General features: G+C 71.1%; 48 protein-coding genes, 7 tRNA genes and 2 pseudogenes (2 of these 57 only partly in view). 39 read left to right on the top strand and 18 right to left on the bottom strand.

What is annotated here, in order from left to right:
* Together ACZ4Z4_RS15775 and ACZ4Z4_RS15770 are read left to right on the top strand one after the other, a co-directional pair.
* On the top strand, positions 1–5,857 hold the 3' portion of the coding sequence (locus tag ACZ4Z4_RS15775; RefSeq protein ID WP_468327193.1) for a polymorphic toxin-type HINT domain-containing protein. Its footprint begins 1,043 nt before the window's first position; 5,857 of the gene's 6,900 nt are visible here — the last part of the coding sequence; its start codon lies off the left edge, out of view; its stop codon occupies positions 5,855–5,857.
* Between the two features lie 23 nt (positions 5,858–5,880).
* A complete protein-coding gene (locus ACZ4Z4_RS15770) occupies positions 5,881–6,351 on the top strand; it encodes a hypothetical protein (RefSeq protein ID WP_468327191.1) in 471 nt (156 codons plus the stop codon).
* A gap of 169 nt (positions 6,352–6,520) precedes the next feature.
* Here the strand turns inward: ACZ4Z4_RS15770 and ACZ4Z4_RS15765 are convergent.
* Positions 6,521–7,562: pseudogene (locus ACZ4Z4_RS15765) on the bottom strand (tyrosine-type recombinase/integrase); the annotation flags it as partial.
* Between ACZ4Z4_RS15765 and ACZ4Z4_RS15760 the strand changes: the two are divergent.
* Both ACZ4Z4_RS15760 and ACZ4Z4_RS15755 read left to right on the top strand, forming a co-directional pair.
* Entirely contained in the window at positions 7,528–7,857 is a 330-nt protein-coding gene (locus tag ACZ4Z4_RS15760) for an HNH endonuclease (RefSeq protein ID WP_468327189.1), read from the top strand. The pseudogene ACZ4Z4_RS15765 and the gene ACZ4Z4_RS15760 overlap by 35 nt on opposite strands.
* A gap of 157 nt (positions 7,858–8,014) precedes the next feature.
* A complete protein-coding gene (locus tag ACZ4Z4_RS15755) occupies positions 8,015–8,500 on the top strand; it encodes a DUF4265 domain-containing protein (protein WP_468327187.1) in 486 nt (161 codons plus the stop codon).
* An 85-nt stretch (positions 8,501–8,585) separates the two neighbouring features.
* Here ACZ4Z4_RS15755 and ACZ4Z4_RS15750 read toward each other — a convergent pair.
* Positions 8,586–9,347 (bottom strand): annotated as a pseudogene (locus tag ACZ4Z4_RS15750) (tyrosine-type recombinase/integrase); the annotation flags it as partial.
* 443 nt (positions 9,348–9,790) lie between these two features.
* On the opposite strand from ACZ4Z4_RS15750, the gene ACZ4Z4_RS15745 reads away from it, so the two are divergent.
* Positions 9,791–9,958, top strand: coding sequence for a hypothetical protein (locus ACZ4Z4_RS15745; protein WP_468327185.1), 168 nt, complete (start codon positions 9,791–9,793; stop codon positions 9,956–9,958).
* 40 nt (positions 9,959–9,998) lie between these two features.
* On the opposite strand, the gene ACZ4Z4_RS15740 is transcribed toward ACZ4Z4_RS15745, so the two are convergent.
* Both ACZ4Z4_RS15740 and ACZ4Z4_RS15735 read right to left on the bottom strand, forming a co-directional pair.
* Positions 9,999–10,433: a hypothetical protein gene (locus ACZ4Z4_RS15740; protein WP_468327183.1), complete on the bottom strand. Its 435-nt coding sequence runs from the start codon at positions 10,431–10,433 to the stop codon at positions 9,999–10,001.
* Between the two features lie 7 nt (positions 10,434–10,440).
* Positions 10,441–10,800 carry a hypothetical protein gene (locus tag ACZ4Z4_RS15735; RefSeq protein WP_468092432.1) on the bottom strand — a complete coding sequence of 120 codons (360 nt, stop codon included), beginning with the start codon at positions 10,798–10,800 and terminating at the stop codon, positions 10,441–10,443.
* A gap of 92 nt (positions 10,801–10,892) precedes the next feature.
* Between ACZ4Z4_RS15735 and ACZ4Z4_RS15730 the strand changes: the two genes are divergently transcribed.
* From ACZ4Z4_RS15730 to ACZ4Z4_RS15685, 10 genes are all read left to right on the top strand, one after another.
* Positions 10,893–11,540: an HAD family hydrolase gene (locus ACZ4Z4_RS15730; protein WP_468327182.1), complete on the top strand. Its 648-nt coding sequence runs from the start codon at positions 10,893–10,895 to the stop codon at positions 11,538–11,540.
* A 435-nt stretch (positions 11,541–11,975) separates the two neighbouring features.
* The gene (locus ACZ4Z4_RS15725; RefSeq protein WP_468327180.1) at positions 11,976–13,034 is read left to right on the top strand and encodes a methionine ABC transporter ATP-binding protein; all 1,059 of its coding nucleotides are present in this window, start codon (positions 11,976–11,978) and stop codon (positions 13,032–13,034) included.
* A complete protein-coding gene (locus ACZ4Z4_RS15720; RefSeq protein WP_468327178.1) occupies positions 13,031–13,777 on the top strand; it encodes a methionine ABC transporter permease in 747 nt (248 codons plus the stop codon). Before ACZ4Z4_RS15725 ends, ACZ4Z4_RS15720 begins: the two co-directional genes overlap by 4 nt.
* Before the next feature lie 88 nt (positions 13,778–13,865).
* Entirely contained in the window at positions 13,866–14,702 is an 837-nt protein-coding gene (locus ACZ4Z4_RS15715; protein WP_468327176.1) for a MetQ/NlpA family ABC transporter substrate-binding protein, read from the top strand.
* 2 nt (positions 14,703–14,704) lie between these two features.
* Positions 14,705–15,520 carry a MetQ/NlpA family ABC transporter substrate-binding protein gene (locus tag ACZ4Z4_RS15710; RefSeq protein ID WP_468327174.1) on the top strand — a complete coding sequence of 272 codons (816 nt, stop codon included), beginning with the start codon at positions 14,705–14,707 and terminating at the stop codon, positions 15,518–15,520.
* A gap of 153 nt (positions 15,521–15,673) precedes the next feature.
* Positions 15,674–16,354: a GNAT family N-acetyltransferase gene (locus tag ACZ4Z4_RS15705; protein ID WP_468327172.1), complete on the top strand. Its 681-nt coding sequence runs from the start codon at positions 15,674–15,676 to the stop codon at positions 16,352–16,354.
* Between the two features lie 106 nt (positions 16,355–16,460).
* Complete coding sequence (gene cbiE / locus ACZ4Z4_RS15700) at positions 16,461–17,675, top strand: precorrin-6y C5,15-methyltransferase (decarboxylating) subunit CbiE (protein ID WP_468327170.1); 1,215 nt, start codon at positions 16,461–16,463, stop codon at positions 17,673–17,675.
* 360 nt (positions 17,676–18,035) lie between these two features.
* Positions 18,036–22,058: a nicotinate-nucleotide--dimethylbenzimidazole phosphoribosyltransferase gene (cobT, locus tag ACZ4Z4_RS15695; RefSeq protein WP_468327168.1), complete on the top strand. Its 4,023-nt coding sequence runs from the start codon at positions 18,036–18,038 to the stop codon at positions 22,056–22,058.
* A 160-nt stretch (positions 22,059–22,218) separates the two neighbouring features.
* Positions 22,219–23,451 (top strand): uroporphyrinogen-III C-methyltransferase, encoded by a 1,233-nt coding sequence (gene cobA / locus ACZ4Z4_RS15690; protein ID WP_468327166.1) that lies wholly within the window; start codon positions 22,219–22,221, stop codon positions 23,449–23,451.
* Between the two features lie 88 nt (positions 23,452–23,539).
* Positions 23,540–24,358 (top strand): TrmH family RNA methyltransferase, encoded by an 819-nt coding sequence (locus ACZ4Z4_RS15685; RefSeq protein WP_468327164.1) that lies wholly within the window; start codon positions 23,540–23,542, stop codon positions 24,356–24,358.
* A gap of 31 nt (positions 24,359–24,389) precedes the next feature.
* On the opposite strand, the gene ACZ4Z4_RS15680 is transcribed toward ACZ4Z4_RS15685, so the two are convergent.
* The gene (locus ACZ4Z4_RS15680; RefSeq protein ID WP_468327670.1) at positions 24,390–25,733 is read right to left on the bottom strand and encodes a serine/threonine-protein kinase; all 1,344 of its coding nucleotides are present in this window, start codon (positions 25,731–25,733) and stop codon (positions 24,390–24,392) included.
* Between the two features lie 196 nt (positions 25,734–25,929).
* On the opposite strand from ACZ4Z4_RS15680, the gene ACZ4Z4_RS15675 reads away from it, so the two are divergent.
* From ACZ4Z4_RS15675 to ACZ4Z4_RS15660, 4 genes are all read left to right on the top strand, one after another.
* Positions 25,930–26,196 (top strand): hypothetical protein, encoded by a 267-nt coding sequence (locus ACZ4Z4_RS15675; protein WP_468327162.1) that lies wholly within the window; start codon positions 25,930–25,932, stop codon positions 26,194–26,196.
* 209 nt (positions 26,197–26,405) lie between these two features.
* Positions 26,406–26,609: a hypothetical protein gene (locus ACZ4Z4_RS15670; protein WP_055569527.1), complete on the top strand. Its 204-nt coding sequence runs from the start codon at positions 26,406–26,408 to the stop codon at positions 26,607–26,609.
* A gap of 221 nt (positions 26,610–26,830) precedes the next feature.
* On the top strand, positions 26,831–27,787 hold the full coding sequence (locus ACZ4Z4_RS15665; protein ID WP_468327160.1) for an aminoglycoside phosphotransferase family protein: 957 nt from the start codon (positions 26,831–26,833) through the stop codon (positions 27,785–27,787).
* A 71-nt stretch (positions 27,788–27,858) separates the two neighbouring features.
* Complete coding sequence (locus ACZ4Z4_RS15660; RefSeq protein ID WP_468327158.1) at positions 27,859–28,161, top strand: TFIIB-type zinc ribbon-containing protein; 303 nt, start codon at positions 27,859–27,861, stop codon at positions 28,159–28,161.
* A gap of 61 nt (positions 28,162–28,222) precedes the next feature.
* On the opposite strand, the gene ACZ4Z4_RS15655 is transcribed toward ACZ4Z4_RS15660, so the two are convergent.
* From ACZ4Z4_RS15655 to ACZ4Z4_RS15635, 5 genes are all read right to left on the bottom strand, one after another.
* Positions 28,223–28,297, bottom strand: a tRNA-Val gene (locus ACZ4Z4_RS15655).
* 29 nt (positions 28,298–28,326) lie between these two features.
* Positions 28,327–28,398, bottom strand: a tRNA-Val gene (locus ACZ4Z4_RS15650).
* Positions 28,399–28,434: 36 nt separating this feature from the next.
* A tRNA-Val gene (locus ACZ4Z4_RS15645) sits at positions 28,435–28,506 on the bottom strand.
* Between the two features lies 1 nt (position 28,507).
* A tRNA-Cys gene (locus tag ACZ4Z4_RS15640) sits at positions 28,508–28,581 on the bottom strand.
* A 40-nt stretch (positions 28,582–28,621) separates the two neighbouring features.
* A tRNA-Gly gene (locus ACZ4Z4_RS15635) sits at positions 28,622–28,694 on the bottom strand.
* Between the two features lie 187 nt (positions 28,695–28,881).
* On the opposite strand from ACZ4Z4_RS15635, the gene ACZ4Z4_RS15630 reads away from it, so the two are divergent.
* The 3 genes from ACZ4Z4_RS15630 to ACZ4Z4_RS15620 are packed head-to-tail and all read left to right on the top strand — an operon-like array spanning position 28,882 to position 31,603.
* Entirely contained in the window at positions 28,882–29,907 is a 1,026-nt protein-coding gene (locus ACZ4Z4_RS15630) for a chorismate-binding protein (RefSeq protein ID WP_468327668.1), read from the top strand.
* Complete coding sequence (locus ACZ4Z4_RS15625) at positions 29,904–30,725, top strand: aminotransferase class IV (protein WP_468327156.1); 822 nt, start codon at positions 29,904–29,906, stop codon at positions 30,723–30,725. The genes ACZ4Z4_RS15630 and ACZ4Z4_RS15625 overlap by 4 nt, the downstream gene beginning before the upstream one ends.
* Positions 30,726–30,778: 53 nt before the next feature.
* Positions 30,779–31,603 carry a GNAT family N-acetyltransferase gene (locus ACZ4Z4_RS15620; RefSeq protein WP_468327154.1) on the top strand — a complete coding sequence of 275 codons (825 nt, stop codon included), beginning with the start codon at positions 30,779–30,781 and terminating at the stop codon, positions 31,601–31,603.
* Positions 31,604–31,607: 4 nt separating this feature from the next.
* Here ACZ4Z4_RS15620 and ACZ4Z4_RS15615 read toward each other — a convergent pair whose 3' ends face one another.
* Positions 31,608–32,129: a DsbA family protein gene (locus tag ACZ4Z4_RS15615; RefSeq protein WP_468327152.1), complete on the bottom strand. Its 522-nt coding sequence runs from the start codon at positions 32,127–32,129 to the stop codon at positions 31,608–31,610.
* 185 nt (positions 32,130–32,314) lie between these two features.
* Between ACZ4Z4_RS15615 and ACZ4Z4_RS15610 the strand changes: the two genes are divergently transcribed.
* Complete coding sequence (locus tag ACZ4Z4_RS15610; RefSeq protein WP_468327150.1) at positions 32,315–32,761, top strand: hypothetical protein; 447 nt, start codon at positions 32,315–32,317, stop codon at positions 32,759–32,761.
* Between the two features lie 35 nt (positions 32,762–32,796).
* Here ACZ4Z4_RS15610 and ACZ4Z4_RS15605 read toward each other — a convergent pair whose 3' ends face one another.
* Positions 32,797–34,359, bottom strand: coding sequence for a DUF4874 domain-containing protein (locus ACZ4Z4_RS15605; protein ID WP_468327148.1), 1,563 nt, complete (start codon positions 34,357–34,359; stop codon positions 32,797–32,799).
* 184 nt (positions 34,360–34,543) lie between these two features.
* On the opposite strand from ACZ4Z4_RS15605, the gene ACZ4Z4_RS15600 reads away from it, so the two are divergent.
* A complete protein-coding gene (locus ACZ4Z4_RS15600) occupies positions 34,544–34,885 on the top strand; it encodes a hypothetical protein (RefSeq protein ID WP_468327714.1) in 342 nt (113 codons plus the stop codon).
* A 28-nt stretch (positions 34,886–34,913) separates the two neighbouring features.
* Here ACZ4Z4_RS15600 and ACZ4Z4_RS15595 read toward each other — a convergent pair whose 3' ends face one another.
* Together ACZ4Z4_RS15595 and ACZ4Z4_RS15590 are read right to left on the bottom strand one after the other, a co-directional pair.
* Positions 34,914–35,471 (bottom strand): CGNR zinc finger domain-containing protein, encoded by a 558-nt coding sequence (locus ACZ4Z4_RS15595; RefSeq protein ID WP_468327146.1) that lies wholly within the window; start codon positions 35,469–35,471, stop codon positions 34,914–34,916.
* Between the two features lie 222 nt (positions 35,472–35,693).
* Complete coding sequence (locus ACZ4Z4_RS15590) at positions 35,694–36,107, bottom strand: SsgA family sporulation/cell division regulator (RefSeq protein WP_003959770.1); 414 nt, start codon at positions 36,105–36,107, stop codon at positions 35,694–35,696.
* Positions 36,108–36,298: 191 nt separating this feature from the next.
* Here ACZ4Z4_RS15590 and ACZ4Z4_RS15585 point away from each other — a divergent pair, with 191 nt between their 5' ends.
* Together ACZ4Z4_RS15585 and ACZ4Z4_RS15580 are read left to right on the top strand one after the other, a co-directional pair.
* Entirely contained in the window at positions 36,299–36,733 is a 435-nt protein-coding gene (locus ACZ4Z4_RS15585; RefSeq protein ID WP_468327144.1) for a TIGR02611 family protein, read from the top strand.
* Between the two features lie 66 nt (positions 36,734–36,799).
* A tRNA-Val gene (locus ACZ4Z4_RS15580) sits at positions 36,800–36,871 on the top strand.
* A gap of 148 nt (positions 36,872–37,019) precedes the next feature.
* Here ACZ4Z4_RS15580 and ACZ4Z4_RS15575 read toward each other — a convergent pair.
* Positions 37,020–39,458, bottom strand: a complete 2,439-nt coding sequence (locus tag ACZ4Z4_RS15575; protein ID WP_468327143.1) for an SCO7613 C-terminal domain-containing membrane protein — start codon at positions 39,456–39,458, stop codon at positions 37,020–37,022.
* 91 nt (positions 39,459–39,549) lie between these two features.
* Between ACZ4Z4_RS15575 and ACZ4Z4_RS15570 the strand changes: the two genes are divergently transcribed.
* Positions 39,550–39,996, top strand: coding sequence for an SRPBCC family protein (locus tag ACZ4Z4_RS15570; RefSeq protein WP_468327141.1), 447 nt, complete (start codon positions 39,550–39,552; stop codon positions 39,994–39,996).
* A gap of 39 nt (positions 39,997–40,035) precedes the next feature.
* Positions 40,036–40,107, top strand: a tRNA-Val gene (locus ACZ4Z4_RS15565).
* A 90-nt stretch (positions 40,108–40,197) separates the two neighbouring features.
* Here the strand turns inward: ACZ4Z4_RS15565 and ACZ4Z4_RS15560 are convergent.
* Positions 40,198–40,923 carry an exonuclease domain-containing protein gene (locus tag ACZ4Z4_RS15560; RefSeq protein ID WP_468327139.1) on the bottom strand — a complete coding sequence of 242 codons (726 nt, stop codon included), beginning with the start codon at positions 40,921–40,923 and terminating at the stop codon, positions 40,198–40,200.
* A gap of 168 nt (positions 40,924–41,091) precedes the next feature.
* Between ACZ4Z4_RS15560 and ACZ4Z4_RS15555 the strand changes: the two genes are divergently transcribed.
* The 4 genes from ACZ4Z4_RS15555 to ACZ4Z4_RS15540 all read left to right on the top strand — a co-directional run bounded on the left by ACZ4Z4_RS15555 (position 41,092) and on the right by ACZ4Z4_RS15540 (position 45,615).
* On the top strand, positions 41,092–41,658 hold the full coding sequence (locus tag ACZ4Z4_RS15555) for a DUF4365 domain-containing protein (RefSeq protein ID WP_468327137.1): 567 nt from the start codon (positions 41,092–41,094) through the stop codon (positions 41,656–41,658).
* The gene (locus tag ACZ4Z4_RS15550; protein WP_468327135.1) at positions 41,658–42,896 is read left to right on the top strand and encodes a hypothetical protein; all 1,239 of its coding nucleotides are present in this window, start codon (positions 41,658–41,660) and stop codon (positions 42,894–42,896) included. The genes ACZ4Z4_RS15555 and ACZ4Z4_RS15550 overlap by 1 nt, the downstream gene beginning before the upstream one ends.
* A gap of 118 nt (positions 42,897–43,014) precedes the next feature.
* The gene (gene thrS, locus ACZ4Z4_RS15545) at positions 43,015–44,994 is read left to right on the top strand and encodes a threonine--tRNA ligase (RefSeq protein WP_468327133.1); all 1,980 of its coding nucleotides are present in this window, start codon (positions 43,015–43,017) and stop codon (positions 44,992–44,994) included.
* Positions 44,995–45,051: 57 nt separating this feature from the next.
* Positions 45,052–45,615, top strand: coding sequence for an HIT family protein (locus ACZ4Z4_RS15540; protein WP_468327131.1), 564 nt, complete (start codon positions 45,052–45,054; stop codon positions 45,613–45,615).
* A gap of 42 nt (positions 45,616–45,657) precedes the next feature.
* Here ACZ4Z4_RS15540 and ACZ4Z4_RS15535 read toward each other — a convergent pair whose 3' ends face one another.
* Positions 45,658–47,325: a hypothetical protein gene (locus tag ACZ4Z4_RS15535; protein WP_468327130.1), complete on the bottom strand. Its 1,668-nt coding sequence runs from the start codon at positions 47,323–47,325 to the stop codon at positions 45,658–45,660.
* A gap of 178 nt (positions 47,326–47,503) precedes the next feature.
* A complete protein-coding gene (locus ACZ4Z4_RS15530; protein ID WP_468327128.1) occupies positions 47,504–49,711 on the bottom strand; it encodes an elongation factor G-like protein EF-G2 in 2,208 nt (735 codons plus the stop codon).
* Between the two features lie 259 nt (positions 49,712–49,970).
* On the opposite strand from ACZ4Z4_RS15530, the gene pgsA reads away from it, so the two are divergent.
* The 7 genes from pgsA to ACZ4Z4_RS15495 form a co-directional block, all read left to right on the top strand.
* A complete protein-coding gene (gene pgsA / locus ACZ4Z4_RS15525; RefSeq protein ID WP_468327126.1) occupies positions 49,971–50,642 on the top strand; it encodes a phosphatidylinositol phosphate synthase in 672 nt (223 codons plus the stop codon).
* On the top strand, positions 50,639–51,571 hold the full coding sequence (locus tag ACZ4Z4_RS15520; RefSeq protein WP_468327124.1) for a phosphatidylinositol mannoside acyltransferase: 933 nt from the start codon (positions 50,639–50,641) through the stop codon (positions 51,569–51,571). The genes pgsA and ACZ4Z4_RS15520 overlap by 4 nt, the downstream gene beginning before the upstream one ends.
* Positions 51,568–52,728: a glycosyltransferase family 4 protein gene (locus ACZ4Z4_RS15515; protein WP_468327122.1), complete on the top strand. Its 1,161-nt coding sequence runs from the start codon at positions 51,568–51,570 to the stop codon at positions 52,726–52,728. The genes ACZ4Z4_RS15520 and ACZ4Z4_RS15515 overlap by 4 nt, the downstream gene beginning before the upstream one ends.
* A gap of 506 nt (positions 52,729–53,234) precedes the next feature.
* Positions 53,235–53,780: a hypothetical protein gene (locus ACZ4Z4_RS15510; protein WP_468327120.1), complete on the top strand. Its 546-nt coding sequence runs from the start codon at positions 53,235–53,237 to the stop codon at positions 53,778–53,780.
* A 147-nt stretch (positions 53,781–53,927) separates the two neighbouring features.
* Entirely contained in the window at positions 53,928–54,842 is a 915-nt protein-coding gene (gene pdxS / locus ACZ4Z4_RS15505) for a pyridoxal 5'-phosphate synthase lyase subunit PdxS (protein WP_468327118.1), read from the top strand.
* Positions 54,842–55,447 (top strand): pyridoxal 5'-phosphate synthase glutaminase subunit PdxT, encoded by a 606-nt coding sequence (pdxT, locus tag ACZ4Z4_RS15500; RefSeq protein ID WP_398310887.1) that lies wholly within the window; start codon positions 54,842–54,844, stop codon positions 55,445–55,447. The genes pdxS and pdxT overlap by 1 nt, the downstream gene beginning before the upstream one ends.
* A gap of 88 nt (positions 55,448–55,535) precedes the next feature.
* On the top strand, positions 55,536–55,897 hold the 5' portion of the coding sequence (locus tag ACZ4Z4_RS15495; RefSeq protein ID WP_362999325.1) for a YebC/PmpR family DNA-binding transcriptional regulator. The gene runs 391 nt beyond the window's last position; the window shows 362 of its 753 coding nt (coding positions 1–362); its start codon is at positions 55,536–55,538; its stop codon lies beyond the right edge, outside the window.

Here is a 55,897-nt window from a genome sequence, read left to right as displayed (position 1 = left end):
GCCGTGTGCGGACGACGGACACGCAAAGACCAACGGTGACCAGTGCTGGGCCTACGAGAACGCCACCATCCAGTTGGCCGGAGGCAGTTCCGGCGAGCTGATCAAGGACGACGGGACCAAGAAGTGGCGGATCAGCGGCGATGACAACAGCAAGGTCGAGCTGCTGACCGGAGGGAGCAACGGAGACGACGACGGCGAGCACTGGCGCGTCACCACGACCGACGGAACCGAGTACTACTTCGGCCTGGACAACCTGCCCGGATACACCTCCGGCAAGGAACAGACCGGGTCGACGTGGACGGTCCCGGTCTACGGCGACGACGCCGACGAGCCCTGCCACGCCGCGACGTTCGCCGCTTCCCACTGCAAGCAGGCCTGGCGGTGGAACCTGGACTACGTCGTGGACCCGCACGGCAACGCCATGTCGTACTTCTACGGCAAGGAGACCAACTACTACACCCAGAACCTACAGACCGACGAGAACGGCAAGTCGTACACGCGCGGCGGCTACCTCAAGCGGATCGACTACGGGCAACAGGCCGGCAAGGTGTACAGCACTCCGGCCGCCGCCCGCATGGTCTTCGACACCGACGAGCGGTGCAAGGGCGCGGCAGCGGACTGCGAGCCCGGCGATCTGACGGACTCGACCGCGGGCCGCTGGCCCGACGTCCCCTGGGACCTCAACTGCAAGTCGGGCACCAAATGCAAGGGACAGAACAGCCCCACGTTCTGGACCCGCAAGAAGCTGAGCGGGATCACGACACAGATCCGGTACGGCGACGGCTACGCGGACGTCGACTCCTGGTCACTCGGCCACATCTTCACGGACAACGGCGACAGCTCCGAGTCGCTCTGGCTCAACACCATCAAGCAGACGGGGCACGCCGGATCCGGCACGGTGAGCACCCCCGCCGTGGAACTGCTCGGCACCCAGCTGCCCAACCGGGTGGACAAGCCCGGAGACACCATCCAGGCGATGAACCGCTTCCGCCTCGCCGGCGTCGACAACGGCACGGGCGGCCGGCTGGACGTCGTCTACCGTGCCGCGGAGTGCAAGGCGAGCGATCTGCCGTCGGAGGATTCCCCCAAGACGGCCTGCTACCCGGTCAAATGGAGCCCACCGGGCGCCGAGAAGCCCATCATTGACTGGTTCCACAAGTACCTCGTCGGCCGTGTGGTCGAGGACGACGTGACGACGGACGCGCCCAACAGAGTCAGCGACTACGACTACCTGGGCGACGCGGGCTGGAAGAAGGCCAAGCCCGACGGCATCACCAAGGACGAGTACCGCACGCACAGCGACTGGCGTGGCTACGGCAAGGTCCGCGTGACCAAATCCGCCGGCACCGTCAGCGCCGCCGACCAGCGGACAGAACACGTCTTCCTGCGCGGCCTGGGCGGAGAGGTCGAGGACTCGACCGGCACGAAGCATGCCGACGCCGACGAGCTCTCCGGCCAGGAACTGGAAACCATCACCTACAACGGCGCCTACACCGCCGACAAGGTCGTTTCCAAGAGTGTCAGCACCACCTGGTCCCGAGCCACGGCGACCCGCGTGAAGGAGTGGGGCACGAGCAAGGCGTACTACGTGCGCCCCGAGACCACACGGACGTACACCGCCCTGGGCGGCGGCAAATGGCAGGAGACCGCCGCCACCAGCCGCTACGACTCCAAGACCGGCCGTCCCGTCGAGACCGACGACTACGGCAGGGTCGGGGACGGCTCCGACAACCAATGTGTCCGCACCGAGTTCGCGGACAGCGAGAGCAAGCACATGTACGAGCTGGTCTCTCGCGTCGAGAAGGTGGCCGTCACCTGCGAGACGAAGCCGGACCGCAAGACACAGGTCATCTCCGACGACCTGACGTTCTACGACGGCAAGGGGCTCGGCGAGGCACCGGTCAAGGGTGACGTGACGAAGGTGCAGCGGCTGTCCAAGCACGACGGCACCAACGCCACTTACCAGACGGTCACCACGTCCGCGGCGGCCGACTTCGACCGGTTCGGGCGCCCGCTGAAGGTCAAGGACGCCAAGGGGACGGAGACCACGTTCGCGTACACCGAGACGGACGGACTCACCACCAAGCAGACGGAGACCAACCCGCTGGGCTGGCAGGTCTCCACCGAGTACGTCCGCTCGTGGGGCAGCCCGGCCGCGCAGGTCGACATGAACGGCAAGCGCAGTGAGACGGCCCGTGACGCACTCGGCCGCGTCACCGCCGTCTGGCTGGCCGACCGGTCGAAGAGCGAACCCGCGTCGATCAAGTACACCTACCTGGTCCGCAAGAGCGCGCCGACCGTGGTCAAGACCGAGAAGAGCGAGGGGCACAGCTCCTACGGCGTCGAGTACACCCTCTACGACGGGCTGCTGAGGCCGCGGCAGCAGCAGTCCGAAGGCCCGAAAGGCGGCAGCGTCCTCGCCGACACGCATTACGACGGCCTCGGCAACGTGGTGGAGACGACGTCGGACTACTACAGCACCAAGCCGCCCACCGACATGGTCTTCAAGCCGACCGGTGAGGTGGACGGCCACACCATCACGCGGTACGACGGCGCGGGACGCAAGACCGCCGAGATCCAGCAGGCGGCCGACGAGGAGAAGTGGCGCACCACCTACTCGTACGGCGGCGACCGCGTCCACGTCGACCCGCCGACGGGTACGGCGCCCACGACGACGATCACCGACGGCCGCGGCAGGACGACGGAGATCCGCCGTTACAAGGGCGACAAGCCCCTGCCGGACGGCACGTCGGCGGATTACGAGAGCACGCTGTACGGCTACACGCCGGCCGGGCAGCTCAAGACCGTCGAGGACGCGGCGGGCAACACCTGGTCCTACGGCTACGACCAGCGGGGACGCAAGACCTCGGCCACCGACCCGGACACGGGCAAGTCCTCGTACGCGTACGACACTTTGGACCGTCTCGTCTCCACGACGGACTCGCGCAACAAAATGGTGGCGACGCAGTACGACGTCCTCGGCAGGCCGACGTCCACGTGGGAGGGCGAGCCGGACAAGGGTACGCAGCTCACGGCGACCACCTACGACCACATCGCCAAGGGACAGCCGTACAGCACGCACCGCTACGACAACGGCAAGGTGCAGACGGCCACGTTCAACGACCACCTCAATGACTTCTACCAGCCGCAACTCACCAAGGTCGTGCTCGGCGGCGATGTGGCCGAGGAGCTGAAGGGCACCTACGAGTACAGCACCGAGTACAACGCGGACGGCACGGTTCAGTCCCAGCAGCTCCCGGCAGCCGGCGGTCTCGGCCCCGAGACCCTCACGTACACCTACGACGAGTTGCAGCGCCCGATCCAGCTCCTGTCGAACCTCGACGGAAAGCAGCAGGGCGCGTATGTCGGACAGGCGTCCTACGCCTCGACTTCCCAGCTCCAGCAGCTCGAGCTGGGCACGATCGGCGGCTCGGGCGGCAAAAAGGTCGTGCTCACCTACGAGCGCGAGCGCGGCACCGACCGCCTGACCAACTCCAGCGTGGATGTCCCGGGTGCCGACGCGGCGACGTATGACGCCGACTACACCTACGACGCGGCCGGCAACGTCACGTCGGTCGCCGACACCCCCGCGGGCGGCCAAGAGGACGTCCAGTGCTTCCGCTACGACTGGCAGCGGCGGCTGAAGTCCGCCTGGGCGACAGCCAACGCCTCCGACGAGGCCAGGGGCACCGGCAAGCAGAACAAGGCCTGCGCGAGTGACCCGAGCGCGTCCACGCTCGGCGGTCCGGGGGCCTACTGGCAGGACTTCGACTACGACGCGTCCGGCAATCGCAGCCGGCAGGTCCTGCACGGCGTGGGCGGAAAACCCGACGTGACCCGGACGTACGCGTACGGCAAGGACGCGGAGGGGGACGGCGGCCCGCACACCCTCACCAAGGTCGTGACGGACACGCCGGCCAGTGGCAGCGGCCCGGCCGTGAAGTCCCAGGACACCTTCGCCTATGACGCCGCGGGCAACACCACGCAGCGAGTGCTGAACGGGACGACGCAGGACTTGACCTGGAACGCCGAAGGCAAGCTGACGAATTCGTCCAGACCGGACACGGAAGCCACGTCAGCCCTGTACGACGCGGCCGGCGAACGACTGCTGCGCAAGGAACCCGGCAAGCAGACGCTGTACCTGCCGGGCATGGAACTCACCCTGAAAACCGACTCGCGCGCGGTGGAGGCGACCCGCTACTACAGCTTCGCCGGCCAGACGGTGGCGATGCGCACTCCGAAGGGCGTGCAGTTCCTGGCGGGCGACCACCACGGGACGTCGCTGGCCGCGGTGGACGCGCAGTCGGGCGCGATCACCCGGCGCCGGATGGACCCGTTCGGCAACGAACGAGGCACCGCCGTGGGCGAGCCCTGGGTGGACGACAAGGGCTTCCTCGGCAAGCCGGCCGACGCGTCGACGGGGCTGACCCACATCGGGGCGAGGGAGTACGAACCGGAGAACGGCCGCTTCATCTCCGCCGACCCGCTGATCGACTTCACGGACCCGCAACAGATCAACGGTTACGCGTACGCCAACAACAGCCCGGTGACGCTCTCCGATCCGACGGGCCTGGCACCCATCGAATGCGCGGACACCGGCGTGCAGTGCCGGCTGAAGAGCAATGGTGGGTGGGAGGCCAAGACAACTCCGGCCTACAAGAAGTACTACAACATCGGCGCGACACCTGCCCAGCGCAAGGCTGTGGTCGCCCGCTCCCACGCCACCGTCCAGAAGCGCTTCATGATCTCGGCGGCCAAGGAGCTCGGCCAGATCATGTCGGACGAGCTGGGCATCACGGACGCACTCGACTGCTTCAGCACCGGCAGTCTGGGCTCCTGCGGAGCCACGATCCTGAACGTCGTCACAAGCGCGATCGGCGCGAAGATCGGCCAGTTGGCCAAGAAATACCTGTGGAACTGGAAGAAGGGCGCCGCACTCGCCAAGAGGATCTGGAATCTGCTCGACAAACTCAAGAGCAGTTACGGCAGGTGGCGCAGCCTCGACAAGAAGGCGGACCGGCTGGAGGACGCGGCGCGGAAGAGCTGCGACGTCAGCAACAGCTTCACACCCGGTACAAAAGTCCTGATGGCGGACGGCAGTACGAAGTCGATCAGAGATGTCGACATCGGCGACAAGGTCCTCGCCACGGACCCGAAGACAGGCAAGACGAAGGTCCGCACCGTCACAGCGGAGATCAAGGGCAAGGGCGCCAAGCGCCTGGTCAAGGTCACGATTGACGTAGACGGCAAGGAGGGCACAAAGAAGTCCGCCGTCACGGCGACGGACGGCCACCCCTTCTGGGTCCCGGAACTCGGCGAGTGGATCGACGCGACGGACCTGCGGCAGGGCCAGTGGCTGCGGACGAGTTCGGGCACGTACGTCCAGATCACATCGGTCGAACGCTGGACCAAGCCGGCGACGGTGCACAACCTGACGGTTGCGGATCTGCATACGTACTATGTGCTGGCGGGGGCCACGCCGGTCCTCGTTCACAACAGCAACTGCCCTCTGTACACGGTGGGTGGGCCGAGGGTTCGCCCGGGGAAAGATATCGATGTGGATGCGGACGGCTTCGTCAATGGGCCTACTGCTGAGCAACTGAAATCTCTGGATGTGCAGGGGCTCTCGACGTTTGATTCGGTGGAGAACGCCAGCCGTATCGGACTGAAGGGGCAGGTTCGTACCCCTACGGGGCCACTTCCTGACGGGTTGGGTGTTATCGCCGACGGTAGAGGGGTCGGAGGTCCGCGCGCACTTGGTCACCACACCATCTACCCAACGCGTCGCATGTCGTTCGACGAGTATGTAGGGCTCATCCAAGGGATGAACTGGCAGAACATAGGAAAGAAACTGTGAGTCCAGAAGGAGATACCCTGGGAATGGAGGAATGGCGTGCCTTGGTGGCAGCCGAACGAGAGGTCGCTCGATGTCGCGCCGAGGTGAACCAGTTGCCCTCACGCATGGAATTGCTGGCGAAGGCACTTTCAAGCAGTTCGGCGTGGGATCGGTCTGCCGCTCTGGATTTCCTCCACCTCTTCCCTGAGGACGTTCCGAAGCTGCTCGATCTGCTGGTTGACCTTTCCTTGTCGACTGGGTGGGCGCTGCCCGTCCGTGAGGCGATCCGGGCAGCTCGGAAAGAAATTGATCCATCGAAATTCGCGCGGGTAGCGCTAAAGTGCCTATCTAGCGGTGAAGTGGAAGACTATCTCAGGCTGGCTGACGTACTGGCCGAGGTTGAAGCGTGGGAAGCTCTGAGTGCCGTGATTGGCAAAGCTGCCGAGAGTGGCGACCCTGAAATCCGGGAAGTTTCTCGCAGTTTCACTGAAAGCCACGGCGGCATGCTGCCTTGATTGGCGAGTGGCCTTCGTTGGTGAAAATGGGCCGAGTCCCGTGTTCTCCGAATTTCCGACCTGCTGAAATTCGGGTCTACGACGGGTGTAGGTCTGCAAACCCGAAGCCCCGTCAGGTGCGTCCTGGCGGGGCTTCGGCACTTGGTGACGGCAGTAGTTGACGGCAACGTCAGTGGACGAGGGAGGCGCAGGGTGGCGGTTCGTTGCCGTCGGAGCGTGCCGTCTTGGTGTTCTCCGGGCTGCCGAGTGCGGTGCTGAGGGTGTTGATGGCGTTCCCACTGGAGGCGGAGCTTGACGTGGGCGTAGACGGTGGCGGTGACGCCGATGTGGGCGTGGCCGAGGAGTTCCTTGATCACGACGAGTTCGACGCCCTGTTCCAGCAGCAGGGTGGCGGTGGAGTGGCGGAGGTCGTGGAAGCGGATGCGGCGGAGGCCGGCCTTGCGGAGGAGCGTGATGAAGGCGCGGGTGGGGTTGGTCGGGTCGATCGGTCGGCCCTGCGCAGTGGTGAACACGTGCCCGTCGTGCCGCCACGTGGTGCCCGCGGCCTCATGCTCGCGCTGCTGCTGCTCGTGGTGGAGCTTCAGCGACTGGACGCAGCGGGTGGGAAGGGCGATGCGGCGCTCGGAGGCCCGCGTCTTGGTGGGCAGCGTGGTGAGCCCGCCTGCGGCGGTTCGCTGAAGGGTGCGGCGGACGGCGGCGGTGCCCGCGTCGAGGTCGAGGTCTTCCCAGTGCAGGCCGAGGAGTTCGCCTTTGCGGAGTCCGGTGTGGAGGGCGAGTTCGAACAGCGCGTGCAGCCGGTGGTCCTGGGCGGCGGTGAGAAACTGCCGGGCTTCTTCGGAGGTGAGGGGTTCGAAGCGTCGGGGGCGTGGGGTGCCGGTGCGGACGTTACGGGCGACGTTGCGCGGGATCTCTTCCTCACGGACGGCGTGCTCCAAGGCGGACTTGAGCACGGAATGGAGATAGGTGAGCGTCAGCGGGGAGAGCAGCTTGGAGCAGCACCGGCCGGCGGCGCAGCAGCGGGGCTGGTCGCGCCGGGCGTCGATGCCGCGCGTGCAGCACTGGCAGGTGGTGCGGAGCTGGTTGAGCCAGGTACGGACGTCCTTGGCGGTGAGCTTGGCGAGCTTCTTCTTGCCCAGGCCGGGGATGAGGTGTCGGTTGACACAGGCGGTGTAGCGGGTGTGGGTGTTCTCGCGGAGGTGGTGGACGAGTACTGGAGCCGGGAAGAGGATTCCGTCGAGTCTCCTCAAGGATTACGATGTCGGGAAGAATGCGGCCCCTGGGACGACCGCTCCGCTGTGCTCGTATTGCCGTACAAATACGGCTACGGCAATTGACCACGTTGAGCCTAGGACCGGCGGCGGTGACCTGACTGATGCAAACACCACGCCGGCTTGTACATTTTGTAATAGCTCGAAGCGGGATCGATTGGCGCCGATGAATCCGCCGCCCAATTACACCGGCCCCTGGCCGCCGCCCTGGTGGCCCTCGAGGATGACACCGCCCTAGGGGCGAGTAAGTGAGGGGCGGCTCCCGACGGGCTGATAGGAAGTTCAACCGTCGCGGGCCGCCTCACTGGTGGGGAGCGTCGTTGTTGCCTCACCGACCGCCTAGACTGCATGGGGCGGTAGTCCCACCTTCCATCCGGTTTGATCTGGAGCGTCGCATGAAGTTCATCGTCCATGAGAGTCCGGTTCGTCGGGGCGACAGCGACTACATTGCACGGGCTGATCTCTCGCCGTTCGGTTTGAAGGGGGAGGTGGAACAGCTTTGGCTTAAGAGGCTTGACGATGGTTCGCTTGAGTTGTGCTGCATCCCTTTCCGGGCTTATGGTATTTCCCTCGGCGACATCGTTTCTCTTTCTGAGGATGGCACCGCCGTTTCCCGATTGGTCCGGAAGTCGGGGCGGAGAGTATTGCGGGTTTTCCTGTTGGAAACAGCGGACTCTTCGAGCGTGGCGAGAGAGTTTGCTGCTGAGATTTCGCGGCTCGGCCTAATGAGCGAATGGAGCGGCGATAGGCATGCGGCAATTGACGTGCCGATCGACGTCGACGGCGCAAGCCTGATCGGCCTTTTCGAACAAGCGGAGGCTGAAGATCGGGCTTTTTGGGAATGGGCTGACGCTGTTTCGTTCTCATCAGGTGAGGCGTAGACTTAAGCGAAGTTATTACGGCCCCACCGGATGTGCCCGGTGGGGCCGTAGTGGTGTTTGACGGCAACGTCAGCGGACGGGGACCGATGGCGTTGCGCTGGAGACGGAGCCGGACGTGGGCGTAGACAGTGGCGGTGACGCCGATGTGGGCGTGGCCCAACAGCTCCTTAATGGATACGAGTTCCACTCCTTGCTCCAGGAGGAGGGTGGCCGCCGATTTTCGGAGATCGTGGGCCCGTATGCGGCGGAGTCTGGCCTGGCGGAGCAGTGTTGAAGTGCCGGGTGAGAGTGGCCCCCTTCGATCGGGGTGTCGTCGGGGCGGGTAACTACGTAGCCGCTGTCCTTCCAGTCTGGCTCCGCTGCCCCGCGTTCCTTGCACTGCCGGCTGCGGTGTTGTTCGAGGGAGCGTTGGCACGGCGTGGGCAGGGCGCTGTGGCGTGCGGAGCTCCTTGTCTTGGTGGGGAGAGCGGTCAGCTCGCTGGAGGTGGTGCGTTGGAGGGTGCGGCGGATGCTGGTGCTTGCGCCGGTGAGGTCGAGGTCTTCCCAGCGCAGGCCGAGAAGTTCGCCCTTGCGGAGGTGTGAAGAGCGAGTTCGAGCAGGGCATGCAGCCGGTGTCCGTGAGCGGTGGCAAGGGACTGGCGGGCTTCGTCGGCGGTGAAGGGTTCGAAGCGGCGGGGCGGGGGGGGGTGCGGACGTTGCGCGGAATCTCCTCCTCGCGGACAACGTGTTCCAGAGTGGACTTGAGGACGGAGTGCACGTAGGCGAGGGTCAGGGGTGAGGGCTGCCGGGAGCAGCACTTTCCGACAGCGCAGTAGTAGGGCTGGTCGCGGGCGGTGTCAAGGCTGCGGGCAAGGGGCGGAAGGGAGATGGGTGGCGGCTCTGAAGGCCATGGAGCTCACCGGTGCAGATATCGGCCCGCAGCGCAAGATCCGCGTCAAGAACAACGCCTTGGCCGCCGTCTACGGAAAATCCGACTCCAGTGCCGCGCCCGTCCGGTGCCGGCCGCTGGATCTCATGTTGTCCTACAGCTCCGTCCCAAGCCGAAGGCCTTCCATCCCTACGCGGTCGTCGAGAAGGGGGTCACGTACAACAACCCCAAGGGCGCCGAGCTCATCGTGGGGCTTGCCGTGCATGACGAGGCCGGTGCTAAGAAGGTGATGGCGGGGCTGCGGACGCGGTGGACAAGTGCGGCAGTGGCTTCGAGAGTGTCGAGGGCGCGTACAACAAGGTCGAGGAGTGGCCCGCCCAGGACCTCGGCGACGACGCCGTCGCCTATGTGATGCAGGTGGCGTGCACGGTGAGCTCGCGAACGCCCGTTACACCGTGGTGCGCAGCGGCTCCACCATCGTCACCTTCCAGGCCACCAACCTTGAGGCACCCCAAGAACTCACAGGCCCAGACATGGACTTGGTCGATGCCCAGTTGGCCAAGGTGACGGAGGCGGCGTCCGGGGGCTGATGCACGGCGTCGCGCCCCCGGCGAGCGGCCCGGGGAGGGCTCAGTGTTCCGCGCGCCGGGCCTTCGCCAGCCAGAAGATCGCCGTGACCGGCAGAATCACCGGAATGAAGAGGTACCCCATCCCGAAGTCCGACCACACCGTGGCGTCGGGGAAGGCCGACGGCTCGACGAGTGTCCAGGTGCCGACGCCCAGCACGCCGACCAGCTCGGCGGCGCAGCACACCAGCGCCGCCGTGCGGGCCGTGCTGCCGCCGCGTACCAGTGAGTACGTGATGAAGCCGTAGACGAGGCCCGCGAGCGCGGAGAGCGAGTACGCGAGCGGGGCCTTGTCGAAGTCCGTGGCGATCTGTACGGCCGAGCGGGACACGGCGCCGACGACCATCACGCCGTACAGCCACACCAGCAGGATGCCCGGGCCGGTGATCAGCTTCTGGCGGGTCCCGCCGGTACCGTGCGCCTCGCTTTTCTCGGTCACCGTCACCTCAGCCTCCCCAGATGTCGTAGAGCCGCACTTCGAGCACCGCGAGCACCACGCCGCCCGCGGCCACCGTCAGGGAGCCCCAGCGGCTGCGCTCGGCGAGTGACATGAAGCCCGCCGCGGGAACGCACGCGAAAGCACCGATGAGGTACGCCACGAAGATCACCGTGCCCTGCTCCGCCTGCTCGCCGCGGGCGAGCTGGACGATGCCGGCGACCAGTTGGACGGCGGCCAGCAGGGTCACCACGCCCATGCCGATGAAGTGCCAGTCCTTGGTCGGCTGGTCGCGGTAGGCGGCGAAACCGCACCAGGCGGCGAGGGCGAGCGCGGCCACCGAGGTCGCGATCGTCAGGGCAACAAGCATGCTCGTGACTTTATTACGGGGCCTTCGGCCCGCCGCGTCCGGCCCTCGGCCCCCTGCACCGCCCGCGGGAGCGCCCCGTACGCTCGATGCCCATGAAGATCCATGCTGACGCGCTCCTGTTCGACAACGACGGCACCCTCGTCTCCTCCCTGGAGTCGGTGTACCGCTGCTGGACGCGGTGGGCGCGGGAGTACGGGATCACCGCCGAGGAGTTCGGCCGGGTGGAGCTGCACGGCCGTCCCGCCGCCGAGATAGCCGCCGACCTGCTGCCCGCGGACCGGGTCGCCGAGGCCGTCGCCCGCATCGAGGAGCTGGAGGTCTCCGACGTGGCGGGCGGCGTCGTGCTGCTGCCCGGCACGCGTGAGCTCCTGGACTCCCTGCCCATGGACCGCTGGGCCGTGGTGACCTCCGCGACCCGCGTCCTCGCCGAGGCCAGGCTCGCCGAGGTCGGCATCCGTCCCGGCCTCGTCATAGCCGCCGACGACATCACGCGCGGCAAGCCCGACCCGGAGCCCTACCTCCTCGCGGCCGAGAAGCTCGGCGCCGACCCCGCGCGCTGCGTCGTCTTCGAGGACGCGCCGGCCGGGCTCCAGGCGGGCCGGGCGGCGGGCATGACCACCGTGGCGTTGGCCACAACGCACCCCGCCGCCGAGCTCTCCGCCGACGTCGTCGTCAAGGACCTCTCCGCCGTGTCCGCGCAGGCCACGGCGGGCGGCGTGGAGATCGTGACCGCCGACTGAACCGGCCGGTCAGGACGTCCGGTGCCGTCCCACCGCTGTCCGTAATGCGGACAGCAGTGGCGGACGCCGACCTCACGCGTGTTTTACTTGGGCCCATGACCACGACGAGCAGCCGCACCCTTGCGACCGAGGCGATCACGACGCCCGGTGCTCGTTGTATGTGTCGAATGTGCGCCTTCTGAGGGCCCCCGCACCACCTCTGAGTTTCGCGCCCCGAAGCGAAGCCGCTGTGCCGCTCCTGATCGACGTACTCGATGAAACCCCGTGGAGACGAACTCCATGGAGTCGACAAGTCGACGTAGGAGGCGAGCCGGCCCCGCGCACACGTCCTCCGGTTCCACCGCACCACCACCGCGAGAACCGTGCCGCGTTCCGAACGAATGCCCCGTGCCCGGCGCATCCCGCGCCGCGCACTCGACAGTGACGGAAACCCCTGTGATCACCACTTCCGGCCTCACCAAGGTCTACCGCTCACGCGGTCGTGAAGTAACCGCCCTCGACGGAGTCGACCTGCACGTCCGCGAGGGCGAGGTGTACGGCGTCATCGGCCAGTCCGGCGCCGGCAAGTCCTCCCTGATCCGCTGCGTCAACCTCCTGGAGCGCCCCACCTCCGGCACCGTGACCGTCGCCGGCCAGGACCTCACCGCCCTCGCGGGCCGCGGTCCGCGTGCGGGCAAGGAGCTCAGGCAGGCCCGCAGCCGCATCGGCATGGTCTTCCAGCACTTCAACCTGCTGTCCTCGCGGACCGTGCAGGACAACGTCGAGCTGCCGCTGGAGATCCTCGGCCTCTCCGGCCAGGAGCGCTCCCGCAAGGCACTCGAACTCCTCGACCTCGTCGGCCTCGCCGACAAGGCCCGGTCCTACCCGGCCCAGCTCTCCGGCGGCCAGAAGCAGCGCGTCGGCATCGCCCGCGCCCTCGCCGGCGACCCGAAGGTGCTGCTCTCCGACGAGGCCACCAGCGCCCTCGACCCCGAGACCACCCGCTCCATCCTCCAGCTCCTGCGCGACCTCAACCAGCAGCTCGGCCTGACCGTCCTGCTCATCACGCACGAGATGGACGTCGTCAAGAGCGTCTGCGACTCCGCCGCCCTCATGGAGCGCGGACAGATCATCGAGTCGGGCACCGTCAGCGAGCTGCTCGCAACGCCCGGCTCCGAGCTCGCCGCCGCGCTCTTCCCGGTCAGCGGCGACGCCACGGGCGCCGACCGCACCGTCGTCGACGTGACCTTCCACGGCGAGGCCGCGACCCAGCCGGTGATCTCCCAGCTGTCGCGCACGTACAACATCGACATCTCGATCCTCGGCGCCGCGATGGACACCGTCGCGGGCAAGCAGGTCGGCCGCATGCGCATCGAGCTGCCGGGCCGCTTCGAGGAGAACGTCGTCCCGATCGGCTTCCTGCGCGAGCAGGGCCTCCAGGTCGACATCGCGGGCGAGGAGCCCGCGCCCACGCCGAAGGACGCGACGCTGCTGGTCAAGGAAGGTGCCAAGTGACCTGGTCGCAGATGCAGCCCCTGCTGGAGCAGGCCTGTTGGGACACCCTCTACATGGTGGGCTGGTCGACGCTGATAGCCGTCGTCGCCGGACTGCCGCTCGGTGTCCTGCTCGTCCTCACCGAGCGCGGCGGACTGCTTCAGAACGCCCTGCTCAACAAGGTGATCGGGCAGATCGTGAACATCGCCCGCTCGATGCCCTTCATCATCCTCATGGTCGCCCTGATGGGCTTCACGCGCTGGATCACCGGCACCACGATCGGCCGCGAGGCCGCACTCGTGCCGCTGGCCATCGGTGCCATCCCGTTCTTCGCGCGCCTGGTGGAGACCTCCATCCGTGAGGTCGACGGCGGGCTCGTCGAGGCCGTGCAGTCGATGGGCGGCTCCACCTGGACCGTCGTACGCAAGGTCCTCGTCCCGGAGTCGCTGCCCTCGCTGATCTCCGGCGCCACCACCACGATCGTCGCCCTCATCGGCTACTCCGCCATGGCGGGCACCGTCGGCGGCGGCGGCCTCGGCGACCTCGCCCTGCGCTACGGCTACCAGCGCTTCGAGACCGAGCTCATGTGGATCACCGTGGCGATCCTCGCCGTGGTCATCTCGATCATCCAGTTCGTGGGCGACTACGCGGCCCGCAGGCTGCACAAGCGCGGCGGCGGCTCCGGCCGGCTGCCGCTCTTCCGGCCGCTTAGGGGCACGCTGCCCGGCACCGCCGCCGCCGAATCGGCCACCAAGACCGGCTGACGCGAGGCCCACCAGACCGGCTGACGGTCACCAGGACTTCCCCGCGCGTCCCGCGGGGCTGCACCACCCATGGAGAAAGGCACTTTTCGTGCGTAACACCGCCAAGATCACCACCGCTGTCCTCGCCGCCGGAGCCCTCACCCTCGGGCTCTCCGGCTGCGGCTCCGACAAGGGCGCGGGCGACAAGGACGGCCCGCTCGTCGTCGCCGCGACCCCGACGCCGCAGGGCCAGATCCTGGACTACGTCCAGAAGAACCTCGCCAAGAAGGCGGGCCTCGACCTCGAGGTGAAGGAATTCACCGACTACATCACGCCGAACACCGCCGTGGAGCAGGGCGAGGTCTTCGCGAACTACTTCCAGCACAAGCCGTACCTGGACGACTTCAACAAGAAGCGCGGCACCGACATCGTGCCCGTCCCGGGAGCCACCGTGCACCTGGAGCCGCTCGGCGTGTACTCGAAGAAGGTCAAGAAGCTCGGGGACCTGGAGAAGGGCGCCACGATCGCCATTCCCAACGACACCACCAACGAGGCCCGCGCGCTCAAGCTCCTCGAGGACAACGGCGTCATCGAGCTGAAGAAGGGCGTGGGCTACGAGGCCACCCCCAAGGACGTCGCCAAGAACCCCAAGAACATCAAGTTCAAGGAGCTGGAGGCGCCGGCGGTGCCCCGCACCCTGGCCGACGTCGACGCCGCGGTGATCAACGGCAACTACGCCCTGGAGGCCAAGCCCGCGCTCAGCCCCGCCAAGGACGCCATCGTCGCCGAGCCCGCCAAGGGCAACCCCTACGGCAACTTCCTCGCCGTCAAGAAGGGCGACGAGAACGACCCGCGCGTGAAGAAGCTCGCCAAGCTCCTCACCTCGCCCGAGGTCAAGAAGTTCATCGACGACAAGTACGACGGCGCCGTCGTCGCGGCGTTCTGACCGTGCGTACGCCCGCCATCGCCGCCGCGGCGGGAGCCCTGACCCTGGCGCTGGGCCTCACCGCGTGCGGCGCGGACACCGGGAACGACGGCGAGCTCGTGGTCGGCGCCACCCCGACGCCGGCCGGCGAGGTCCTCGCGTACATCCAGGAGAACCTCGCGAAGAAGGAGGGCCTCGACCTCCGGATCACGGAGTTCACGGACTACGTCACGCCGAACACCGCACTCCAGGAGGGCTCCCTCGACGCCAACCTGTACCAGCACACCCCGTATCTCAAGGACTTCAACAAGTCGAAGAACGCGGACCTGGTGCCGGTCACCGAGGTGTACCTGCCCCCGATGGGCGTGTACGCGAAGGAGATCAAGGACGTCACCCGGCTGCCCGAGGGCGCGACCGTCGGCGTCCCGAACGACACGACCAACGAGGGCCGGGCGCTGCAACTGCTCGCCTCCAAGGGCGTCATCGGGCTGAAGAAGGGCGTCGGCGGCACCGCGACGCCCGAGGACATCACGTCCAACCCCAAGAAGCTCACCGTCAAGCCGCTCGAACCGGCGCAGCTGCCGCGCTCCCTCGACGACCTCGACGCGGCGGTCATCAACAACAACTTCGCGCTCGACGCGAAGCTCAGCCCCAAGGAGGACGCGATCCTCCTCGAGTCCCCGAAGAGCAACCCCTACAACAACGTCCTCGCCGTCAAGAAGGGCGACGAGGACGACCCGCGGGTCAGGAAGCTGGCGAAACTGCTGACTTCCCCCGAGGTGAAGCGGTTCATCGAGGACAAGTACAAGGGCTCCGTCCTGCCCGTCCAAGCGGGCTGAACGGCCTCACGCGCGCGTGTCACCCATGGGGTCCTCCTCCCGGCCGGGAGAGGACCCCGTGGTGCGTCTGCGCCCGCACATGCTGCATGCTGGGCACTTCAGAAGGCCGAAAGGTGAAGGTCCCTCAGGTCTGTGAAGGTTACGGAGCGGCGCATGACTACAGCCTCCTCGGGCACATCGGGCACGTCGGACCCGGCCGGGTTCCCCGACATCTCCATCAGCACGGAGCGGCTGGTGCTGCGCCCCCTCGAAGAGGCGGACGTCCCCGCGTACGCGGAGATGATGAACGACGAGCAGGTCACCGCCTGGACCTCCGTGCCCGAGCCCTTCACCGAGGCCGACGCGCGCGACTGGATCACCCGACAGGCGCCCGCCGAGCGCGCCGAGGCCCGCGGCATCGTCCTGGCCGTCACCGAATTCCTCACCCAGCGCCTCGTCGGCATCATCCAGCTCAAGTGCACCGACTGGCGCGTGCGCTCCACCGAGCTGAACTACGTGATCGCCCCCTGGGCCCGCGGCGAGGGCTACGCGACGGAGGCGGCGCTCGCCACCGCCCAATGGCTGTTCCACGACCAGAAGTTCGAACGCATCGAACTGCGCACCGCCGCCGACAACACCGCGGCCCAGCAGGTCGCGCAGAAGATCGGCTGCATCAGCGAGGGCGTCCTGCGCGGCGCCTGGATAGCGCGCACGCGCAACGGCGGCGACCCCTTCGGCGGCTGGCTGCGGGTGCGCACCGACCTGATCGTCTGGAGCCTCCTCCCCGAAGACCTCGAAGGCGTCTCGGAGACCCTCGCCGACAGCGGCTTCTCGTCCTTCTCCGACTGGAACTGACCCCGGTCCCAGCAGGTAGGCTCGCCCATGGCCGCGTGCCCGGCTGTCCCCACCGCAGCCGCCACCCCGCACTGACGACCCGCGAGAACCCAGGAGACAGACCAAGATGGCCGACCGGGTCACGGTGATCGGCTGGGACGGCACGCCGCTGACCGCGGCGGCGCGCTCCGCGCTCGGCGCGGCGACGCTCGTGGCGGGCGCCGCCCACCACCTGGCGCTCGACGAGCTCCCCGCCCGCGCCGAACGGATCCGCCTCGGCAGCGTCGCCCTCGCCGCCCGCCGCATCGCCGCCCACCGCGGCACCGCCGTGGTCCTCGCCGACGGCGACCCCGGCTTCTTCGGGGTCGTACGCACCCTGCGCGCACCGGAGTTCGGCCTGGAGGTCGAAGTGGTGCCCGCCGTCTCCTCCGTCGCCCAGGCCTTCGCCCGCGCGGGCATGCCCTGGGACGACGCCGAGGTCGTGGTCGCCCACCGCCGCACCCTGCGCCGCGCCGTCAACGTCTGCCGCGCCCACCCCAAGGTCGCCGTCCTCACCTCGCCGGGCGCGGGCCCCGCGGAGCTCGGACTGCTCCTCCAGGGCGTCCACCGCACCTTCGTGATCTGCGAGGAGCTCGGCACCGAGCGCGAGCAGGTCTCCGTCGTCACCTCCGACAACGCCGCCGACCACACCTGGCGCGACCCGAACGTCGTCATCGTCATCGGCGGCACCGCCCCGGCCGCCGACACCGGCTGGATCATGGGGCGCGAACCGACCCGCGGCGCGCGCGGCTGGGCGCTGCCCGCCGCGGAGTACGGCGGCGACATCTGGCTCGGCGAGGGGGAGAACGACCGGCTCCGGGCGGCCCAGCTCGCCCGCCTCGGGCCGCGCCCCGGGGACCTCGTCTGGGACATCGGCTGCGGCAGCGGCGCCTTCACCGCGGAGGCGGCGCGCTTCGGCGCCGCCGTGATCGCCGTCGACCGCGACCCCGACGCCCTGGGCCGTACCACGGCGGCCGTCCGCCGCTTCGGCGTACAGGCGCAGACCGTGCACGGCGTCGCCCCGCACATCCTCGAAGACCTGCCCGAACCCGATGTCGTACGCGTCGGGGGCGGGGGAGCCGCGGTCGTCTCCGCGGTCGCCGACCGCCGGCCGGAGCGGATCGTGACGCACGCCGCGACACGCGACGCCGCCGAACTCATCGGCAGGGACCTGAGCGAGCACGGGTACGCCGTGGAGTGCGCCCTCCTGCAATCCGTGGAGCTCGACACACGGGCCTGGCGCGAAGAGAAGCGGACGGTGGCATTCCTGCTCTCGGGGCGGCTGCCCGACCGCTCCCCGTGACCCCGCCGACACAGAGCGCGGGGTAGGCTGGCCGATTGTTGTACTGCACCAGGGCGCCCAGCGGTTCGCTGGTCAATGCCCGGAAAGCCCGCCCGCTTTCGGGGGGTGTGTGGTACGGCATGACCGGAGGACGCGCAACGTGGCGCAGTCCACAGCGGGCCGTGGCCGATCAAGCTGCCACGGCGGCGGACCGACAGGGACAATGCCTGTTGTCCGGCGCGCGGTTCGTGCCGCGGGGCGCGCACGCTCGTTGAGGATGACGGGCGGTCGGTGCGCCGCTCCGGGCGTTGGGGCCGCCCGCCCCGGCCGTAGGCCGAGGGGCGGTCGAAGAAGCACTAACCGATGGGCGAGGGGTTACGCATGACCGACACCGGCCAGGTCCCGGGTGAGGGACTGCCGGAGGGCGCAGGCAACGGTGTGCCTTCCGGGCCCGTGCAGGGCATGGAAGCACAGCAGCCGGGCGTCTCGGCCCAGGGCACGGGTCCCTTCGCCGATGCGGCCGCCGCGGCTGACCCCGCCGACCCCGCCGCTCCCTCCGGCTTCTCCGAGCAGCCCGCCGACGACGACCTGCTGCTGATGCCGGGCGCCCAGGGCGCGTGGAGCGAGGGTCAGTCGGCGCCGGGACAGGCCGCGGCCCCCCAGGCCGTCCACCAGCCCGGGCCGCACGAGACGTCGGGCCGGGACAGCGGTTCGGTCGACCTGACCGGCGTCCGCATGCCCGGCTCCGCGCCCGCCGCGTCCCACCCGAGCCCCGCCCGCCGCCCGCTGCACCACGGCCCCTCGGGCCCGGTCGTGCCGGACGGCACGGGCAGCCCGGTGCGCTCGCTCGCGGACCGGGGCCCCGCGGACGCGCCGTCCGCGCAGCAGCACTCCGTGCCGGTACGCCAGGCGGGACCGCCGACGACCGGCCCCGAGTACCTCGACGTCCCGCGGGACGACGCGGGGCTGCCGGGCCCGCAGCTCGGCGAGATCCAGCCGCAGGGGGCCGGGCCGTGGGCGCCCGAGGGTGCTGGCGCGTACGCCGCGCCAGCAGAAACGGTCGTCCCAGAGGCCACAGGCGCAACAGCGGCCACAGGCGTCACAGCCGCAACACCGGCACCTGAGTCGCCGGAGACGGATGCTCCGGTTCCGGGGGCGCCCGAGCCCTCCGCGTTCCCGCAGGCCGCAGATGCCGCGGACGGCGCTCCGGGCGAGGCCCCCGCCATGGCACAGCACGCCGCCGACCTCGGCCAGGCGCCCATGGAGGAGCAGCAGTTCCCCGTGGCGCAGCAGCAGTTCCCGCCGGCCGAGCAGCAGTTCCCGGTGGAGGAGCAGCCCGCGTTCGCGGCGCAGGGCGCGCCCGCCGCGGTCGGCCAGTCCTCGTTCGCCGTCGCCTCCGCCCAGCCGTGGGAGAGCGCGCAGGCCCCGCACGCCGAGGAGGCGGCCCAGGCCGGGTTCGCTCCCGAGGCGCGGCATGCCGCACCGGACCCGCACACCCCCGAGCCCCAGATGCCGCAGGCGCCGCAGGAGTCCGCGGTGCCCGCGAACGCCCCGCTGTCCGGCCAGGGCGACTTCGGCGGTGCCCAAGAGCCCGCGCCCATCGGCCAGTTCGTGCCGGTCGAGGGCACGGTCCCGACCACGCCCCACCTGGCGCCGACGCCTCCGCACCCGCTGGTCGTCGCCCAGGAGGACGCCGCTCAGCAGGCGCCCGCCCCGGAGCTCCCCGCGGACCCGGCCGAGGGTGCCCCCGTCCCCGTAGCGCCCCTGGAGGCCGCGGAGGCCGCGGCGCCCGAGGCCATGCCCGCCGAGCCCCTGACCGCCGGGGAGCACACTGCTCCCGAAGAGCAGGCAGCTCAGCAGGAGCAGACAGCTCACCCAGAGCCGTCAGCCGCCGAAGAGCTGGCGCCCGCCGCAGAACTCACGCCCGCCGAAGAGCCGACAGCCCCCGAAGAACCCGCAGTCGTCGAACCCGCAGTCGTCGAAGCGAGACCCGAGGCGGCGCAGCAGCCCGTCGTCACCGTGCCCGGCCCGCGTGACGGCGCCCGGCCCACGGCGGCACCCGCCGCCGAGCCGACCGACGTGCCCGCAACGGCCGTTCAGCAGGGCGGTGCGCCCGAAGCAGCCCTCCAGCAGAGCGACGAGAGCCCGACGGACGAGGCGCCGGACGGGCCCGTGCGGACCCCCCAGGTCCCGCCCGCCCCCACTGTGCCCCGTATTGTCTCCTCTGCGGCGGCTCCGACCGAGTTCCCGGCCGCCCCCGAGACGGCCGACCCGGCCGACGAGTTGGACGAGGCCGACGAAGTCATCTCGTTCGAACCGATCGAAGCGAACGAAGTGACCGAAGTGGCCGAAGCACCCGAGATGGCCGAAGCGCCTGAAGCACCCGCCCCCGCGCCCCGGACGGCAGAGGTCCCCGAGGTCCTCGCGCCCGTCGCCGCGCAGGCAGCCCCCGAGGCCCTCGCGCCCGAGACGGCAGAGGCCCCCGAGGACCTTGCGCCCATCGCCGCCCAGGCAGCCCCCGAAGCGGCTGCGGCTGCGGCCGAGACGCCCCTCGCCGAAGAGCACGCCGTGGCCGCCCCGGCCATGGCCGGGGCAGAGGAGGCCGAGGTCCCGGAGCCGCTGACCGCGGCGGAGCCCGGCGCCGACCCGGCCGAGCCCGTGATGTCGCCCGGCACCGCCGCTCCCGGCTACGCCGACGCCGAGCGCGAGGCCGTCCTGCGCGTCATGCGCGAGCGCCGCGACATCCGCAACGGCTTCCGTTCGGACCCGATCCCGCACGAGGTGCTGCTGCGCGTCCTGGAGGCGGCCCACACGGCGCCCTCCGTGGGCCACTCCCAGCCCTGGGACTTCGTCGTCATCAAGTCGGCGGAAACCCGGCGCACGATGCACGAACTGGCCGAGCGCCAGCGCGACGCGTACGCCAAGTCCCTCCCCAAGGGCCGCGCCAAGCAGTTCAAGGAACTGAAGATCGAGGCCATCCTCGACACCCCGGTGAACATCGTCGTCACCGCCGACCCCACCCGCGGCGGCCGCCACACCCTCGGCCGGCACACCCAGCCGCAGATGGCCCCGTATTCCTCGGCGCTCGCCGTCGAGAACCTCTGGCTCGCCGCCCGCGCCGAAGGCCTCGGCGTCGGCTGGGTCAGCTTCTTCGACGAGCGGGAGATGGTCCGCGCGCTCGGCCTGCCGGAGCACCTGGAGGTCGTCGCGTACCTCTGCGTCGGATACGTCGACGAGTTCCCCGACGAGCCCGAGCTGATGCAGGCCGGCTGGTCCAAGCGCCGCCCGCTCTCCTGGGTCGTCCACGAGGAGACGTACGGCCGCCGCGCGCTGCCCGGCGAGGACCCGCACGACCTGCTCGCCGAGACCGTGGCCAACATCCGCCCGCTGGACGCCAAGGCGCTCGGCGAGGCGTGGGAACGCCAGAAGCGGATGACCAAGCCGCCGGGCGCGCTCGGCATGCTGGAGATCATCTCCGCCCAGCTCTCCGGCCTGTCCCGGATGTGCCCGCCGCCGATCCCGGAGCCCGCGGCCGTCGCGATCTTCGCGGGCGACCACGGCGTGCACGCCCAGGGCGTCACCGCCTGGCCCCAGGAGGTGACCGCGCAGATGGTCGCCAACTTCCTCGGCGGCGGCGCGGTCTGCAACGCCTTCGCCAACCAGGTGGGCGCGGAGGTCTGCGTCATCGACGTGGGCGTGGCGAGCGAACTCCCCGCCACCCCGGGCCTGCTGCCCCGCAAGGTGCGCGCGGGCACCGCCGACATGACGACCGGTCCCGCCCTGACCCGCGAAGAGGTCAAGGCGGCCATCGAGGTCGGCATCGAGACGGCCCGCGACCTGGTGGCCGCGGGCAACAAGGCGCTCCTCACCGGCGAGATGGGCATCGCGAACACGACCGCGTCCGCGGCCCTGATCTCCGTCTACACCGAGGTCGACCCCGCCGAGGTCACCGGCCGCGGCACGGGCATCAACGACGAGATGCACAGCCGCAAGGTCGAGGTGGTCCGCCGCGCCCTGGACCTCCACCAGCCCGACCCGGCGGATCCGGTCGGCGTCCTCGCGGCGATCGGCGGCCTGGAGCACGCCGCCATGGTGGGTCTGCTGCTCGGCGGTGCCTCGCTGCGTACGCCCGTCATCCTGGACGGCGTCAGCGCCGGCGCGGCGGCCCTGGTCGCCCGCGCCATCGCCCCCGAGGTCCTCGCGGCCTGCATCGCGGGCCACCGCAGCGCGGAGCCCGGCCACGTCGCGGCCCTGAACAAGCTGGGCCTGCGCCCCCTGGTCGACCTGGACCTCCGCCTCGGCGAGGGCACGGGCGCGCTCCTGGCGCTGCCGGTCGTCCAGAGCGCGGCCCGCGCGATGCACGAGGTGGCCACGTTCGACTCGGCCGGCGTCACCGAGAAGTAGCCGCCGAGGGGCGGAGCCCCCGTTTTCGGTACCGGGGCGGGGCTGGGGGAGACCTCCGGCCCCGCCCCCGCCATACTGAACCCGCACGTCAAGCAGCCGCTCCAACGCAGCAGCGGTGGCGCACCACGAAGACTCCGCCCGCACGAGGAGCCCCAGAGCCATGGCCGAAAACCCCGCCTACCCCGTAGGTCTCCGCCTCGCGGGACGCCGCGTCGTCGTCCTCGGCGGCGGCCAGGTGGCCCAGCGCCGCCTCCCGGCGCTGATCAAGGCAGGCGCCGACGTCCTCCTCGTCTCGCCCTCGGCGACGCCGTCCGTGGAGGCCATGGCCGACGCGGGCGAGATCACCTGGACCAGGCGCCGCTACGAGGACGGCGACCTCCAGGGCGCCTGGTACGCCCTGATCGCCACCAGCGACGACGAGGCGAACACCCGTGCCTCCGCCGAGGCCGAGCGGCACCGCGTCTGGTGCGTGCGCTCCGACGACGCGGAGGCGGCCACCGCCTGGACCCCCGCCACCGGCCGCTCCGAGGGCGTCACCGTGGCGGTCCTCTCCAGCGACGTCCACGACCGCGACCCGCGCCGCACCGCCGCCATCCGCGACGCGGTCGTCGAGGGCCTGCGCGACGGCAGCCTCGTCGCCCCGCACCTGCGCACCAGGACCCCCGGCGTGGCCCTGGTCGGCGGCGGCCCCGGCGACCCCGACCTGATCACCGTGCGCGGCCGGCGCCTGCTCGCCGCCGCGGACGTCGTCATCGCCGACCGCCTCGGCCCCCGCGACCTCCTCGACGAGCTCCCGCCGCACGTCGAGATCATCGACGCCGCGAAGATCCCGTACGGCCGCTTCATGGCCCAGGAGGCGATCAACAACGCCCTGATCGAGCACGCCAAGCAGGGCAAGGCCGTCGTCCGCCTGAAGGGCGGCGACCCCTACGTCTACGGCCGCGGCATGGAGGAGCTCCAGGCGCTCGCCGAAGCGGGCATCACCTGCACCGTCGTACCCGGCATCTCCAGCTCGATCTCGGTCCCCTCGGCCGCCGGCATCCCGGTCACCCACCGTGGTGTCGCCCACGAGTTCACGGTGGTCAGCGGCCATGTGGCCCCGGACGACGAGCGCTCCCTGGTCGACTGGCAGTCCCTGGCCAAGCTGCGCGGCACCCTCGTCATCCTCATGGGCGTCGACAAGATCGGCAAGATCGCGGCGGCCCTGATCGCCCACGGCAAGGCGGCCGACACCCCGCTCGCCATGATCCAGGAGGGCACCACGGCCGCCCAGCGCCGCGTCGACGCGACGCTCGGCACCGTCGCCGACGCGGTCCGCACCCACGAGGTGAAGCCCCCCGCGGTCATCGTCATCGGCGACGTGGTGAAGGTCGGCCCCCAGCCGCTCGCGTAACAAGCCCCGCACCCCCGCAAGTAACCAGCGGTAACGGAACCCGTCCGGAGCCGTTGGCACCACACCCAGGACAAGGCAGTATCACCCTGTGGCTGATCTCATCACCGTCGACGACCCCGACGACCCGCGCCTGCGCGACTACACAGGCCTGACCGACGTCGAGCTGCGCCGCAAGCGCGAACCGGCCGAGGGCCTGTTCATCGCGGAGGGCGAGAAGGTCATCAGACGGGCCAAGGACGCGGGCTACGAGATGCGCTCGATGCTGCTCTCGGCCAAGTGGGTCGACGTCATGCGCGACGTCATCGACGAAATCCCCGCGCCGGTCTACGCGGTCACCCCCGACCTCGCCGAGCGTGTCACCGGCTACCACGTGCACCGCGGCGCCCTCGCCTCCATGCAGCGCAAGCCGCTGCCCACCGCCGACGAACTCCTCGCCACGACCCGCCGCGTGGTCGTCATGGAAGCGGTCAACGACCACACCAACATCGGCGCGATCTTCCGCTCGGCGGCGGCGCTCGGCATGGACGCCGTCCTGCTCTCCCCGGACTGCGCGGACCCGCTCTACCGCCGCTCGGTCAAGGTCTCGATGGGAGCCGTCTTCTCGGTCCCGTACGCCCGCCTGGAGTCCTGGCCCAAGGGCCTGGAGGGCGTGCGCGAGGCGGGCTTCAACCTGCTGGCCCTCACCCCGGACGAGAAGGCCAAGTCCCTCGACGAGGCGGCCCCCCACCGCATGGACCGCGTCGCGCTGATGCTCGGCGCGGAGGGCGAAGGACTCTCCACCCAGGCGTTGGTCGCCGCCGACGAATGGGTGCGCATCCCGATGGCTCACGGCGTGGACTCGCTCAACGTGGGCGCGGCGGCGGCGGTCGCGTTCTACGCGGTGGCGACGGGCCGCCCACAGCTCTGACAGGGCAGGGCGCGGGTCCGCGGACAGGCTCTCAGCCGCGGACGTCGGCCCCCGGGCCGCCCTGCGGACGCGGCACCTGCGCCTGTGACTGCTCCTGTGCTTGCGCCTGTGACTGCTTCTGCTGGTGTACGCCCGTGTCGCCGAGGCTCCGCGCGGGTCCCTGGCACCCCTGGGCCGCCGCGATGCCGAGCGCGACCAGCAGCGTCACGACGACGAACACGGTGAGCCGCTGCCGCAGCAGCCGCGGATTGGCGGGCACGCGACGGCCCGTCCCTGTGGTGCGCGGGCCCTGGCGCCCGGTGCCGCTGCGCGGGGCGGGCCTGCCGCCGGAGCGGGTGGTGTTGCGCGGCCCGGTGGGCCGGGCGCCGGAGCGTGGCGCGGCCGGGCGGGACGGACCGGTCCTGGCCGGGCCCGACCGCGGCGGGGGAGTGGCGCCCGGGGCGGCCCGCCGCTGGGTGCGCTCGTCCAGATACCTCTCGGCGAGCCGGCCCGTCGGCCGGTCCTGGTGGTCCTGCCGGGGCGCGGGCGGCCGCGCCTCGCCGATGCCCTGGGCCTCGCGGGCGGCGATCTCCTTCAGCCGCAGCGACAGTTGCAGCGTGCTGGGCCGCTCCTCCGGGTCCTTGGCGAGGCAGGCCCTGATGAGCGGCGCGAGCGCGTCGGGCACGCCGTGCAGCTGCGCCTCCTCGTGCACCACCCGGTAGAGCATGACCTCGGAACTGCCGTGGCCGAAGGGCGAGTCCGCCATGCCCGCGTACGCGAGCGTGGCGCCGAGCGCGAAGACGTCGGTGGCGGGGGTGACGGCCGCACCGCGCACCTGTTCGGGAGCGAGGAAGCCGGGGGAGCCCACGGCGGTCCCGACATGCGTCAGCGTCGAGGCGCCGGTGGCCCACGCGATACCGAAGTCGATGATCCGCGGCCCCTTCGGGGACAGCAGGATGTTGGACGGCTTGAGGTCACGGTGGACGACACCGGCCTCGTGCACGGCGACGAGACCCTCGGCGAGCGCCGAGCCGACCACCGCGACATCGGCCGCGGAGAGCGGCCCCTCGGCGGCGACCTTGTCGTGCAGCGAGGGCCCGGGGACGTACTGCGTGGCGAACCACGGCCGGTCCGCTTCGAGATCGGCGGCGACGAGCCGCGCCGTGCAGCCGCCGCGGATACGGCGGGCGGCCGAGACCTCCCGCGCGAACCGCGACCTGAATTCCTGATCCTCCGCCAGATCGGGCCGGATCACCTTCAGGGCGACGCGCTGCCCCCTCCGGTCCGACCCCAGATAGACGACCCCCATGCCGCCGGCGCCCAGGCGCCTGTGCAGCCTGAACGAGCCGACGACACGCGGGTCCTCGCGCCGGAGCCGCATCATCGCCATGTCCATCCCCGCTACCCGGTCCGTCTGACGAGCCACAGCTTACGTTTCCGCGGCCGGGCACGTGCAGAGGCCGCGCCCTCGCGGGGCGATCGATTGTCAGTGCCGGGTGGGAAACTTGAAGAGTGGTCAGGGGACGGGGGACGGGCGGCCGTTGCCGTCGCCCCGTGCTCCAACCAACCGTCACTGAAGGGGGATTGATCCCGTGAAGGGTGATCGTGTGGAGATAGTCGTGGACGCCGGTGACACGACTCGGACGTACGAAGTGGTGGCGAGCAGGGCCGGTCGGCGGGTGGAGACGGCGGTCCGCAGGGGAGTGGTCGAAGTGAGCGAAGTCACCCGTAGCGGGTCTGTGGTGCGTACGGCGCGTTTCATGGCGACCCGGGTCCTGGCCCTGGTGGAACAGCCCGTCCCCAGGGAGGACGCCTCCGAGACCACGGCGCGTCCCCTCCGGGAAGACCCTGAGTCCTAGGACCCGTCCTAGGACCCGGTCTCCACCCACGGGAGTACGCGCACCTCGGCCGCTCATCCTCCGGGAGGCCCGGCAATCGGTACGAGGGCATGACGCCGTGGTTCCCCCGCGCGCCTAAATTTGAGGTCAAGCGGCGGGTGGAGCACTCGTCCCCCGAGGTCAGACACTCGCCGCCCCAGATCCACATCGAAGCGGTCAGGAGAGGAATCATGGCGGACACGGCACCGCGGACCATGATCCGCACGCAAGGGCGCAGGTTCTCCGCGTTCGGCGTCCGCCCGTCCGGCACGCGCCACCCCTTGGTGGCGACGGCCATGGTCCTCCCCCTGGCAGCCCTGCTCGTGGTCGTCTTCGGCGGCTGGGAGGCAGTGGTCACACAAGCGTCGTCCGTAGGCGTGATGCTGGGGCGCTGAGCGGCGCCCCGGGCCCGGAAGAGCGGTCCGGGCGGGGACATCCGGCCTTGAAACCCCGTGGGGACGGGGGTGCGGCGGACGGCATAATGCCCGCGCAGCTGGGGAGCTGCGCGGGCATTGCCATGCCCGCCGCCCGCCACCGGGGCCGCCCGGCCGGTGCGCTCACGGCGTGCGGTCGGTCGTACGCTTCGGCGACGGCACTTCGACGTACGGGAAAGCACGTGACCATTGCGATCCGCAGCGCTCTGACCACCAAGGCCCGGGCCGCGGCCCACGCCCGCCCCGGCGGGCCCTGCGTCTGCGGGGCCGGGGACGAGGTGCTCGCGGACCGGGCGGACGGCACCGTGGTCCGACACGGTGACCTGGTCGCGAAGGCGCACGCGGCCGACACGGAGCCGGCAGAGCTGGCGGTACGTCTCGACGTGGCCGCACGCCTGCCCGGTGTCCTGCTGGCTCCGCTGCGAGCCGGCGCGGACGTGCTGCACGGGCACCCCGTGACGTACTGGCCCCACGGCACCCCGGTCGACCGCGACGACCCGGACGCCGCCCCCTGGGAGGCCGCCGCCACCCTCCTCGCCCGCCTGCACGCCACGCCCCAGGCCGCGCTGCCGCGCCCGCTCCCGCCGATGCGGGGCCCCGCCAAGGCGGCACGGGCCGTGGAGCGGCTTCGCGCCGCGGGCCCGCACCCCGCGGCGCCCCCGGTCCTGCGCGCCTGGGCGGGCCTGCCGCCCTGGGCCCGCGCCGAGGCCGCCGCGCCCGGACCCCGGCACCTGTGCCACGGCGACTTCCACCTGGGCCAGCTCGTGCGCGCGGCGGAGGGGCACTGGCTGCTCATCGACGTGGACGACCTCGGCGGCGGCGACCCCGCCTGGGACCTGGCGCGCCCCGCCGCCTGGTACGCGTGCGGCCTGCTCGCTCCGCAGGAGTGGACGCGGTTCCTGGACGCCTATCGGAGGGCCGGCGGCCGGGCGGTCCCCGTGGACGGCTCCGACCCCTGGCCCGCCCTGGACGTCCCCGCCCGCGCCCTGACCGTGCAGACCGCGGCCCTGGCGATCGCCAAGTCGGTGGCCGCCGGACGCCCCCTGGACGAGGTGGAACAGGCTCTGGTCGACGCCTGCGCCCGGATGGCCGGAGTGGCCGCTCGCCCGCCCGAGTTGGCACCGGACCCGACGAAGTAGGGTGCAACACACCGAAGCCGGGCAGTCTCCCGGCGAAGCAGTCACCACCGGCGAGGAGTTGAGCCGTCCCCATGCAGTGCCCCAAGTGTCACGCACCGATGCACACGTACAACCGCAATGGCGTCCAGATCGAGCAGTGCAACAACTGCCGCGGCATATTCCTGGACTACGGCGAGCTGGAGTCCCTGACCCGCCTGGAGGCCCAGTGGGGACAGCAGGTTCCCCCGCCGCCCGCGCCGCCCGCCGCCCCCCAGGCCTACCCCGCGGCCCCGGCGCCCGCCTGGGGCGCCCCGCACGTCGCCCACCACGGCCACGGCGACCACTACGGCCACAAGCGCCACAAGAGCTTCGGGCACATGCTCTTCTCGTCCTGAACGCACAGCGAAGTGAACGACGAAGCCCCCGGTCGTGGAGACGACCGGGGGCTTCGGTGGGTGGTGCGCGATACTGGGATTGAACCAGTGACCTCTTCCGTGTCAGGGAAGCGCTCTCCCGCTGAGCTAATCGCGCAGGTGAACCTGCGTTTGCTGCGTACTGCGTGCGCGATACTGGGATTGAACCAGTGACCTCTTCCGTGTCAGGGAAGCGCTCTCCCGCTGAGCTAATCGCGCGGGATTCGGTCCGAGGACCAGGATCCGAAGATCCAGTGGACGATACTGGGATTGAACCAGTGACCTCTTCCGTGTCAGGGAAGCGCTCTCCCGCTGAGCTAATCGTCCTTGGAGGTGGAGACGGGATTTGAACCCGTGTAGACGGCTTTGCAGGCCGTTGCCTCGCCTCTCGGCCACTCCACCAGGAGTGTAGGGGTTCGGGAAGATCCCCCACTTTCCTGCGAGCGGACGACCAGGTTCGAACTGGCGACCTCAACCTTGGCAAGGTTGCGCTCTACCAACTGAGCTACGTCCGCTTGTCTTTCCCGGTCCGCTTGCGCGTCCCGGCGACGTGTTGAACTCTAGCGGATTCCTGGGCCAGTACAAAAACGCGTTTGCGCAGCGTGCTGCGCTGTCCCTGGTCCGAGGCGCGGCCGGCGCGCCGGTCATAGACTCGCAGCCGTGCACAACCCCCCTCTGACGTCCTCCTCCACGCTCCCTCCCATGGCGCGCTTCGGCGGTCTCGTGGCCACCGGCCTGCGCGACGTGACCAGCGACCCCGCGGCCCTGGACTCCACCGGCTTCTGGGCGGTGACCGCCGACTTCGAGGGGGGCATGGTCTGCGCCCGCTTCGACGACGTGCGCACGGAAGCCGTGCCCGCCCCCGTCCCCGGGAAGTGGCACGGCCCGGCCGCCGCCGACTGGACGTCGTCCCTCGACCGCGCCGCGTACACGGACGGCGTACGCCGCGTACGCGCGTACATAGCCGCCGGCGAGGTCTACCAGGCCAACCTCTGCCGCGTCCTGTCCGCGCCCGTCCCCGCCGACGCCGACGTGGACGCCCTGACGTCCCTCCTCGCGCGCGGGAACCCCGCTCCGTACGCCGGAACGATTCGGCTGCCCGAGCACGGCGTGGAGGTGGCCACGGCCTCCCCCGAGCTCTTCCTGCGCCGCCGGGGGCGCTCCGTGGAGTCCGGCCCCATCAAGGGCACCGGCCGGACCGAGGCGGACCTCCTGGAGAAGGACTACGCCGAGAACGTCATGATCGTGGATCTCGTCCGCAACGACCTCGGACGCGTCTGCGCGACCGGCTCGGTCACCGTCCCCGACCTCTGCGTCGTCGAGAAGCACCCCGGACTCGTCCACCTCGTCTCCACCGTCGCCGGCGAGCTGCGGCCCGGCGCGGGCTGGCCCGAGCTGTTCGCCGCCGCGTTCCCGCCCGGCTCCGTCACCGGCGCCCCGAAGTCCAGCGCCCTGCGCATCATCGACGAGCTGGAGACCGCGCCCCGCGGCCCGTACTGCGGCGGCGTCGGCTGGGTCGACGCCGACCGGGGCACCGGCGAGCTGGCCGTCGGCATCCGCACCTTCTGGATCGACCGGGCCGAGGGCGTCCTGCGCTTCGGCACCGGGGCCGGCATCACCTGGGGCTCGGACCCCGAGGGGGAGTGGCGGGAGACCGAGCTGAAGGCCGCGAGGCTGCTGGCGGTAGCGTCGGGTGCGTACGAAGCGAGCGGAGGGACCACAACGTGAAGATCTGGCTCAACGGCGGGCTGAAGGACCTCGACGACGCCCGCGTCTCCGTCCTCGACCACGGTCTTACGGTCGGCGACGGCATCTTCGAGACGGTGAAGTCGGTCGAGGGCCGCCCCTTCGCCCTGACCCGACACCTCGCCCGGCTCGCGAAGTCGGCGCGCGGGCTCGGGCTGCCCGAGCCCGACCTCGACGAGGCGCGCCGCGCCTGCGCCGCCGTCCTGGCCGCCAACCCCCTCCCGCTCGGCCGGCTGCGGATCACCTACACCGGGGGCCTCTCGCCGCTCGGCTCGGACCGCGGCGACCAGGGCACCACCTTCGTCGTGGCCCTCGGCGAGGCCACACGGCGGCCCGACACCACCGCGGTGGTCACGGTGCCGTGGACCCGCAACGAACGCGGCGCGCTGGCCGGCCTGAAGACCACCTCGTACGCGGAGAACGTCGTGGCCCTGGCCCGCGCGCGCGAGCAGGGCGCTTCGGAGGCACTGTTCGCGAACACCGTCGGACAGCTCTGCGAGGGCACCGGATCCAACGTGTTCGTCGTTCTCGACGGCGAGATCCACACCCCGCCGGTCGCCTCCGGGTGCCTCGCGGGCATCACGCGCGAGCTGGCCGTCGAGTGGACGGGCGCGCACGAGACGGACCTGCCCCTGGACGTCCTGGACCGCGCCGACGAGGTCTTCCTGACCTCGACGCTGCGCGACGTGCAGGCCGTGCACCGCGTCGACGCACGTCAACTCCCCGCGGCCCCGGGCCCGGTGACCACCAAGGCGATGCGGATCTTCGACGAGCGGGCCGCGGACGACCTGGACCCGTGACTCCCGGGAATTCCCGGTGACGGCGCGGGCCCGTGGCGGGTAGAACCTGAGGGATGACCACGACCCTGCGGCCGACCGGGCCGCTTCAGCAGAGCGCCGACGGCGGCAAGGCGCGCACGTACGACGTCTGTGTGAACAGCCGTCCCGTCGGGTCCATAGGCCTCGCCACGCACGAGGTCTTCGGGCCCCGCGTCTGCCGGGTCCGCGACCTGCGGATCGCGGAGCCGGACCGGGGACGCGGGCGCGGCACGGTGGCGGCGCTGGCCGCGGAGGAGGTGGCGCGCGGCTGGGGGTGTACGCGCATCGAGGTCACCGTCCCCGCCGACGCCACCGCGGCCCTGCGTCTCTGCACCGCTCTGGGGTACGTCGAGCGGAGCCGCGTGCTGCGCAAACCGCTGCCCGCCGACGCGCTCGCCCTGCCCGACGGCGTCGAGTGGCGCCCGATGGCCGAGGAGGAGTACGAACCGTGGCTCGCGCAGGAGGAGGACGGTTACGTACGGGACTGGACGGAGCGCGGTGTGCCCGAGGCGGAGGCGCGCGCCAAGGCGCGCGCCGACCACGCGCGCCTGCTCCCGCAGGGCCTCGCCACGCCTGACTCCTGGGTGAGCGTCCTGACCCACCACGGTGTGCGGGTGGGCACACTGTGGGTCGCTCTGGAGGGCGAGGACGCCTTCGTCCACAACGTGGAGGTGGCCGAGGCGCACCGCGGGCGGGGTCACGGCCGTTCCCTCATGCTCGTCGCGGAGACGCAGGGCCGCGCGGCGGGCCGGGACCACATCGGCCTCAACGTCTTCGCCGGCAACACCCCGGCCTTGCGCCTGTACGAGTCGCTGGGCTACGAACCTGTCTCGTACTACCTCTACAAACCGCTGCTCTAGAGACCTAGGAAGAGGCGTCCGCCGCGAGGAGACGGTCCGCGATCGCCTCGACGCGCTCGCGCAGGCCCTCCTGGCTCTTGCCGCCGTCCAGGCGCTCGCCGCCGATGACGTACGTCGGCGTGCCGGTGACGCCGATCGCCTTGCCCTCGGCCTGGTCGGCGTCGACGATCAGGATGTGCCGCCCGTCGATCAGCGCGGTGTCGAACTCCTCCGCGTCGAGGCCGAGTTCACGGGCGGTGTCCACCAGGTACTTCTCGCCCTCGCTGCCGAGGTTCTCCACCCCGGCGAGCACCGCCTCGACGTACGGCCACCCCTTGCCCTGCTCGAAGGCCTCCTCGGCGGCCTGGGCGGCGGCGAAGGAGTGCTTGTGCTTCTCGAGGGGGAAGTGCCGCAGGCGCAGTTCGACGCGGTCGCCGTAGCGGGCGCGCAGGGCGCGCACGTCGTCGAGGGCGGTACGGCAGTCGGGGCACTGCAACTCGCACCAGACGTCGAGGACGACGGGGCGGGCGGGGGTGGAGTCGTTCATGGGAACAGTCTTCCACCCGGGGAGGCGGACCGGGACCTGGGGAGGAGCCCGACCCCGAGATGACCCGGAGATGTCCCTGAGGTCCGCGCAGGACGTGGCCCGGCGGCCCCCGCCCGGTGCAGGATGGAGGGGAGAGCGCGTCATCAGCGGCGCGCGCCCGAAGACCTGGATGCCTGGAGGGCCGGATGATTGCCGAGACCGTCTGTTCCGCCGTGTCCGCGGCAGGACTGGGCATCGCCGCCGTCATGGCGTACCGCAAGCGCTTCCTGAGCGCGGCCCGCCTCGCCGGGTACTCCCTGGTGCCGGTGGGCCTCGTCCTGACGGGTGTGGTGGGGTGGGCGGCCGACACCGCGTTCAGCCTCAAGGCGTGGGTCGGCTTCGGCGTGCTCGGCGTGGCCTGGCTGATGTTCCTGGGCACGCGCGCGGTGGAGCGCCGCTCGCGCGGCACCCGCGAGGAGCGCAGGGCCGCGAAGGCCGCCCGGCGCGATGCGGTGGCCCCCGCGGCCTCGGCGCCCTCACTCGGCCAGAGCGCCCGCCCGGCCGCCGCCAAGCCCGCGGCGAAGCAGCAGGCGACCGCGCCGGCGGAGGACTTCAGCGACATCGAGGCGATCCTGAAGAAGCACGGCATATGAACCCCCGGGAGACCCCCGGGACTCCCGCCCCGTGCTCAGCGGTCCAGCCGGACCTCCGCCAGGACGTTGACGCCGTCCACCCACGTCACCGACGCGTTCGCGCACCGCACCGCCCGTCCCCGTGCGGGAAAGGCGGGGTCGGGCAGGGTGAGGCCGATGCGGTGCGGTCCTCGCGCTCCCGGCGGAACGGTTAGTTCCGCGCCTACGGTCGAGGCCGCGGGCGGCGCGTGGTCGTCGTCGGTCTCCGCCCGCCCCTGGGGCTGCCAGTCGCGCCAGTCCGCACCCGTGTCGGCCGAGGCCACCGTCCGCCCCGCCGCGTCCAGCAGGACAAGACGGGCGGGACGCGGCTGCTTGGGCGGCGCGAAGCCGCGGTTGACCACGTCGAACTCCACCGGGAGGCGCCCCTGCCGCCGGACCGCCGAGAGGTCGTAGCGCGCCTCCCGGACCTCCAGCCGGTAGCCCAGGTGGTCGCGGAGGTACTCGAACTGGCTGCGGTCCACGGCACGCCCCCGCCGGTCCTCGAAGTATCCGTCCGACACCGGAAGCCGCGCCTCCACGACCTGCCGCTCGGTGAGCCGTGCGGCCTTCCAGCCCGGGATGGTGACGGTGGCGTTGTGCACGAGCGAGAGGGTGTCGAAGCGGAGCGTCTGGAGCCGCCGTGCCGCGGCGATCCCCGGGATGACGGTGCTCCACGCGTAGGGATCGGAGCTCTGCCCCTTGTCCCACGGCATCTCGCCGTCCGTCATCCGCGTCCGCGAGACGTCGAGGTAGGTGGGCCAGCCGGGGTTGCCCGGCACGTAGTAGTCCCACAGGCCCTCGCCCAGCGTCACGTAGTCGTTGTGGAAGCCGACGCGGTCGAGGATCGCCCTGTTGGTGATCATGTCCCGTTTCTCCGCGTACCGGACCTGGGTGTGCAGGCCCGGCGGCAGCGCCTCGACGAGCGTCGTCATGATGGCGGTGACCGCGTCGGGGTACGTCTCGTGCCGGTAGTGGCTGCCGTGCCACTCGCCCCAGGTGCCGAGGAACCCCGCCTGCCAGACCGCGACGACGTCGCTGTTGCGCGCCACGAGCGGCGCCAGCTGTCCGATGTGCCGCTGGATGTCCCGCACGGTGTAGCGCCGGTTCTCCCGCACCCCGTCGTCGTACACGAAGCGCAGGACCGCCGCGTACCCCTTGGCGCGCAGCCCCCGGAAGACGCTCTCGATGTTGTCGAGGGCGCTCTGCGGGATCGTCGAGGTGGCGTAGTCCCAGAGGTAGAAGTACAGCTGGGTGAGGTTCGCGCCGGGACCGTACTCGCGTTCCAGGAGGTCGAGCGTCCGCGCGGCGTCGGGGGAGTGGTCCTGTTCGTTGGGCCAGGGGCTCGTCAGGTCGCGGGCGTTGTACGACATCTCGTAGCGGAAGCCGCGACGCGGGTTCGGCAGCGGGGCGCGGCCTTCCGGGTCGTCGGGGCGGATGCCGCGGTGCGGGACGCGGTGCCACGGGCCCGTGCGGCCGGTGGCGGCCGACGCGGTGCCCAGCGGCACCGCCGCGGCCGCCGCTGTGCCGAGTGCCGCCGTGCCGAGCGCGGTCGTCAACAGCCGTCTGCGTTCCATGGACATGAGCGGCTCCCTCGTTCGAGTGCGGACGGTGCCGTCGAGTCTCGCGAGGGGAGGCGCCCGTGAGCCATGGACGGAACGCGCTGGGCACTGGACTTTCGCCCGTTCACGGGATCCGGCGAACTGCCGCTCCGGCCGGGCGTGTTGGTAGGCGACCACCCGGCGGCTGCGTCATCATCACCGCGAGATGCTTGACACCACCACAGAGGGCGATGCCGCCCCGCCGGACGACGGCGGACAGCCGCACGACGGCCGGCGACCGGCACCGGCCCATGAGCGACGACCTGCCGACCCCGAGCGGCTCGCCACCGACGCCGAAGCGCGGCGCGTCACTGACGCCGCAGCGCGGCGCGCCACCGACGCGGAAGCGCGGCACGTCAGCGACGGCGGCGAAGCGGAGCGGCCCACCGGCGACGAGGAGCGGCAGGGCTGTCTCTTCGCCCTCTCGCAGCCACCCTTGATGATCTTCCTGGCGGTGATCAGCACCTTGATCCTGGTGGCAACGCTGCACGACCTGTTTCTGCTGTAGGCCGAGTCTCCGGCAGGCCGCGGCTCCGCTAGCCCGCGGCCTCCTTGCGGCGGGCGCGGTATGCGGCGACGTGCAGCCGGTTGCCGCAGGTGCGGCTGTCGCAGTAGCGGCGCGAGCGATTGCGGGAGAGGTCGACGAAGGCGTGCCGGCAGTCCGGGGCCTCGCAGCGCCGCAGCCGCTCCTGCTCCCCGGCGACGAGGAAGAAGGACAGCGCCATCCCGCAGTCGGCCGCGAGGTGGTCCGCGATGGAGGCGCCGGGCGCGAAGTAGTGGATGTGCCAGTCGTAGCCGTCGTGGTCGGTGAGCCGGGGCGTGGTGCCCGCCGCCGCGATCAGTTCGTTGAGGATCACGGACGCGGCCTGCGGTTCGGGGTTGGCGAAGACCTCCCCGAAGCGGGCGCGGATGCGGTGGACGTCGGCGAGGTCGCCTTCGGAGAGCGTGCCGACATCGCTGACGTCGTGGCTTCGTACGAATTCACCGAGCGACGCCACATTCGCGAGCCCGTCTGCGCCGTTCGTCTCCGGTGCGGTGTTCACCAGATCGACCACGGCGTCGAGAGAACACCGGGTGTCGTGGGTGATCAGCACGATTCGCTCCCTGGCCTGGGGGTCGGGCCTGTGCCCGCCGATGCTGGCCGATGCTAGCGGCTGGACCCCGGGACGCACCGGCGCCGTCGCCGCGGGGGTCCGCGGCGACGGCGCCGGTGTCTGCGTCTGTTCGCCTTGTGTCGTTGTGTCGTTGTGCCGTGACTGCTAGCGCCGTCGCCCCGAGTCGGACGGCGTGGTGGTTCTCGACGCGCCCTTGTGGCGCTAGCTCTCGGCCAGGATGTGAGAGAGCTCCGTGTCGAGATCGAAGTGGCGGTGTTCCGTGCCGGGTGGCACGGCTGCGTCCGTCCGCTTCAGGAAGGACTCCAGGGCCCGCGCCGGGGCCTCGAGCAGAGCCTCGCCCTCCGGGGAGCTCAGGGCGATGCAGACGACGCCCTGACCGTGGCTACGGGACGGCCAGACTCGGACGTCGCCGGTACCGGTGGGCCGGTGCAGGCCCTCGGCGAGGAGGTCGCGGGCGAACACCCACTCGACGGTTTCCTCGGCTCCGGTGTGGAAGGTGGCGTGCACGGCATAGGGATCGGCCGTGTCATACCGCAGTCCTGCGGGTACAGGCAGTGAGGACTCGCTCGACACAACGAGGCGCAGGTGCAGCTCGCAGCTGACCGTGGTGTTCATAAGCGCCAGGGCCTTTCGCTCAGTGTGCGCTCGGGGATTCGCACGTCGGCGAAATCGACATGCCACCTACGGTGCCGTTGTAAACCCCTCTGAGGGCTTTGTGTGTCTTTAGACGCCTCGTATGGCGGGTTGTCCCGTCTCTTCGTGCGCCCATTCCGGTGACGGGTTTCCGTCCGGTAAGGTTTGGCCGCATGAATACGGGGAGTAACGAGCCGGCGGGGGTCACGGATCCCGTCGCCGGAGTCAAGCCCGACCAGCCGCTCGGCTCTCGGGCGCCGGAGTTCGTCCAGGCCCGCAAGGCGCTGCACCTGAGCTGGCAGGTCGGCGTCTTCATCGTCGGTCTCGCGGTCGTCGTCGCGGGCATCATCATGCTGCCCCTGCCGGGGCCGGGCTGGCTGGTGATCTTCGGCGGCATGGCGATCTGGGCCACCGAGTTCGTCTGGGCCCAGCTGGTGCTGCGCTGGACGAAGCGCAAGGTCACCGAGGCGGCGCAGCGCGCACTCGACCCGAAGGTCCGCCGCAGGAACATCATCCTGACGACGGTCGGGCTCGTGATCGTCGCGGTGCTCGTCGCCGTCTACGTGTGGAAGTTCGGCATCACGATGCCGTGGGAGATCAAGGAGTGACCTCCGGGTGACTCCAGGGCGGTCCGGAGCACCCGCTGACATGCGGTAATGTTCTCTCTGCGCCCGGGGCGATTAGCTCAGTGGGAGAGCGCTTCGTTCACACCGAAGAGGTCACTGGTTCGAACCCAGTATCGCCCACCCCGGATTACGGCCCGGAGGCTTTTGAGCCTCCGGGCCGTTCTCGTATTCCCCTGATTTTCAACGGAATTGACGGGTCGACATGTGGGCTCATTGACTCCGCATGTCGCGGCGGCGCCCCGGAATCAGCGGATGCGGCGCCCGGGAATCAGCGCATTCGGTCGAGCGCATTCCGCAACCGCCGCGCGTCCCGCAGCCGTTGCTCGTACGTCGCGCCGACGGCGAGGAGCAGCAGACCCGCGAGCGCGGGCGGCAGCCAGCGGGGCAGGACCCCCACGGCCTGCACGATGTACGGGGCCAGTTCGTGGAGCGCGTCCAGGGCGAGGACCGTGCCGCCCAGGACCAGCGGGGCGCGCAGCCGGTGGTGGGCGCCCAGCAGTGTCAGGGCGAGGGCCGCGGTGCCGAGGAGCAGCGGACGCTGCCAGTACGGATCGCCCCAGGCGGCGGCGAGGCTCGGCAGGAGCGTCGTCGCGAGGCCCGGTCCGTACGCCGTCCAGGAGGAGGTCTCGGGGTCGCGGCGGCGCCGCAGCAGGCCGAGGAGCAGCGCGGGGATCGTCACCGGCAGGGTGTACGCCTCCGGGGCCGACACCTCCCACGAGGCGAGGCGGACCCAGCTCGCCAGGACGAACAGCGCCCCGGCCGCGTAACCGACGGGCCTGCGGTCCGGACGCAGCGCGGTGCCGGACGCGATGAGCCCGCCGAGCGCGAGGGCGAGCGCCAGGGTGGGCGCGGTGCCCGCGGCGAGCAGGACGGCGACGGCCGCGGATCCGGCCGCCGTGACCTCGACGGGCGGTGCGAGGGGATGCCGGCCGAGGCGCGCCGCGGCGACGGCGGCGAGGGCCGGGACGGCCAGGGTGAGCAGCCCGATGTGTTCCGTACGCAGCCCCCACGCGGCGCCCGCGGCGCAGACCAGCGCGGTGGCGTGGGCGAGGGCGGCACACCCCGCGGTCACCGCCGTGCCCGGCGCGGTCACCGCGCCCCGCGCCATGCGCACGCAGACGCCGAGGTACAGCGCCGTGAGCACGCCCAGCGTGGTGAGGGTGGCCGCGCTCGTGGCCAACGAGAGGAACGCGACGCTGACCGAGGACAACAGGGCGAGGAGGGAGGCGATCAGGGCGGGGGTGATGGGGGTGGCGGGGGCGGTGGGGACGGCCGACGTGGTGGGTGCGGTGGGCGTGCTTCGGGTTGCCGTCGTGAGCAGTGCGGCGGTCAGCACGAGCTGTGTTGCGAGCCCGGCCTCGTAGGGAAGGCGGAGGGCCGCGGGCAGTGCCATCGCCGCCGACCAGGCGAGCACCGGCGCGCCGTACCGGGCCGCACGCCGGGCCGTCCCGCCCAGCGGGCCGCGCGCCGCGACCAGTACGGCGGCGACGGTCACGAGGACCGGAGGGGCCAGGAGCGGGTGCGGGAGCGGCAGTTCGAGCAGCAGGGCGTCCCGCGGGTCCGAGGGCGTCCCCGACCAGACCCGGGTCGCCCAGCCGACCGGCCCGAGCAGCGCGACCCAGGCGACCGGCAGCGCCCACAGCACCGCGCAGCCCTGCACCGCCGCCGACGCTGCGACGATCCCGCGCCGCAGCGGCCGGGGGAGCGCGGTCCGTGCGGCACCCAACAGGGCGATGCCGCACGCCAGATAGGCCGGCACCGTCCACGCGGCGGGCAGCACGGTGCGGAGCACACCGCCGGATGCGGCCACCACGAGCAGGCCGGCGAAGGCCGCCGCTCCGGTCACCACCTCCTGGTTCTTCGCCCACCACGCGGCTGCCAGCGCGATCAGCGCGGCGAACAGCAGCAGCATGCCCGCGCGTGCCGCACCGGCCGGGTCCACGGCCCGCGCGGACAGCCAGCCGGCACCCGCCGCGCCCCACAGACCGAGCACGCAGGCCCCGGCCGCGGCGACGACCCGCACGGAACGGACGCCCGCCCACAGGGCGAGCCCGGTGTCGAAGGCCGCCGTCACGAGCAGCGCCGCCGTCATCGCGTGCTCACCGGCGTGCGCGGCGCCCGCCCAGAGGATCAGGGGGAGTTGGGCCGTCGCGACCGCCGTCGGCAGCGGTGCGCGCAGCCCGCAGAGCAGCAGCCCGTACCCCGCCCACAGCGTGGCGAGGACCGCGGAGGTCCCCGCCGCATAGCCGAGGACGCCCGTGTCGGAGAGGGACAGGTAGCGCAGCGCGTACGCGTCGAGGACGGTCAGCGCGAGCCCGAGGCCCGCCACCGCCTCCGCCGTCGAACGCAGCGAACGGCGCAGCAGGAGCGCGGGAGCGGCGAGCGCCGCCAGCGTCACCGCGCCGAGGACCGCGCTGCGGCCGCCGATGCCCAAGTGGCCCCAGCTCACCACCGTGAAGGCGATCGCCGCGACGGTCAGGAGCACCCCGCCCAGCGTGAGCAGGACGTTCTGCGCGCTCGGCGGCGCGGCTCCGGGGGCGGGCGGACCGGCCGGGCGAGGGGGCTGCCCGGCCGGTCCCGCCGCGCGCAGGGCGACACCGAGCAGCCAGGCCCGGCGCTGGAGCAACAGCGTCCTGCGCGCCTCCAGTTGGCGCAGCTCCCGGTCGAGGAGGCGCAGCTCCTCGGCCGGGGGCGGAATGTTCGTCATGCCTCGGAGTGTGGTCCGCGCCACTCCACGGGACATGGGCGTGGATACTCAGAGTCGTACTCAGATGCGGACGAGCGTGCAGACTCGGTACATGGACTGGAACCACTACCGCTTCCGCAGCGTTTGGCACATACCCGGCGCGCCCGCCGACGCCTACGCCGAGCTGGAGCGCGCCGAGGACTATCCGCAGTGGTGGCCGCAGGTGCGCGAGGTGAAACGCATCGACGACCGCAGCGGCATCGTCCGCTTCCGGTCCCTCCTCCCGTACGACATCGTCGTCACCGCGGAGGAACGGCGCCGCGACCCCGCGGCCAGGGTGCTGGAGATCGGCATGACCGGGGATCTGGACGGCTGGGCGCGCTGGACCCTCACCGCCGCACCCGCCGGAACGCGGGCCCGCTACGACCAGGAGGTCGACGTGCGCAGTCCCCTGATGCGGCGCTTCGCCGTCCCCGGACGCCCGCTGTTCCTGCTCAACCACGCCGTGATGATGCGCGCCGGCCGGCGCGGTCTGGCGGCCCGGCTGGGAGCGGTTTGAAGGAAGGGCGCCCGGACCTGTATTGTTCAGTGCGTTCCCGGGCGATTAGCTCAGTGGGAGAGCGCTTCGTTCACACCGAAGAGGTCACTGGTTCGAACCCAGTATCGCCCACCCGGAGAATGCCGGTCCGTCAGCAGGCGGACCGGTTTTTTCTTGCCCCGGCGCCAAGGGCCCGCCGCCTCGCGCCCGCAGCCGCGCACGTCAGGCGGCCGTCCGGAGCTCGGGACGCAGCGGCCACGCCGGGTCCACGGCCTCCGGCGTGCCGCTCTTCGCGAACCACGCCTGAAGACCCCGCGCCTGCGCCGCGTGCCAGACGGCCTGCAACGTGTGCAGCTCGGCCGGCGAAAGGCGCTCCAGACGCGCCGCGAAACGGCGCCCCACCGCGCGTACGACATCCATCGCGGCCTGCGCGTCCGCCGCCGCGTCATGGGCCTCGGCCAGCTCCACCTCGTAGTGCGCGCACAGGTCGGTGAGGGTGCGGCGGCCCTTGCGGTACCGGTCGAGCTGCTTGTCCAGGACCCGGGGGTCGATCACACACAGCGATGAACCCTCCATGTAGCGGCTCAGGGACGAGGCGCGGTGCCTGCGCAACTCCCGGTCCAGGATGGTCAGATCGAACGGCGCGTTCATCACCACGATCGGCCGGCCCGCCGCGCCCTGCTCGGCCAGATCCCGCGCTATCTCCTCCATCACCGGCGCCGGCCAGCGGCCGTTGCGCTGTAGGTGATCCTCCGTCAGCCCGTGCACCGCGGTGGCGGCCTCGGGCACGGGTACGCCCGGATTCACCAGCCAGCGGGTGATGCGCGGTCGGGTTCCCGCGCCCTGCTGGACGACGACGGCGGCCGACACGATCCGGTCGGTCTCGACGTCGACGCCCGTGGTCTCCGTGTCGAATGCGGCCAAGGGGCCCTCGTACCAGCACGTCATGGTGGTGCAACTCCTCGATCAGTCCCGGCAGATGACGTTCGGTCCCCTGCCCACGACGGTGATACCCGGGCCGTTTGCGCTGTACGCGGCCCGGAGACAACAGAGGTACGGGGCTTTGAAATTGACCGCCCGAGCGGGTAACCACCGTACTGAGAAGGCTTGTTGACCATGGCGCTCGCGCAGCCCGAACAGGGTGGGCTGCTGCCCGAGCGGATCGCACCGCCGCGCGGCACACTCGCCACCACCGCCTGTATGGAGACGCTCCAAGTGGGCTATCTGCACGCCGTCGCGGCGGCCGCGGGATGCTCGCTCTCCCAGCCGTTCCCCGACAACGGCATCGACTGGCACGTCAGCCACAGCGCGCCCGGACACACGGTCGACGACGAGGTGACCATCAAGGTCCAGCTGAAGTGCACCTACCAGATACCGCCGAACCCGGCCGGGCCCGCCTTCTCCTTCACGCTCGACAACCCGCACCTGGAGAAGCTCGCCCGCACCCCGGTCTCGGTCCACAAGATCCTCGTCGTGATGCTCGTGCCCCGGTCGCGGGACGACTGGCTGCGCGCCGGACACGACCGGCTCGACCTGCGGCACTGCTGCTACTGGACCAACCTCGCCGGGCATCCCGTGACCGGCCGGCGCAGGACCACCGTGCGCGTCCCGACCTCGCGGATCTTCGACGACCGGGCCCTCTGCGAGATCATGACGCGCGTCGGGACGGGAGGACGACCCTGATGGACCGCCCCTGCGACACGCACCGCCCCTTCGACCACGACGAGCCCCTGCCGCCCGGCCGCCCGCACCCGGCCCCGGCCCGCTGGACCCGGTCGCCCGAACCCTCCTCGGTCGACCCCGCCGTCCTCGGCGCGCTCCTGGCCCGGCACGGCTGGCAGCGGCGCGGCGGAGCCCCCGGCCGCTACGCCCGGTGGACCCCACCGGGCCCCGGCGGCGCCGGCACCAGCCTGCTCGTGCCGGAGAGCCGCGCCTTCCCCGACTGCGAGGACCTGATCGGCGAGGCGCTCGTCGCGCTGTCCCGCAGCGACTCGCCCGCCGCCCGCGACGTCCTCCTCGCGCTCGCCGTGCCCAGCGACGAGATCCACTGGTGGCGCGACGAACCGGTGGGGCCCGCAGGCACCGCGACCTGGCCCGCGGAGGAACAGCTGCGCTCCGCCGCACGCCGCATGCTGCTCGCCGGCGCGCTCGCCGCCCGCGCCCGCGCCGGGTACCACGGCGCGCGCCACCGCGGGCCCGCCGCCGCGTCCCTGGAGAACGTCCTGGTGGGTCCGGCGACGGGCGGGCGCAGGCTCACCGCCTTCATCCCCGTCGTGACCGGACGGCCCCTCGCGATCCGGCTGCACCAGGCGCTGTACGCGGCCCGGGAGGCCGTCGACTACCAGCGCGCCACCGGGGGCATGGACGCCTTCGACGGGGCGGTCGAGGCGGGCGTCAGCCACGAGCTGACCGAGGCGATCGTGGCGCTGGTGCGCGGCACGGAAGGCGCGCGCGTCGCGGTGGAGTGGGCGCCGGGCGCAGGCGTGCCCGAAGGCTGCACGGCGGGTGCCGGGCCCGTCGAGTTCTCGCCCGGTGACCTGGCGGCGCTGCGCGCGGCGGGCGCCCGGTACCTGCGCGCCGAGCCGTCGGTGCCGGTGCGGATCACCGGCACCGTGGTGCGGATGCGGCGGGCGGCGCCGAGCGGGGACGGCACGGTGCGGATCCGGGTGATCGCGGGGGCCGAGGTCCCGCACGTACGGATGACCCTGGACGAGGAGGCGTACCGCATCGCGGGCCACGCGCACCTGGTCGGGCTGCCGATCCGCGTGCACGGGCGGCTGGAGAGCCGCGGCGGCTTCCGCAGGCTCACCGGGGCGACCGGGGTGGTGCCCGTGCAGGTGGACGACGCGGAACGGGACCGCCTCATGAAGTCGCTCCAGGAGAACCTCGACTTCTTCGAGGAGGCGTGCGGCACGGAGTGAGGGGGGCGGGGAGAAGGGGCGGGGGATATCCGTTTCGCGGCGGGGGCCCGTGGCTCGGTACGATCCCTCTTGCGCGCGCAGTGGAAAGCGCCGCACCCCCTTCAGCTAGGAGAGACCGGTGTCAGACGTCCGTGTGATCATCCAACGCGATTCCGAGCGGGAAGAGCGCGTGGTGACGACGGGCACTACGGCCGCCGAGCTCTTCCCCGGCGAGCGCACCGTCGTCGCCGCGCGTGTGGCCGGCGAGCTGAAGGACCTGGCGTACGCCGTGGCCGACGGCGACGAGATCGAGCCCGTCGAGATCTCCTCCGAGGACGGCCTGAACATTCTGCGCCACTCGACCGCGCACGTCATGGCGCAGGCCGTGCAGGAGCTCTTCCCCGACGCCAAGCTCGGCATCGGCCCGCCCATCCGGGACGGCTTCTACTACGACTTCGACGTCAAGGAGCCCTTCACCCCCGAGGACCTCAAGCGCATCGAGAAGAAGATGCAGGAGATCCAGAAGCGCGGGCAGAAGTTCTCGCGGCGCGTCACCACCGACGACGACGCGCGCGTCGAGCTCGCCGACGAGCCGTACAAGCTGGAGCTCATCGGCCTCAAGGGCAACGCCGCGCAGGCCGCCGACGGCGCCGACGCCGAGGTGGGCGCGGGTGAGCTGACCATCTACGACAACCTCGACGCGAAGACCGGCGAGCTGTGCTGGAAGGACCTCTGCCGAGGCCCGCACCTGCCCAGCACCCGTGTCATCCCCGCCTTCAAGCTGATGCGCTCCGCCGCCGCCTACTGGCGCGGCAGCGAGAAGAACCCGCAGCTCCAGCGCATCTACGGCACCGCCTGGCCGTCGAAGGATGAGCTGAAGGCGCACCTGGAGTTCCTCGCCGAGGCCGAGAAGCGCGACCACCGCAAGCTCGGCTCCGAGCTGGACCTCTTCTCCTTCCCGGAGGAGCTCGGCCCGGGCCTCGCGGTCTTCCACCCCAAGGGCGGCGTGATCCGCAAGGTCATGGAGGACTACTCGCGGCGCCGCCACGAGGTCTCGGGCTACGAGTTCGTGAACACCCCGCACATCTCGAAGGAGAAGCTCTTCGAGATCTCGGGCCACCTGCCGCACTACGCGGAGGGCATGTTCCCGCCCATCGAGTTCGACGAGCAGAACTACCGCCTCAAGGCGATGAACTGCCCGATGCACAACCTCATCTTCAAGTCGCGCGGCCGCTCCTACCGCGAACTGCCGCTGCGGCTCTTCGAGTTCGGCACCGTGTACCGGTACGAGAAGTCGGGCGTCGTGCACGGCCTGACCCGCTCGCGCGGCTTCACCCAGGACGACTCGCACATCTACTGCACCAAGGAGCAGATGCCGCAGGAGCTCGACACGCTCCTGACCTTCGTGCTCGACCTGCTCCGTGACTACGGCCTGACCGAGTTCGAGCTGGAGCTGTCCACCCGCGACGACTCCGACAAGTTCATCGGCACGGACGAGGACTGGGCGGAGGCCACCGAGGCGCTGCGGCTCGCCGCCGAGAAGCAGAACCTGCCGCTGGTGCCCGACCCGGGCGGCGCCGCGTACTACGGCCCGAAGATCTCCGTCCAGGCCAAGGACGCCATCGGCCGGTCCTGGCAGATGTCGACCATCCAGGTCGACTTCAACCAGCCCAAGCGGTTCAACCTGGAGTACACGGCGGCGGACGGCTCGCGCCAGCAGCCCGTCATGATCCACCGAGCCCTGTTCGGCTCGATCGAGCGGTTCTTCGGCGTGCTCCTGGAGCACTACGCGGGCGCGTTCCCGGCCTGGCTGGCGCCCGTCCAGGCGGTCGGCATCCCGATCGGCGACGCGCACGTCACGTACCTCCAGGAGTTCGCCGAGAAGGCGCGCGCCCAGGGGCTGCGGGTCGAGGTCGACGCGTCGTCCGACCGCATGCAGAAGAAGATCCGCAACCAGCAGAAGGCCAAGGTGCCCTTCATGGTCATCGCGGGCGACGAGGACATGAACAACGGTTCCGTCTCCTTCCGCTACCGCGACGGCTCGCAGGAGAACGGCATCCCCGTCGACGAGGCCATCGCGAAGATCGTGAAGGCGGTCGAGGACCGCGTCCAGGTCTGACCCGGTGACACCGCGTTGAGCTCGGGCCCCGGGGACCTCTCCCCGGGGCCAAGTCATATGCTTCACCCCATGACGAGTGAGCCGGAGCAGCAGATCGGAGTCGGGGCACAGGACGCGTTCCAGCGCCTGTGGACGCCCCACCGGATGGCGTACATCCAGGGCGAGAACAAGCCCACGGGACCGGGGGCCGACGACGGCTGTCCCTTCTGCTCCATCCCGGCCAAGTCCGACGAGGACGGTCTCGTCATCGCGCGCGGCGAGCACGTGTACGCGGTCCTCAACCTCTACCCGTACAACGGCGGCCACCTGATGGTCGTGCCCTACCGCCACGTCGCCGACTACACGGAGCTGACGGGTCCGGAGACGGCCGAGCTCGGCGAGCTCACCAAGCAGGCGATGAAGGCGCTGCGCACCGCGTCCGGCGCGCACGGCTTCAACATCGGCATGAACCAGGGAGCCGTGGCGGGCGCGGGCATCGCCGCGCACCTGCACCAGCACGTCGTCCCGCGCTGGGGCGGCGACACCAACTTCATGCCGGTCGTGGGCCACACCAAGGTGCTGCCGCAGCTGCTCGCCGACACCCGCAAGATGCTCGCGGACGCCTGGCCCGCGGCTCTCTAGGCCGCGGACCGGTCCGCCGCTCCTCCCGCGTCCGTACGCCCCCTACGCGTCGTACACGTCCGCCTTCCTCGGCATCGGGTCCTGGATCGCGCCGCTGAGGAAGCCGGAGCGGGCGCCGAACTTGGTCGTGTCCACGCCGTTCTCCTCCAGGACCTTGATCGCCGCCGAGTGCACCACGCGCAGCACGGGTGTGGCGGCGCGCAGCGCGTCGTCGGCCATGAAGCGGTGGCGCCAGGGCTTGTCCGCCCAGGCGTGCCGCAGGCCGAAGGGCTCGGGCAGGACCAGCTTGCCGCCGAGGTAGTCCAGGAGCGGCGGGTACCAGGTGAAGGGGGCGCGGACCGCCAGGCGTACGACCTCGTCGGCGTCGATCAGCGGCAGGTTGCGCGTGGTGGTCTCCCAGAACTTGATCGCCTTGGAGACCGTCTTCGTCTTGGGCGAGGGCTTGGTGGTGAACAGTGAGTTCACCGGGCCGAGCGCGTGGCCGGTGACCTCGATGCGCAGCGTCTCGTGGAGCACGGTCACCGTGATCAGCATCGTGATGACCAACTGGCCGTCCCAGAGCGTGAACTGCACGCCCAGGTAGTGGCGGTTGCCGCTGCCGAACTGCTGTTCGTTGCAGATCCGCTGTATTTCGTGGCCGCGGATCTGGAAGGCCTCGACGTCCGTGCCGGTGGGGCGGGACACCGCCTTGGCGTTCTCCCCGATGGGGGAGACGATCCAGTGCTTTATGTCCGGGGTGGGGAAGCCGCCGGTGTGCAGGGGACCGCGCTCCAGCATGCGCAGCTGGTCGTGCACCGCCCGTATGACGTCCCAGCTGCGGAAGGGGTGGATCTCCTTGGCCGGGTCGGCGGGCACCAGCTCCTCGGCCAGCTGCCAGCTGCCCCAGCGCGTGCCCATGCCCAATATGCCCTTGGGCCCGGCGTAGAACACGGAGTTGCTCTGCTGCTCCGCGGAGAGCCTCGCCAGGCCCTGGCGGAGCCGCTCGGCGGCCGTCTCGCCGGGGCTGCCGGGCACCGCCTCGGGGATCTTCGCGCCGATGCCGCCGCCCGCGAGCAGGCTCGACCAGCGGTCGCGCAGGTCGTGGGCGGTGCGCTCGGCGATCTGCTTGGCCCAGAACCAGCCCACCACGGGGAGCACGATCGCCGCGCGCAGATACCAGGCCCAGAACCCGTCGAACGGCAGCTTCAGGAGGGCGAGGGCGGCGAGCACCCCCACGGCCACCAGGACGGCCGTCGCGAGCGCGCCCGCGCGCTTGTCCTCGCTCTTGGCGACCTGCCTGCGGATGGTGAAGACGAGGAGCCAGACGAGCAGGCCCGGCAGGAACAGCAGCCCGCACAGGACCATCACGGCGGTCAGCCAGCTGTCGCGCTCCTTGCGGATACGGTTCGCCGCGAGGCAGTGCTCGACGACCGCCTGCGGCTCCGTCCCGAAGGACTGGATGAGCGGGTTGCGGCCGCCGCCCAGCATCCGCACCTGCACGGTCCGCGCGAACGCCTCGCCGAGATTCGGCTTGAAGAGGGAGAAGAGGCCGGGCTTCACCTCGGACTTGTGCCACTCGCTGTTGGCCGCCAGGATGCCCTCGACATCGCCGTCCCGGTACGCCGCCGAGGCCAGGGCATGCGTCGCCGCCGTCTGTCCCGCGGCGCCCGAGAGAGGAACCTGGGCCCCGGGCCTGAAGTCGAATACATCGTCCGCCACTGCCGCCCCCATCGCCGCGACGCCATTGCTCCTGCGGCTCTTCCCGACTTCCCTGTCCGGCACACCTGTTGCCGTCGGTACACCGTTGATCAGGTCATCAGCGTATCGGGGAGCACCGACATCCGTCAGGGGACGGCGGAATGCCGCCCGCCCGGAAAGGGCGGCGGGCGGCCCGCGCCGGGCGGTCCAACTACGAGCCGCCCCGCGCCTGTTCGCGGATTCTCTCGGAGAGCTGCGGAGGCATCGGCTCGTGACGCGCGTACGTACGGCTGAAGCGCGCGGTGCCCTGCGAGAGGGAGCGCAGGTCGACCGCGTACCGGCCGATCTCGATCTCGGGGACCTCGGCCCGCACCAGGGTCCGCCCGCCGGCTGCCTGCTCGGTGCCGACCACCCGGCCGCGGCGGCCCGACAGATCGCTCATCACCGCGCCCACGTAGTCGTCGCCGACCAGGACCCGCACCTCCGCGACCGGTTCGAGCAGATGGATCCGGGCCCCGGCCGCGGCCTCGCGCAGCGCGAGCGCCCCCGCCGTCTGAAATGCGGCGTCGGAGGAGTCCACCGAGTGCGCCTTGCCGTCGAGCAGCGTGACGCGCACGTCGATCAGCGCGTACCCGGCGGCGACACCCTTCGCCGCCTGGGCGCGCACGCCCTTCTCGACGGACGGGATGAACTGCCGCGGGATCGCGCCGCCCACGACCTTGTCGACGAACTCGATGCCGCTGCCGCCGGGCAGCGGCTCGACCTCGATCTCGCAGATCGCGTACTGCCCGTGACCGCCCGACTGCTTCACATGGCGGCCCCGGCCGCCGGACTTGCCGGCGAACGTCTCCCGAAGGGAGACCTTGTGCGGGATCACGTCGACCTGGACGCCGTACCTGCTGCGCAGCCGCTCCAGGGCCACGTCGGCGTGCGCCTCGCCCAGGCACCACAGGACCACCTGATGGGTGTCCTGGTTCTGTTCGAGCCGCATCGTCGGATCCTCGGCGACGAGCCGTGACAGGCCCTGCGAGAGCTTGTCCTCGTCGGCCTTGCTGTGCGCCTGGATGGCGAGCGGCAGGAGCGGGTCGGGCATGTCCCAGGGCTCCATCAGGAGCGGGTCGTCCTTCGCGGACAGCGTGTCGCCGGTCTCGGCCCGGTTCAGCTTGGCCACGCACGCCATGTCGCCCGCGACGCACCGGGTGAGTGTGCGCTGCTGTTTGCCGAAGGGGGAGGAGAGGGCGCCGACGCGCTCGTCGACATCGTGGTCCTCGTGGCCGCGGTCGGCCAGGCCGTGCCCGGAGACGTGCACGGTCTCGTCGGGGCGCAGGGTCCCGGAAAAGACGCGGACGAGCGAGATCCGGCCCACGTACGGGTCGGACGCGGTCTTCACGACCTCGGCCGCGAGCGGTCCTTCCGGGTCGCAGGTGAGCGCGGGCCGCGCCTTGCCGTCCGGTGTGGTCACGGCCGGCGCCGGGTGTTCCAGCGGGGTCGGGAAGCCGCCCGTGATGAGCTCCAGGAGCTCGACCGTGCCGATGCCCTGCCGGGCGCCCTCGGCGGCGGGCGCGGCCGCCAGCACCGGGTGGAAGATGCCGCGCGCGACGGCCCGCTCCAGGTCGTCCACGAGCGTCTTGAAGTCGATGTCCTCGCCGCTGAGATAGCGGTCCATGAGGGACTCGTCCTCGCTCTCGGAGATGATCCCCTCGATGAGCGTGTTACGTGCCTGTTCGATCAGCGGCAGCTGGTCCTCGCCCGGCTCGGACTCCTTGCGCTCCCCGGAGGCGTAGTCGAAGATCCGCTGCGAGAGCAGCCCGATTAGGCCCGTGACCGGGGCGTGGCCGTCCGGCCCCTGCTCTCCGTAGAGGGGCAGATACAGCGGCAGTACGGCATCGGGGTCGTCGGCGCCGAACGCCTCGGCGCAGGTGCGGGTCATGTCGGTGAAGTCCGCGCGGGCCGACTCCAGGTGCGTGACCACGATGGCCCGCGGCATGCCGACCGCCGCGCACTCCTCCCACACCATGCGGGTCGCGCCGGTGATGCCTTCGGTGCCCTCCGCCGCCGAGACGACGAAGAGGGCCGCGTCCGCTGCCCGCAGACCGGCCCTCAACTCCCCGACGAAGTCGGCGTATCCAGGGGTGTCCAATAGGTTGATCTTGTAGCCGCCCCATTCGACGGGGACCAGGGACAGCTGCACCGAGCGCTGCTGCCGGTGCTCGATCTCGTCGTAGTCGGAGACGGCGGTGCCGTCCTCCACGCGGCCCGCCCGGTTCACCGCCCCCGCGGTCAGCGCGAGAGCCTCCACCAGCGTCGTCTTGCCCGAACCGCTGTGGCCGACCAGCACCACATTCCGTACGGACGCGGGGTGGTCGGCCGATGCTGCCCTGCCGGCGGCTCCGGGGTGTGCGTTCGCCTTGTCGCCCATGCCTTGGCCTCCCGGTTACGTGCACGGTGAGGAGGCTCAGCCCCCTCGGGGATGCTGGCTGCTCGCGGACGCGCGGGGGCCGGGTGCGGGGCGGCCCCGGCGGCGCCCGTCATGCTTTCGAGCTTTCCACTCGGGTCACTCTGCGTCCATACGTCGTACGCGATCGTGAGGGGGCGAGCCGGTCCGCCAGGGGCGTGACTACGATGGGCCAGCCGGTGGTCAACGGGGCCGCGCGGCGCACCGAACCCTCGGGAAGGCCATGCTGAACAAGTACGCGCGTGCATTCTTCACGCGTGTCCTCACACCGTTCGCCGCGTTTCTCATCCGCCGCGGGGTCAGCCCCGACGCGGTCACCTTCATCGGCACCGCCGGTGTGGTGGCGGGAGCGCTGGTCTTCTTCCCCCGGGGAGAGTTCTTCTGGGGAACGATCGTCATCACCCTGTTCGTCTTCTCGGACCTCGTCGACGGGAACATGGCCCGCCAGCTCGGCCGCTCCAGCCGCTGGGGCGCCTTCCTGGACTCGACGCTCGACCGGGTGGCGGACAGCGCGATCTTCGGAGGCCTCGCCCTCTGGTACGCCGGATCGGGCGACGACAACATCCTCTGCGCCGTCTCCATCTTCTGTCTGGCGAGCGGCCAGGTGGTCTCGTACACGAAGGCGCGCGGCGAGGCCATCGGCCTGCCCGTCGCCGTCAACGGCCTGGTGGAGCGCGCCGAGCGCCTGGTGATCTCGCTGGTCGCCGCGGGCCTCGCGGGGCTGCACAAGTTCGGTGTCCCCGGCATCCAGATCCTGCTTCCCATCGCCCTGTGGATCGTCGCGGTCGGCAGCATGGTCACCCTCGTCCAGCGCGTCGTGACCGTGCGCAGGGAGTCCGCGGAGGCGGACGCCGCCGCGGCCGCCGACCCGCAGGAGAGTGAGGCCGCGCAGTGAAGGACCGACTCACCGACGCGCTGTACGGGCTCGGCTGGAGCACCGTCAAGAAGCTCCCCGAGCCGGCCGCCCAGCGGCTCGGCAGGACCATCGCCGACACGGTCTGGAAGCGGCGGGGCAAGGGCGTGCTGCGGCTGGAGTCCAACCTCGCGCGCGTGGTGCCCGACGCGAGCCCGCAGCGCCTCGCCGAGCTCTCCAAGGCGGGCATGCGCTCCTACCTGCGCTACTGGATGGAGTCCTTCCGGCTGCCCTCCTGGAGCAGGCAGCGCATCGCGGACGGATTCGACGCCAAGGACGTCCACCACCTCACCGACGGCCTCGCCGCGGGCAAGGGCGTCATCCTCGCCCTGCCGCACTTGGGCAACTGGGACCTCGCGGGCGCCTGGGTCACCACCAAGCTGGAGACCCCCTTCACGACGGTCGCCGAGCGCCTGAAGCCCGAGACGCTGTACGACCGCTTCGTCGCCTACCGCGAGAGCCTCGGCATGGAGGTCCTGCCGCACACCGGCGGCGCCGCCTTCGGCACGCTGGCGCGGCGGCTGCGCGCGGGCGGTCTCGTCTGCCTCGTCGCCGACCGCGATCTGTCCTCCTCCGGAGTCGAGGTCAAGTTCTTCGGAGACACCGCCCGGATGCCCGCGGGGCCCGCGCTCCTGGCCCAGCAGACCGGCGCACTGTTGCTGCCCGTCACCCTCTGGTATGACGATTCGCCCGTCATGAAGGGCCGCGTCCATCCGCCCGTCGAGGTCCCCGAGACAGGTAACCGGGTCGAGAAGACGTCTGCCATGACACAGGCGCTGGCCGACGCCTTCGCCACTGGTATCGCCGACCATCCGGAGGACTGGCACATGCTGCAGCGACTGTGGCTCGCCGACCTGGAGCCCCGCCCCGACGAGGGCGCCGCGACCCGCCGGGCGGGGGAGCCCTCGTGAAGATCGGCATCGTCTGCCCCTACTCGTGGGACGTGCCGGGCGGCGTCCAGTTCCACATCCGCGATCTGGCGGAGCACCTCATCCGCCTCGGGCACGAGGTCTCCGTACTGGCCCCGGCCGACGACGAGACACCTCTCCCGTCGTACGTCGTGTCGGCGGGACGCGCCGTCCCCGTCCCGTACAACGGCTCCGTCGCACGGCTCAACTTCGGCTTCCTGTCGGCCGCGCGGGTGCGCCGCTGGCTGCACGACGGCACCTTCGACGTCATCCACATCCACGAGCCCGCGTCGCCCTCGCTGGGGCTGCTCGCCTGCTGGGCGGCGCAGGGCCCGATCGTCGCGACGTTCCACACGTCCAACCCGCGCTCCCGGGCCATGATCGCCGCGTACCCGATCCTGCAACCCGCCCTGGAGAAGATCAGCGCCCGCATCGCCGTGAGCGAGTACGCGCGCCGCACGCTCGTCGAACACCTCGGCGGCGACGCCGTCGTCATCCCGAACGGCGTGGACGTCGACTTCTTCGCCGAGGCCGAGCCGAGACCCGAGTGGCAGGGGGAGACGATCGGCTTCATCGGCCGCATCGACGAGCCCCGCAAGGGCCTCCCGGTGCTGATGAAGGCGCTGCCGCAGATCTTCGCCGAGCGGCCGAACGCCCGCCTGCTGGTCGCGGGCCGCGGCGACGAGGAGGAGGCGGTGGCCTCGCTCCCGGCCGAGCTGCGCTCCCGGGTGGAGTTCCTCGGCATGGTCAGCGACGAGGACAAGGCGCGGCTGCTGCGCAGCGTCGACCTGTACGTGGCGCCCAACACCGGCGGCGAGAGCTTCGGGATCATCCTGGTCGAGGCGATGTCCGCGGGCGCGCCCGTGCTCGCCAGCGACCTGGACGCCTTCGCGCAGGTCCTCGGCCAGGGCGCGGCGGGCGACCTGTTCGGCAACGAGGACGCGGAGTCCCTGGCCAAGTCGGCGGTGCGTCTCCTCGCCGACCCCGAGCGCCGCGCGGGCCTGCGCGAGCGCGGCAGCGCGCACGTGCGGCGCTTCGACTGGTCGACGGTCGGCTCCGACATCCTCGCGGTGTACGAGACGGTCACGGACGGCGCGGCGTCGGTCGCGGAGGACGAGCGGGTGGGGCTGCGGGCGCGTTTCGGACTCACCCGAACCTGACGCGCCGCGGCGCCCCGCCCGGTACCCCGGCGCACTCCCGCTCGGCATTCCGCCGTGCTCCGCCCGGCGGTCCGCGGCGTTCCTGCTCGGCATTCCGCCGTGCTCCTGCCCGGTACCCCGGCGCGCTCCCGCTCGGCATTCCGCCGTGCTCCTGCCCGGTACTCCGCCGCGTTCCGCCCGGCGGTCCGCCGCGCTCCCGCTCGGTACTCTGCGGCGTTCCTGCCCGGCATTCCGCCGTGCTCCGCCCGGCGGTCCGTCGCGTTCCGCCCGGCGGTCCGTCGCGTTCCCGCTCGGTACTCCGCGGCGTTCCTGCCCGGCATTCCGCCGTGCTCCGCCCGGCGGTCCGCCGCGTTCCTGCTCGGCATTCCGCCGTGCTCCCGCCCGGCACTCTGCCGTGCTCCCGCCCGGCACTCCACCGTGCTCCCGCCCGGCACTCCGCCGCGCCCCGTGCCCCGCAGGTGCCCGGTGGCGGATCGACGGCCATGAGGCGACTAGCCTGAACGTCCGTGACCTCCACACTGATCTGGATCGCCGTCGCCCTGTTCGCGATCGGCCTCTACCTGAGCTGGACCGCCGGACGGCTCGACCGGCTGCACGCGCGCATCGACGCGGCGCGCGCCGCCCTCGACGCGCAACTGCTGCGCCGCGCCTCGGTCGCCCAGGAGTTGGCCACCTCCGGAGTGCTCGACCCGGCCGCCTCGATCGTGCTCTACGAAGCGGCGCACGCGGCCCGGCAGGCGGAGGAGGAGCAGCGCGAGGTCGCCGAGAGCGAGCTCAGTCAGGCGCTGCGGGCGATCTTCGGCGAGGCGCAGCAGGTCGAGGCGGTGCGCGAGGCGCCGGGCGGGGACGAGGCGGCCACCGAGCTGGCCGCTTCCGTGCGCCGGGTGCCGATGGCCCGGCGCTTCCACAACGACTCCGTGCGCGCCGCCCGCGCCCTGCGCAGGCACCGCAAGGTCCGCTGGTTCCGTCTTGCGGGGCACGCGCCCTTCCCGATGGCCTTCGAGATGGACGACGAACCGCCGACGGCGCTGGCGGACCGTGCGACTACGTAGAGGCACGAGAGGGCGACCCATGCGGCCCTGACCAGGGGCGCGCGGGGAAAATGAGCCACCGGTCATCCATTGGCCCTTGCTGTGGCCTGGTCGCCGGGCGTTTCCTCGGAGCTGTAGAAATCCTCTTCAGCGAGTGAGGTCAACTCCGTGTCCAGCACCCCTGACAGCACCAACGTGACGCCCGCGACCGGCACCGCCCGCGTGAAGCGCGGCATGGCCGAGCAGCTCAAGGGCGGCGTGATCATGGACGTCGTCAACGCCGAGCAGGCGAAGATAGCCGAGGACGCCGGCGCCGTCGCCGTCATGGCGCTGGAGCGGGTGCCCGCCGACATCCGCAAGGACGGCGGCGTGGCGCGGATGTCCGACCCGAACATGATCGAAGAGATCATCGAGGCCGTCTCGATCCCGGTCATGGCCAAGTCCCGCATCGGCCACTTCGTCGAGGCCCAGGTCCTCCAGTCCCTCGGTGTCGACTACATCGACGAGTCCGAGGTCCTCACCCCGGCCGACGAGGTCAATCACAGCGACAAGTTCGCCTTCACCACGCCGTTCGTCTGTGGCGCCACCAACCTGGGCGAGGCCCTGCGCCGCATCGCCGAGGGCGCGGCCATGATCCGCTCCAAGGGCGAGGCCGGCACGGGCAACGTCGTGGAGGCCGTCCGCCACCTGCGCCAGATCAAGAACGAGATCGCCAAGCTGCGCGGCTTCGACAACAACGAGCTGTACGCCGCCGCCAAGGAGCTGCGCGCCCCCTACGAGCTGGTCAAGGAGACCGCCGAGCTCGGCAAGCTCCCGGTCGTGCTGTTCTCCGCCGGTGGCGTCGCCACCCCGGCCGACGCCGCCCTGATGCGCCAGCTCGGCGCCGAGGGCGTCTTCGTCGGCTCCGGCATCTTCAAGTCCGGCGACCCGGCCAAGCGCGCCGCCGCCATCGTGAAGGCCACCACCTTCTTCGACGACCCGAAGATCATCGCTGACGCCTCCCGCAACCTCGGCGAGGCCATGGTCGGCATCAACTGCGACACCCTGCCGGAGACCGAGCGCTACGCGAACCGAGGCTGGTAATGACCACTCCCGTAGTGGGCGTCCTCGCCCTTCAGGGGGACGTACGGGAGCACCTGATCGCCCTGGCCTCGGCGGACGCCGTGGCCAGGCCGGTCCGGCGCCCCGAAGAGCTCGCCGAGGTCGACGGCCTGGTCATCCCCGGCGGTGAGTCCACCACCATCTCCAAGCTGGCCACCCTCTTCGGCCTGATGGAGCCCCTCCGCGCGCGCGTGCGGGACGGCCTGCCGGTCTACGGCAGCTGCGCGGGCATGATCATGCTCGCCGACAAGATCCTCGACCCGCGCTCGGGCCAGGAGACGGTGGGCGGCATCGACATGATCGTGCGGCGCAACGCGTTCGGTCGGCAGAACGAGTCGTTCGAGGCGGCCGTCGACGTCAAGGGTGTCGAGGGCGCCCCGGTCGAGGGCGTCTTCATCCGCGCACCCTGGGTGGAGTCGGTCGGCGCCGAGGTCGAGGTGCTCGCCGAGCACGGGGGCCACATCGTCGCCGTGCGCCAGGGCAACGCGCTCGCCACGTCGTTCCACCCCGAGCTGACGGGCGACCACCGCATTCACGCGCTGTTCGTGGAGATGGCGCGGGGTAACCCGCGCGCGGGATCCTTGTAGGATCTCCGGGGATCCCACCGTGGCCTTAAGGTCTGAAGGTCTGGGAGAGTTCGTACTGGTTGTTGGGTAACGCGAAGGAGACAGGCAGATGTCCGGCCACTCTAAATGGGCTACGACGAAGCACAAGAAGGCCGTGATCGACGCCAAGCGCGGCAAGCTCTTCGCGAAGATGATCAAGAACATCGAGGTCGCGGCCCGCACCGGCGGCGCCGACGTGTCCGGTAACCCGACCCTCTTCGACGCCATCCAGAAGGCCAAGAAGAGCTCGGTGCCGAACAAGAACATCGACTCCGCCGTCAAGCGCGGCGCCGGTCTCGAAGCCGGTGGCGCCGACTACGAGACGATCATGTACGAGGGCTACGGCCCGAACGGTGTCGCGGTGCTCATCGAGTGCCTCACCGACAACCGCAACCGCGCCGCCTCCGACGTACGCGTGGCCATGACGCGCAA

Source organism: Streptomyces sp. NPDC030245 (assembly GCF_055572995.1).
The sequence above is the reverse complement of the archived record's forward strand: the minus strand, read 5'-3'. Positions and strand labels throughout refer to the sequence as shown.

What these genes read in the sequence shown, in the direction of transcription:
- ACZ4Z4_RS15770 (WP_468327191.1), top strand. Translation starts at nt 5,881, where the DNA reads ATGGAGGAATGGCGTGCCTTGGTGGCAGCCGAACGAGAGGTCGCTCGA.
- ACZ4Z4_RS15755 (WP_468327187.1), top strand. Translation starts at nt 8,015, where the DNA reads ATGAAGTTCATCGTCCATGAGAGTCCGGTTCGTCGGGGCGACAGCGAC.
- ACZ4Z4_RS15735 (WP_468092432.1), bottom strand. Translation starts at nt 10,800, where the DNA reads ATGCTTGTTGCCCTGACGATCGCGACCTCGGTGGCCGCGCTCGCCCTC.
- ACZ4Z4_RS15730 (WP_468327182.1), top strand. Translation starts at nt 10,893, where the DNA reads ATGAAGATCCATGCTGACGCGCTCCTGTTCGACAACGACGGCACCCTC.
- ACZ4Z4_RS15705 (WP_468327172.1), top strand. Translation starts at nt 15,674, where the DNA reads ATGACTACAGCCTCCTCGGGCACATCGGGCACGTCGGACCCGGCCGGG.
- cbiE (WP_468327170.1), top strand. Translation starts at nt 16,461, where the DNA reads ATGGCCGACCGGGTCACGGTGATCGGCTGGGACGGCACGCCGCTGACC.
- cobT (WP_468327168.1), top strand. Translation starts at nt 18,036, where the DNA reads ATGACCGACACCGGCCAGGTCCCGGGTGAGGGACTGCCGGAGGGCGCA.
- cobA (WP_468327166.1), top strand. Translation starts at nt 22,219, where the DNA reads ATGGCCGAAAACCCCGCCTACCCCGTAGGTCTCCGCCTCGCGGGACGC.
- ACZ4Z4_RS15680 (WP_468327670.1), bottom strand. Translation starts at nt 25,733, where the DNA reads ATGGACATGGCGATGATGCGGCTCCGGCGCGAGGACCCGCGTGTCGTC.
- ACZ4Z4_RS15670 (WP_055569527.1), top strand. Translation starts at nt 26,406, where the DNA reads ATGGCGGACACGGCACCGCGGACCATGATCCGCACGCAAGGGCGCAGG.
- ACZ4Z4_RS15660 (WP_468327158.1), top strand. Translation starts at nt 27,859, where the DNA reads ATGCAGTGCCCCAAGTGTCACGCACCGATGCACACGTACAACCGCAAT.
- ACZ4Z4_RS15630 (WP_468327668.1), top strand. Translation starts at nt 28,882, where the DNA reads ATGGCGCGCTTCGGCGGTCTCGTGGCCACCGGCCTGCGCGACGTGACC.
- ACZ4Z4_RS15620 (WP_468327154.1), top strand. Translation starts at nt 30,779, where the DNA reads ATGACCACGACCCTGCGGCCGACCGGGCCGCTTCAGCAGAGCGCCGAC.
- ACZ4Z4_RS15615 (WP_468327152.1), bottom strand. Translation starts at nt 32,129, where the DNA reads ATGAACGACTCCACCCCCGCCCGCCCCGTCGTCCTCGACGTCTGGTGC.
- ACZ4Z4_RS15610 (WP_468327150.1), top strand. Translation starts at nt 32,315, where the DNA reads ATGATTGCCGAGACCGTCTGTTCCGCCGTGTCCGCGGCAGGACTGGGC.
- ACZ4Z4_RS15605 (WP_468327148.1), bottom strand. Translation starts at nt 34,359, where the DNA reads ATGTCCATGGAACGCAGACGGCTGTTGACGACCGCGCTCGGCACGGCG.
- ACZ4Z4_RS15600 (WP_468327714.1), top strand. Translation starts at nt 34,544, where the DNA reads ATGCTTGACACCACCACAGAGGGCGATGCCGCCCCGCCGGACGACGGC.
- ACZ4Z4_RS15590 (WP_003959770.1), bottom strand. Translation starts at nt 36,107, where the DNA reads ATGAACACCACGGTCAGCTGCGAGCTGCACCTGCGCCTCGTTGTGTCG.
- ACZ4Z4_RS15585 (WP_468327144.1), top strand. Translation starts at nt 36,299, where the DNA reads ATGAATACGGGGAGTAACGAGCCGGCGGGGGTCACGGATCCCGTCGCC.
- ACZ4Z4_RS15575 (WP_468327143.1), bottom strand. Translation starts at nt 39,458, where the DNA reads ATGACGAACATTCCGCCCCCGGCCGAGGAGCTGCGCCTCCTCGACCGG.
- ACZ4Z4_RS15570 (WP_468327141.1), top strand. Translation starts at nt 39,550, where the DNA reads ATGGACTGGAACCACTACCGCTTCCGCAGCGTTTGGCACATACCCGGC.
- ACZ4Z4_RS15560 (WP_468327139.1), bottom strand. Translation starts at nt 40,923, where the DNA reads ATGACGTGCTGGTACGAGGGCCCCTTGGCCGCATTCGACACGGAGACC.
- ACZ4Z4_RS15555 (WP_468327137.1), top strand. Translation starts at nt 41,092, where the DNA reads ATGGCGCTCGCGCAGCCCGAACAGGGTGGGCTGCTGCCCGAGCGGATC.
- ACZ4Z4_RS15550 (WP_468327135.1), top strand. Translation starts at nt 41,658, where the DNA reads ATGGACCGCCCCTGCGACACGCACCGCCCCTTCGACCACGACGAGCCC.
- ACZ4Z4_RS15540 (WP_468327131.1), top strand. Translation starts at nt 45,052, where the DNA reads ATGCTTCACCCCATGACGAGTGAGCCGGAGCAGCAGATCGGAGTCGGG.
- ACZ4Z4_RS15535 (WP_468327130.1), bottom strand. Translation starts at nt 47,325, where the DNA reads ATGGGGGCGGCAGTGGCGGACGATGTATTCGACTTCAGGCCCGGGGCC.
- ACZ4Z4_RS15530 (WP_468327128.1), bottom strand. Translation starts at nt 49,711, where the DNA reads ATGGGCGACAAGGCGAACGCACACCCCGGAGCCGCCGGCAGGGCAGCA.
- pgsA (WP_468327126.1), top strand. Translation starts at nt 49,971, where the DNA reads ATGCTGAACAAGTACGCGCGTGCATTCTTCACGCGTGTCCTCACACCG.
- pdxT (WP_398310887.1), top strand. Translation starts at nt 54,842, where the DNA reads ATGACCACTCCCGTAGTGGGCGTCCTCGCCCTTCAGGGGGACGTACGG.